Origin of the sequence: Streptomyces sp. NPDC057623 (assembly GCF_042800355.1) — a bacterium.
Classification (GTDB): domain Bacteria; phylum Actinomycetota; class Actinomycetes; order Streptomycetales; family Streptomycetaceae; genus Streptomyces.
Genome location: NZ_JBHVGZ010000079.1, coordinates 1 through 41,659, shown reverse-complemented (window position 1 = coordinate 41,659; position 41,659 = coordinate 1). Strand labels below are relative to the sequence as shown.

Annotated in this window: 39 protein-coding genes; 19 read left to right on the top strand and 20 right to left on the bottom strand. The window is 68.9% G+C overall.

The window, feature by feature from the left end; translation table 11 throughout:
- Positions 1-142 precede the first annotated feature (142 nt).
- From ACFU95_RS43515 to ACFU95_RS43505, 3 genes are read right to left on the bottom strand one after another with little or no spacing between them, the layout of a single operon-like run.
- Positions 143-832 (bottom strand): 3-oxoacid CoA-transferase subunit B, encoded by a 690-nt coding sequence (locus ACFU95_RS43515; protein ID WP_152173032.1) that lies wholly within the window; start codon positions 830-832, stop codon positions 143-145.
- The gene (locus ACFU95_RS43510) at positions 829-1,497 is read right to left on the bottom strand and encodes a 3-oxoacid CoA-transferase subunit A (protein WP_152173031.1); all 669 of its coding nucleotides are present in this window, start codon (positions 1,495-1,497) and stop codon (positions 829-831) included. Before ACFU95_RS43510 ends, ACFU95_RS43515 begins: the two co-directional genes overlap by 4 nt.
- Positions 1,494-2,684 carry a thiolase family protein gene (locus ACFU95_RS43505; protein ID WP_152173030.1) on the bottom strand — a complete coding sequence of 397 codons (1,191 nt, stop codon included), beginning with the start codon at positions 2,682-2,684 and terminating at the stop codon, positions 1,494-1,496. Before ACFU95_RS43505 ends, ACFU95_RS43510 begins: the two co-directional genes overlap by 4 nt.
- Before the next feature lie 83 nt (positions 2,685-2,767).
- Between ACFU95_RS43505 and ACFU95_RS43500 the strand changes: the two genes are divergently transcribed.
- Complete coding sequence (locus ACFU95_RS43500; RefSeq protein WP_152173029.1) at positions 2,768-3,655, top strand: LysR family transcriptional regulator; 888 nt, start codon at positions 2,768-2,770, stop codon at positions 3,653-3,655.
- A gap of 22 nt (positions 3,656-3,677) precedes the next feature.
- Here the strand turns inward: ACFU95_RS43500 and ACFU95_RS43495 are convergent, their stop codons facing one another.
- Positions 3,678-4,409 (bottom strand): IclR family transcriptional regulator, encoded by a 732-nt coding sequence (locus tag ACFU95_RS43495; RefSeq protein WP_152173028.1) that lies wholly within the window; start codon positions 4,407-4,409, stop codon positions 3,678-3,680.
- Positions 4,410-4,456: 47 nt separating this feature from the next.
- On the opposite strand from ACFU95_RS43495, the gene ACFU95_RS43490 reads away from it, so the two are divergent.
- From ACFU95_RS43490 to ACFU95_RS43465, 6 genes are all read left to right on the top strand, one after another.
- Positions 4,457-5,590, top strand: a complete 1,134-nt coding sequence (locus tag ACFU95_RS43490; RefSeq protein WP_383840815.1) for a cupin domain-containing protein — start codon at positions 4,457-4,459, stop codon at positions 5,588-5,590.
- Positions 5,587-6,420 (top strand): fumarylacetoacetate hydrolase family protein, encoded by an 834-nt coding sequence (locus ACFU95_RS43485; RefSeq protein ID WP_152173026.1) that lies wholly within the window; start codon positions 5,587-5,589, stop codon positions 6,418-6,420. The genes ACFU95_RS43490 and ACFU95_RS43485 overlap by 4 nt, the downstream gene beginning before the upstream one ends.
- Positions 6,420-7,007 carry a maleylpyruvate isomerase family mycothiol-dependent enzyme gene (locus tag ACFU95_RS43480; RefSeq protein ID WP_383840811.1) on the top strand — a complete coding sequence of 196 codons (588 nt, stop codon included), beginning with the start codon at positions 6,420-6,422 and terminating at the stop codon, positions 7,005-7,007. The genes ACFU95_RS43485 and ACFU95_RS43480 overlap by 1 nt, the downstream gene beginning before the upstream one ends.
- A gap of 191 nt (positions 7,008-7,198) precedes the next feature.
- Entirely contained in the window at positions 7,199-8,287 is a 1,089-nt protein-coding gene (locus ACFU95_RS43475; protein WP_152173025.1) for an amidohydrolase family protein, read from the top strand.
- On the top strand, positions 8,274-9,134 hold the full coding sequence (locus ACFU95_RS43470; protein WP_383840808.1) for an alpha/beta fold hydrolase: 861 nt from the start codon (positions 8,274-8,276) through the stop codon (positions 9,132-9,134). The genes ACFU95_RS43475 and ACFU95_RS43470 overlap by 14 nt, the downstream gene beginning before the upstream one ends.
- The gene (locus ACFU95_RS43465; RefSeq protein ID WP_383840805.1) at positions 9,131-9,475 is read left to right on the top strand and encodes a metal-sulfur cluster assembly factor; all 345 of its coding nucleotides are present in this window, start codon (positions 9,131-9,133) and stop codon (positions 9,473-9,475) included. Before ACFU95_RS43470 ends, ACFU95_RS43465 begins: the two co-directional genes overlap by 4 nt.
- A 96-nt stretch (positions 9,476-9,571) precedes the next feature.
- Here ACFU95_RS43465 and ACFU95_RS43460 read toward each other — a convergent pair whose 3' ends face one another.
- The 4 genes from ACFU95_RS43460 to ACFU95_RS43445 form a co-directional block, all read right to left on the bottom strand.
- The gene (locus ACFU95_RS43460) at positions 9,572-10,339 is read right to left on the bottom strand and encodes an SDR family NAD(P)-dependent oxidoreductase (RefSeq protein WP_152173022.1); all 768 of its coding nucleotides are present in this window, start codon (positions 10,337-10,339) and stop codon (positions 9,572-9,574) included.
- Between the two features lie 67 nt (positions 10,340-10,406).
- Positions 10,407-11,651 carry a flavin-dependent oxidoreductase gene (locus ACFU95_RS43455; protein WP_383840802.1) on the bottom strand — a complete coding sequence of 415 codons (1,245 nt, stop codon included), beginning with the start codon at positions 11,649-11,651 and terminating at the stop codon, positions 10,407-10,409.
- Positions 11,652-11,666: 15 nt separating this feature from the next.
- Complete coding sequence (locus tag ACFU95_RS43450; protein ID WP_383840799.1) at positions 11,667-12,881, bottom strand: cytochrome P450; 1,215 nt, start codon at positions 12,879-12,881, stop codon at positions 11,667-11,669.
- Between the two features lie 29 nt (positions 12,882-12,910).
- Positions 12,911-13,891, bottom strand: coding sequence for a PDR/VanB family oxidoreductase (locus ACFU95_RS43445; protein ID WP_383840796.1), 981 nt, complete (start codon positions 13,889-13,891; stop codon positions 12,911-12,913).
- A gap of 150 nt (positions 13,892-14,041) precedes the next feature.
- Here ACFU95_RS43445 and ACFU95_RS43440 point away from each other — a divergent pair, with 150 nt between their 5' ends.
- The 4 genes from ACFU95_RS43440 to ACFU95_RS43425 all read left to right on the top strand — a co-directional run bounded on the left by ACFU95_RS43440 (position 14,042) and on the right by ACFU95_RS43425 (position 17,430).
- Positions 14,042-14,842: an IclR family transcriptional regulator gene (locus tag ACFU95_RS43440; protein WP_383840794.1), complete on the top strand. Its 801-nt coding sequence runs from the start codon at positions 14,042-14,044 to the stop codon at positions 14,840-14,842.
- Between the two features lie 323 nt (positions 14,843-15,165).
- Complete coding sequence (locus ACFU95_RS43435) at positions 15,166-16,065, top strand: sugar phosphate isomerase/epimerase family protein (RefSeq protein WP_383840790.1); 900 nt, start codon at positions 15,166-15,168, stop codon at positions 16,063-16,065.
- Positions 16,062-16,784: a hypothetical protein gene (locus ACFU95_RS43430; RefSeq protein ID WP_383840788.1), complete on the top strand. Its 723-nt coding sequence runs from the start codon at positions 16,062-16,064 to the stop codon at positions 16,782-16,784. The genes ACFU95_RS43435 and ACFU95_RS43430 overlap by 4 nt, the downstream gene beginning before the upstream one ends.
- Positions 16,672-17,430: a nuclear transport factor 2 family protein gene (locus tag ACFU95_RS43425; RefSeq protein ID WP_383840820.1), complete on the top strand. Its 759-nt coding sequence runs from the start codon at positions 16,672-16,674 to the stop codon at positions 17,428-17,430. The genes ACFU95_RS43430 and ACFU95_RS43425 overlap by 113 nt, the downstream gene beginning before the upstream one ends.
- Before the next feature lie 76 nt (positions 17,431-17,506).
- On the opposite strand, the gene ACFU95_RS43420 is transcribed toward ACFU95_RS43425, so the two are convergent.
- The 9 genes from ACFU95_RS43420 to ACFU95_RS43380 all read right to left on the bottom strand — a co-directional run bounded on the left by ACFU95_RS43420 (position 17,507) and on the right by ACFU95_RS43380 (position 27,047).
- On the bottom strand, positions 17,507-19,117 hold the full coding sequence (locus ACFU95_RS43420; RefSeq protein WP_383840785.1) for an FAD-binding oxidoreductase: 1,611 nt from the start codon (positions 19,115-19,117) through the stop codon (positions 17,507-17,509).
- Between the two features lie 34 nt (positions 19,118-19,151).
- Complete coding sequence (locus ACFU95_RS43415; RefSeq protein WP_383840782.1) at positions 19,152-19,961, bottom strand: SDR family NAD(P)-dependent oxidoreductase; 810 nt, start codon at positions 19,959-19,961, stop codon at positions 19,152-19,154.
- A gap of 106 nt (positions 19,962-20,067) precedes the next feature.
- Positions 20,068-21,234: an NAD(P)/FAD-dependent oxidoreductase gene (locus ACFU95_RS43410; RefSeq protein ID WP_383840779.1), complete on the bottom strand. Its 1,167-nt coding sequence runs from the start codon at positions 21,232-21,234 to the stop codon at positions 20,068-20,070.
- A gap of 55 nt (positions 21,235-21,289) precedes the next feature.
- Positions 21,290-21,481: a ferredoxin gene (locus tag ACFU95_RS43405; protein WP_152173013.1), complete on the bottom strand. Its 192-nt coding sequence runs from the start codon at positions 21,479-21,481 to the stop codon at positions 21,290-21,292.
- Between the two features lie 24 nt (positions 21,482-21,505).
- Positions 21,506-22,717, bottom strand: coding sequence for a cytochrome P450 (locus ACFU95_RS43400; RefSeq protein ID WP_152173012.1), 1,212 nt, complete (start codon positions 22,715-22,717; stop codon positions 21,506-21,508).
- Between the two features lie 344 nt (positions 22,718-23,061).
- Positions 23,062-23,709, bottom strand: coding sequence for a TetR/AcrR family transcriptional regulator (locus tag ACFU95_RS43395; RefSeq protein ID WP_152173011.1), 648 nt, complete (start codon positions 23,707-23,709; stop codon positions 23,062-23,064).
- Positions 23,710-23,734: 25 nt separating this feature from the next.
- The gene (locus ACFU95_RS43390) at positions 23,735-24,481 is read right to left on the bottom strand and encodes an EthD domain-containing protein (RefSeq protein ID WP_383840774.1); all 747 of its coding nucleotides are present in this window, start codon (positions 24,479-24,481) and stop codon (positions 23,735-23,737) included.
- An 84-nt stretch (positions 24,482-24,565) separates the two neighbouring features.
- Entirely contained in the window at positions 24,566-25,336 is a 771-nt protein-coding gene (locus tag ACFU95_RS43385) for an SDR family NAD(P)-dependent oxidoreductase (protein ID WP_152173009.1), read from the bottom strand.
- Positions 25,337-25,448: 112 nt separating this feature from the next.
- The gene (locus ACFU95_RS43380; RefSeq protein WP_383840770.1) at positions 25,449-27,047 is read right to left on the bottom strand and encodes an FAD-binding oxidoreductase; all 1,599 of its coding nucleotides are present in this window, start codon (positions 27,045-27,047) and stop codon (positions 25,449-25,451) included.
- Positions 27,048-27,774: 727 nt separating this feature from the next.
- Here ACFU95_RS43380 and ACFU95_RS43375 point away from each other — a divergent pair.
- The 4 genes from ACFU95_RS43375 (at position 27,775) to ACFU95_RS43360 (ending at position 31,377) form a co-directional block, all read left to right on the top strand.
- Positions 27,775-28,719 carry an NAD(P)H-binding protein gene (locus tag ACFU95_RS43375; protein WP_193241881.1) on the top strand — a complete coding sequence of 315 codons (945 nt, stop codon included), beginning with the start codon at positions 27,775-27,777 and terminating at the stop codon, positions 28,717-28,719.
- A 193-nt stretch (positions 28,720-28,912) separates the two neighbouring features.
- Positions 28,913-30,136: an FAD-dependent monooxygenase gene (locus ACFU95_RS43370; RefSeq protein WP_383840767.1), complete on the top strand. Its 1,224-nt coding sequence runs from the start codon at positions 28,913-28,915 to the stop codon at positions 30,134-30,136.
- A 51-nt stretch (positions 30,137-30,187) separates the two neighbouring features.
- Positions 30,188-30,907: a TetR/AcrR family transcriptional regulator gene (locus ACFU95_RS43365; RefSeq protein WP_383840764.1), complete on the top strand. Its 720-nt coding sequence runs from the start codon at positions 30,188-30,190 to the stop codon at positions 30,905-30,907.
- A 53-nt stretch (positions 30,908-30,960) separates the two neighbouring features.
- Positions 30,961-31,377 carry a nuclear transport factor 2 family protein gene (locus ACFU95_RS43360; protein ID WP_152173005.1) on the top strand — a complete coding sequence of 139 codons (417 nt, stop codon included), beginning with the start codon at positions 30,961-30,963 and terminating at the stop codon, positions 31,375-31,377.
- Between the two features lie 126 nt (positions 31,378-31,503).
- On the opposite strand, the gene ACFU95_RS43355 is transcribed toward ACFU95_RS43360, so the two are convergent.
- A complete protein-coding gene (locus ACFU95_RS43355; RefSeq protein ID WP_383840761.1) occupies positions 31,504-33,345 on the bottom strand; it encodes a glycoside hydrolase family 3 protein in 1,842 nt (613 codons plus the stop codon).
- Positions 33,346-33,399: 54 nt separating this feature from the next.
- The gene (locus ACFU95_RS43350; protein ID WP_383840758.1) at positions 33,400-34,713 is read right to left on the bottom strand and encodes an MFS transporter; all 1,314 of its coding nucleotides are present in this window, start codon (positions 34,711-34,713) and stop codon (positions 33,400-33,402) included.
- Positions 34,714-34,803: 90 nt separating this feature from the next.
- On the opposite strand from ACFU95_RS43350, the gene ACFU95_RS43345 reads away from it, so the two are divergent.
- Positions 34,804-35,496 (top strand): TetR/AcrR family transcriptional regulator, encoded by a 693-nt coding sequence (locus ACFU95_RS43345; RefSeq protein WP_383840755.1) that lies wholly within the window; start codon positions 34,804-34,806, stop codon positions 35,494-35,496.
- Positions 35,483-37,075, top strand: a complete 1,593-nt coding sequence (locus tag ACFU95_RS43340; protein WP_383840752.1) for an MFS transporter — start codon at positions 35,483-35,485, stop codon at positions 37,073-37,075. Before ACFU95_RS43345 ends, ACFU95_RS43340 begins: the two co-directional genes overlap by 14 nt.
- Positions 37,076-37,262: 187 nt before the next feature.
- Here the strand turns inward: ACFU95_RS43340 and ACFU95_RS43335 are convergent, their stop codons facing one another.
- Positions 37,263-37,868: a TetR/AcrR family transcriptional regulator gene (locus ACFU95_RS43335; RefSeq protein ID WP_383840749.1), complete on the bottom strand. Its 606-nt coding sequence runs from the start codon at positions 37,866-37,868 to the stop codon at positions 37,263-37,265.
- 326 nt (positions 37,869-38,194) lie between these two features.
- Here ACFU95_RS43335 and ACFU95_RS43330 point away from each other — a divergent pair, with 326 nt between their 5' ends.
- Together ACFU95_RS43330 and ACFU95_RS43325 are read left to right on the top strand one after the other, a co-directional pair.
- Positions 38,195-39,406, top strand: a complete 1,212-nt coding sequence (locus ACFU95_RS43330; RefSeq protein WP_383840747.1) for an oxygenase MpaB family protein — start codon at positions 38,195-38,197, stop codon at positions 39,404-39,406.
- A gap of 180 nt (positions 39,407-39,586) precedes the next feature.
- Positions 39,587-41,095, top strand: coding sequence for an MFS transporter (locus ACFU95_RS43325; protein WP_383840744.1), 1,509 nt, complete (start codon positions 39,587-39,589; stop codon positions 41,093-41,095).
- Positions 41,096-41,659: the final 564 nt, after the last annotated feature.

Sequence of the window (41,659 nt, the reverse complement as noted above, 5' to 3'; positions counted from 1 at the left end):
ATTTTTTGGAGAACCAAGGGGGCTGGAGAAGCCCGTCACAACGGGGGGGGGGGGCTTTGGGCTCGGGGGGGGGAATGGGGGGAACCCCCCGGAGAGGGGACGGGGGGGAACCCGGCGAACCCCTCCCCCCCCTATGCCCGTGTCAGGGGCCGTCCGCCCGTGACACGGGGGCTTCGAGGCGCTGGGCGAGGTCGTCGTAGGTGATACCGAAGGTCTCCAGTACGACGGCACCCCCGGGGCCGACCTGGAAGGTCGCGAAGTCCGTGTAGACACGGTCGACGCAGCCGAGTCCGGTGAGCGGATAGGTGCACTCCGGTACGAGCTTGGCCACGCCCTTCTTGGTGAACAGGGTCATCATCACGAACACCCGCTTGGCGCCGATGGCGAGATCCATCGCTCCCCCGACCGCCGGTATGGCGTCGGGGGCGCCGGTGTGCCAGTTGGCCAGGTCACCGGCCGCCGACACCTGGAAGGCACCCAGCACGCAGATGTCGAGGTGTCCGCCGCGCATCATCGCGAAGGAGTCGGCGTGGTGGAAGTAGGCGGCCCCGGGCAGCTCGGTGACCGGGATCTTCCCCGCGTTGATGAGGTCGGGGTCGACCTGTCCCTCCTCGGCCGCCGGCCCCATGTTGAGCATGCCGTTCTCGGTGTGCAGCACGACCCCCGCTCCCTCGGGCAGGTGGTCGGCGACCAGGGTCGGCTGCCCGATGCCCAGGTTGACGAAGGAGCCGTGCGGGATGTCGCGCGCGATCCTCGCGGCCAGTTCGTGCTTGCCGAGCGGCCCCCGGTCGAGGTTCTCCACCAGCGCGCTCTGCGAAGTCGTCGGGATCATGCTGCTGCCACCTTCACTACGCGGTCGACATAGATGCCCGGGGTCACCACGGTTTCCGGGTCGAGATCCCCCACGTCGACGATCCCGTGCACCTGGGCCACGACCGTGGTCGCCGCGGTGGCCATGACGGGCCCGAAGTTGCGGGCGGTCTTGCGGTAGACGAGGTTCCCCATCCGGTCGGCCCGGTGCGCTCCGATCAGCGCGACATCGCCCTTGATCGGGTACTCCAGGACATGGGTACGGCCCGCTATGTCACGGGTCTCCTTGCCCTCGGCCAGCGGTGTGCCGACCCCGGTGGGTGAGTAGAAGGCGCCGATGCCCGCGCCGGCCGCGCGCAGCCGCTCGGCGAGGGTGCCCTGCGGAACGACCTCCAGCTCGATGCGCCCGTCACGGTAGAGCCCGTCGAAGACCCACGAGTCGGACTGCCGGGGGAAGGAGCACACGACTTTGCGTACGCGCCCCTTGGCGAGCAGCGCGGCCAGCCCGGTGTCACCGTTTCCGGCGTTGTTCGACACCACGGTCAGCTCGCTCGCGCCCTGCCGGATCAACGCGTCGATCAGTTCGACCGGCATGCCGGCCATACCGAACCCGCCCACCAGGACGGTCGAGCCGTCCGCGATCCCGGCGACGGCCTCGTCCGGGTCCCCGCACACCTGAAAGCTCATGCCGCACTCTCCAGAACCACGGCCAGTGCCTGGCCGACACCGATACAGATCGCGGCGAGACCCCACCGCTCGCCCGACTCACGCAGACGCGCGGCGAGTGTGCCGAGGATCCGGCCACCGGAGGCGCCCAGCGGATGGCCGAGCGCGATCGCCCCACCCTTGGTGTTCACGGTCGCCGGGTCGATCCGCCAGGCGTCCACGCAGGCCAGCGACTGCACGGCGAAGGCCTCGTTGACCTCGACCGCCGAAACGTCCGACCAGGAGATACCGGCCCGCTTCAGGGCCCGCTCGGCCGCCTCGACCGGCGCGAACCCGAACATCTGCGGTTCGAGCGCCGACACACCGCGGCCGGCGATCCGCGCCAGCGGGGCGAGGCCGATGCGGGACGAGGCCTCCTCGGAGCCGATCAGCACGGCGGAGGCACCGTCGCTCAGGGGCGAGGCGTTGCCGGCGGTGATGGCACCGTCGGGGCGGAAGGAGGGCTTGAGGGCGGCCAGCTTCTGCGGCGTCGATCCGGGCCGGATCCCCTCGTCGCGGGAGAGGAGCACCTCTCCGTGCGCCGAGACCGGTGCCACCAGATCGTCGTAGAAACCGGAGTCCCACGCGTCGTTCGCGAGGGTGTGGGAGCGGGCGGCGAACTCGTCCTGGCGTTCCCGGGAGATGGCGAACCGCTCGCCCAGTTGTTCGTTCGCCTCCCCCAGGGAGACGGTCCACTCCTTCGGCATGCGCTCGTTGACCAGCCGCCATCCCAGAGTGGTGGACACGGCGGTCACATGGCCGGCGGGAAAGGCGCGGGACGGCTTGGGCAGGACCCAGGGCGCCCTGGTCATCGACTCCACACCGCCCGTCAGGACGATGTCCGCGTCGCCGCTCTCGACGGCGCGCGAACCGATGATCGCCGCGTCGAGCGAGGAGCCGCAGAGCCGGTTGACGGTGGTGGCGGGCACCGTCGTCGGCAGCCCTGCCAGGAGGACGGCCATTCTGCCGACGTTGCGGTTGTCCTCGCCCGCGCCGTTGGCGTTGCCCCAGACCACGTCGTCGATGGCGGCGGGGTCGAGCGAGGGCGACTTCTCCAACGCCGCCGAGACGACGGTGGCCGCGAGGTCGTCGGGCCGGATCTCGGCGAACGCCCCGTTGTATCTGCCGAAGGGTGTGCGTACCGCGCTGTAAAGGAAGCTGGCAACCATGATGCGAGGGTAAGGTCCACGCATTCATCTGGTCCAATTCCAGTTCCAGCTTGATTCATCACTGGAAGAGATAAGCTGAGGTCGTGGACGTCCGTCATGCGCGCTACGTGATCGCTCTCGCCGAGGAGTGTCACTTCGGCCGCGCCGCCCAGCGCCTGCACGTGGCGCAGTCGGCGCTCTCGCAGCAGCTCAAGCAGTTGGAGCGGGAAATCGGAACGACGCTCTTCGCCCGGTCGACGAGGCGGGTCGAACTCACGGAGGCCGGCCACCATCTGGTCCGGCACGCACGGTCGATCCTGGCCGAGGTCGAACGCGCCGAGGAACAGATGGCGCTGCTGGCCGCCGGACGAGCGGGGCGGGTCTCCATCGGGTTCGTCGGCACGGCCACCTACGACGTGCTGCCGCGGATCGCTCGCACCATCCGGTCACAACTCCCGGACGTGCTCCTGGAACTGCACGGTGAACTGCTGAACCCCGAACTGATCGAAGGCCTGCACAGCGGTACCTACGACCTCGCCCTGATGCGCTCCGGCACATCCGCCGACGCCACGATCGACGTCACCACCCTCCGGTCGGAACGACTGGTGGTCGCCGTGCCCAGCGGCCACCGACTGGCGGACCGGAGCCGGATCCCCCTCGCGACACTGGCCGACGAGCCCTTCGTCGTCCATCCCTCCCGCGACCGTTCGGCCATGTACGGCCGGGTGCTGGCCGCCTGCGCCCGCGCCGGGTTCGCACCCTCGCCGCTGATCGAGGTGGGCGAGACCTCCACCCTGGTCGTCTTCGTCGCCGCCGGCCACGGCGTCGCCCTGGTCCCGGAGTCGGTGCAGAACCTCCGCCTCGACGGGGTCACCTACATCCCGCTGGCCACGGCCGAATCCGTCACCCTCGGGCTGGCACGCCGAGCGGGCCTGAACTCACCGGCCACGGAGCGGGTCGCGAGGATCGTCGAAGAGGTCATCAGACAGTGAACGCCCGCCGCCGTCCGGTCTGTCACGGAAGATCGTCCGCGATGGCGGCGGCCGTCCCCGAGAGAGCCACGACCCAGCCGGGCAGCAGGCGACGATCGAACCGCGCGGTCGGCAGGGCCAGCGACACCGCGGCGACCGAACCGGCGCCGGGCCAGGGAATCGACACTCCGATCGCGCTGAGTCCGTTCTCGGTCTTCTGGTCGTTGATGGCGAATCCCCTGCGGCGGACCAGACCCAGCTGTCTGCGCAACCCCGGCAGATCGATGTCGGCGTTCGCGTACAACTCGGCGAGTTCGGCGGGCGACAGGGCCGCCAGGAGCGCCTTGCCGCCGGAGGCCAGACGCGCGGGCAGGGTCCGGCCCTCCCGGTCGCCGACCCTCAGCACCTGATCGCATTCCACCGTCACCGCGAACCGGACCTGGTCACCGGCCAGCACCTGTAGATGTGCGGTCTCCCGCACCTCGGCCACCAGGACCCTCATATGCGGCAACGCCACCCGCCGCAGAAGCGGCACCGGTGCCGCCGAGGCGTCGACCGAGCGCAGCACCGGACCTGCCCGGTAGCGCCGGTCGGAGCCCTGTTCCGCGAAGTCGCGGTAGACCAGCATGGACAGCAGACGGTGCGCCGTCGACCGCGAGACACCCAGGCGGTCGGCCGCCTCCGAAACACCCAGCGGCCCCTCCTGTTGCAGCACGACGGCCAGGCTCAGGGCGTGGTCGACGGACTCGATCGCGTAGACCGGTCTGTTCTTCACAGCAGAATTATGGGCCCCGGAGAACAGAACATCTATACCTTCCGACCATGACTGGCGAAGGCAGAAAAGACGATCCCCTGACGGGCCCAGTGACGATCACCGCGTCGGACAGCCCTGATCAGCCCATTCCCTCACCGGAACTGCGCGATCTCTACCGTGGCTTCGAGAAGGAGCTGCTGGTCCCCCTGTGGACCGAGATAGGCGACCTGATGCCGCTGTCGCCCAGACCGTCGGCACGGCCGCATGTCTGGCGCTGGTCGTCGATGCTGCCGCTGGCCGAACGAGCGGGCGAGCTGGTGCCGGTCGGCCGGGGTGGGGAACGCCGCGCCATGGCACTGGCCAACCCCGGGCTCGGCGGCGCTCCCTACGCCACGCCCACGTTGTGGGCCGCGATCCAGTATCTCCGTCCCGGTGAGAACGCCCCCGAACACCGGCACACCCAGAACGCCTTCCGCTTCGTCGTCGAGGGCGAAGGCGTCTGGACGGTCGTCGACGGCGACCCGGTGGCGATGCGGCGCGGCGACTTCCTGCTGACGCCCGGCTGGCACTTCCACGGCCACCACAACACCAGCGCCGAGCCCATGGCCTGGCTCGACGGTCTGGACATCCCGTTCGCGCACTACACCGGTGCCACCTTCTTCGAGTTCGGGCCGGACGAGGTGTCGGACCACTCCACACCGTCCCGTTCGCGCTCCGAGCGGCTCTGGGCCCATCCGGGACTGCGCCCCGTGTCCCGTGCCGAACGGCTGCCGAGCTCGCCGATCGCCGCGTACCGCTGGGAACACACCGACGCCGCCCTGAACGACCAGCTCGCCCTTGAGGACGAGGGCTTCCCCGGCGTGGTCGAACCAGGACACGCCGCGGTGCGCTTCACCAACCCGTCGACCGGCGGCGATGTCATGCCCACAATCCGTGCGGAGTTCCACCGGCTGCGTCCGGGCACCCTCACCGCGGCCCGCCAGGAGGTCGGATCCGCCGTGTGGCAGGTCTTCTCCGGCTCCGGCACCGTCCGCGTGGACGACCGGGAGTGGCGGATCTCCCACGGCGACCTGTTTGTCGTCCCGTCCTGGGCGGCCGTGACCATCGCCGCCGACGCAGGACTCGATCTGTTCCGGTTCTCCGACAGCCCGATCTTCGAGCGGCTGCACTTCGACCGGACGCTCATGGAAGGACAGCGATGAAACTCGCGACTATCCGAATCGGCGACGGTACCAGGGCCGTCCGCGTAGAGGGGAGCCGCTACGCGGAGCTCGACGCTCCCGACGTCGGCGGGCTGCTGGCCCGGGAGGACTGGCGGACCGCGGCCGAGGCGGCCGAGGCGGACCGGCCACTGGCCGACGTGGACTACGCACCGCTCGTACCCCGTCCGGGAAAAATTCTCTGCGTCGGCCTCAACTACCGCAACCACATCCTGGAGATGGGCCGTGAGCTGCCGCAGTACCCGACTCTGTTCGCGAAGTTCCCCGAAGCGCTGGTGGGCCCGTACGACCCGGTGGTGCTGCCGCCCGAATCCACGGCCGTCGACTGGGAGGCGGAACTGGCGATCGTGATCGGACGCACCGTCCGCCGCGCCGACGCCGCCGAGGCCGAGGCGGCGATCGCGGGGTTCAGCGTGCTCAACGACGTCACCGCGCGCGACTGGCAGTACCGCACCCCGCAATGGCTGCAGGGCAAGACGTTCGAGGCCACCACACCGTTCGGTCCGTTCCTCGTCACCCCCGACGAACTGCCGGGCGGCACCTCACCCGCGCTGACGTTGACCTGCTCGGTGGACGGCGAGGCGATGCAGAAGGCCGACACCGGTGACCTGGTGTTCGGGCCTGTCGAGCTGGTGCGTTACGCGTCGACCATCCTCACCCTCAACCCGGGAGACGTGATCGCCACCGGTACCCCGGGCGGTGTCGGCCACGCCCGCAAGCCCCCTCGCTACCTCACCGACGGCTCGCGCCTCGTCACCGAGATCGACCACCTCGGCCGGCTGGAGAACACCGCGCGCACGGAGCTCGGCTGATGTCCGCACGGCAGTGGATGGACCACGGCACTCAGCTGTTCCTGGCCACGGTCGACTCGCTGTCCGACGGCGACCTCGACGCGCCGAGCGCGCTGCCGGACTGGAACCGCAGACATCTGATCGCCCACGTCCACTACAACGCGGAGGCGCTCCGACGGTTGGTGAGCTGGGCCCGCACCGGACGGGAGTCGGCGATGTACCCCAGCCCGGGGCATCGCGACGCCGAGATCCAGGCGGGCTCCCGGCTCGCGCCGGAGGAGTTGCGGCGCCTGGTGCGTGATTCGGCCAAGGAACTGGCCGAGGACGTAGGCGCATTGCCTCAGCGCGCGTGGTCTCACGAGGTGAGGACGGCCCAGGGACGGACGGTCCCGGCGACGGAGATCCTCTGGCTGCGCACCAGGGAGGTCTTCGTGCACGCGATCGATCTCGACGCCGGCGTCGGCTTCGACGACCTGCCGGCGGATCTGCTGCGCGCGCTGATCGACGACACACTCGGCCGCCGTACGGCCGCCGGCCACGCCCCGGCACTGGCCCGCTGGCTCACCGGCCGCACCTCCCGAGCACCCGACCTCGGGCCGTGGCTGTAGGAGCGTCAGGCCCTGGAGCCACAACCGTCACTGCCTGCCGGGGCGAGCCCGGCAGGCAGGACATGGATTCCGCAGCGGGGAACTTACGGTCGGGACGCTGACGGCCCGGCCCGGCCCGGCCTACGCTCCTGGGGAGCCCGGCAAGGTGTCAAAGATGCGCCGCTGACCGGCAGGAACGGGAGGTCCACACAGTGATCGACGGCATCCCAGTGATCGACGCGGTCGTGCATCCGTACAACCTCACAGAGGAGAATTTCCGTACCCCGCACGCGCGGCCGATCACCGACATCGTCTCCGGCGGCAACCGCGCCGTCGCACCACCGGGATACCGGCTGACCAAGGACGGCTACGAGCGGAACTGGTCGATCGAAGAGGTCGCGACCATGTCGTTCGTGGAGAGCTACGCCGACCTCGCCACCTACCACGTGGTCCCGATCCGCGCCTACCACGACGGTATCTGCTCCGTCGAGAAGGGCCTGGAGGCCCAGGAGCGCTGGCCGGACAGGTTCATGTTCTACGTCGGCGTGGACCCGTTGGAGGGGCCGAAGGCCGTCGAGGATCTAGAGCGCCAGATGGAACTGTTCGACAACGTCGCCGGCCTCAAGCTCTACCCGAACAGCTGGCTCGGCCAGGAGGTCGAGGGCTGGCTGATGGACGACCCCGAGGTCGCGTTCCCGTTGTTCGAGAAGGCGCAGCAACTCGGCATCCGTACGGTCGCGATCCACAAGGCCATCCCCCTGGGACCCGTGGAGCTGCGCCACTACCGCGTCGACGACATCGACCGCGCCGCCATGGCCTTCCCCGGTCTCAACTTCGAGATCGTGCACGGCGGCATGGCGTTCCTTGAGGAGACGGCCTGGCAGCTGGCCCGGTTCCGCAATGTGTGGGTCAACCTGGAGACCACCGCGACGATGATCACCAACCGCCCGGCGGCGTTCGAGCGTGCCTTCGCCGCGCTCATCGCCAACGGCGGTCCACGCGCGCTGTCGCAGATCTTCTGGGGCACCGGCTGCATGGTGTCGCACCCCCGGCCGCATCTGGAGCACTTCGCGCGCGACTTCTCCTTCTCCCCCGAGCTCACCGAGCGGTACGGGCTGCCGGAGATCACACCCGAGGTCAAGCGGGCCGTTCTCGCGGAGAACTATGCCCGGCTGCACGGCATCGACCTCGGTGAGCGCCTGTCCCGGCTGAAGGGGGACGAGTTCGACCTGCGGCGCCCGGACGGCACCGAACCCGCCCCCGGCTACTCGACCACGGCCGTCGCCGATGTCGCCTACTGACCGCCCGCTTCGGACCTGGGCCGACCGTTTCGTCGACGTCGGCGGGATCCGGACCCACTATCTGGAAGCCGGGGACGGCCCGCGGACGGTGGTACTGCTGCACTCCGGCGAGTTCGGCGGCGGCGCCGAGCTGTGCTGGGAGTACAACATCGCGGCGTTCGCCGAGCACTTCCGCGTGGTCGCCCCCGACTGGCTGGGCTTCGGCGAGACGGACAAACTGCACGACTTCGTGTCCAAGTCCGACCGCATGATCCGGCACATGGCCGCGTTTCTGCGGGTCCTCACGATCGACCGGGCCTATTTCGTCGGGGCGTCCATGGGCGCCACGCGGTTGCTGCACGAAGCGGCCCGGCCGACTCCGGGGCTGCCGATCGCCGCGATGGTGCTGGTCTCGGGCGGCGGCTTCGTGCCGGACAACGCCCACCGGCGCTCACTGCTCGCCTACGACGGCACCGACGAGGGCATGCGGGGGATCCTGCGGGCCTGCATGGCCGACACCGCGTGGGCCACGGACGACCGCTATGTCGCCCGCCGGGTGGCCGCCAGCCTGGAGCCCGGGGCGTGGGAGGCGATCGCCGCGGCACGCCTCAAGGCACCGAACGTCCCGGCCCGCTCGGACTTCGGCCAGGCCGACGCCATCGCCTACGAGCGCGTCACCGTGCCGACACTGGCCTTCGCGGGGGCCAAGGACCTGCTCCGCGAACCGGGATACCACCAGGCCCTGGAGCGCATCCCCGGCGCCGAGGTGGAACTGCTCGACGACGCGGGGCACCTGCTGAACATCGAGCGGGCGCAGCGGTTCAACGCCCGAGCCGTCCGTTTCCTGACCGACTTGGAGAAGCCATGAGCTGCGGTACGGACGAGGTGCGCGACGCACTGCGCCGCGTCGCCGATCCCTGCGCCGTCGCGACCGGGGTACCGGTCGACATCGTCGCGATGGGTCTGGTCCAGGACGTCCGGGTCGACTCCGGCGAGGTCACCGTCGAGCTCCGGCTGACCAGCCCCTTCTGTATGCAGATCGGGCTCATCACCGAGCAGGCGCGCGCCGTCGTCGGTGAGCTGCCCGGGGTCACCGAGGTCCGGATCGAGGTCGATCACGTGGCGGAGTGGATGCCCGAGGACATGGATCCCGAGGCACGGGCGGCCCTGCGCCGCGTCCGCCCGTTGTCCCTGACGGTGATTTCCTGAGGGTCCGGCCCTGAGAGGGCCCGGACGCCGACTGGGGCCCACCCGCGCTGACGCGGGTGGGCCCCCTTGTCGTTTGCCTTGACAGCCGTGAGCGGGTCAGCGCAGCCCGGCGCCGCCGTTGACCGGCAGTACCTGCCCGTTGATCCACTCGCCGTCCTCGGAGAGCAGGAAACTCACGGCCGCGGCGATGTCCTCGGGCTTGCCGAAGCGAGGGGAACGCAGCATGTCGAAGACCGCCCTGCGGTCGTCCTCGGAGTTCATCGCCTTGTTGTTCTCGGTGAGCACCATGCCCGGCGCCACCACGTTGCAGCGGATGTTCTCCTTGCCCCAGCGGGTCGCGATGTGCTTGCTCATCGCCACGACACCCGACTTCGACGCGCCGTAGCTCACCCGGCTGCGGTCGCCGTACAGGACGAGGCCGGAGATCGTGTTGACGATCGCCCCGCCGCCACTGGCGAGCATCGCCGGGACGGCGTACCGGGCGGTGAGGAAGTAGCCGGTGAGGTTGACCTCCAGGCTGCGCCGCCACACATCGAGCGGCACGTCGACCAGGTCGGTGTCGCGGCCCAGGGTGTTCTGCGAGAGATCGGCCGCCACGTTGAACAGCCCGTCGACGCCGCCGTACGCGTCGACGGTCGCCGCCACCAGGTCACGGCAGGCGTCGGCGTCGGCGATGTCGAACCACAGGGAGGTGGCGTCGCCGCCCCGCTCCCGGATACCGGCGGCCACCTTCTCCGCTCCGGCGCCGTCGAGGTCACCGACCATCACCCGTGCGCCCTCCTCCGCCAAGCGGCGGGCGGTGGCGGCACCGATGCCGGAGGCACCACCTGCCACGATCACTGCCTTGTCGGTGAGTCCACGCACGGGCTCCGTTCCTCTCTGCCGTCGAACGCACTGTAGACCTGCTGGTGGGAACCGCTCGGCCGGCCCGTCAGGTCGACATGCTCAGTGCCTCGTGGGAGGAGCCGGTGACCTGGCGGTAGTGCTGCAACATGGTGGCGAGTTCCTCCTTGCTGATGACGTCCTCGATGCGGTCGAAGGGCTTGTCGCCGGTGCGTTCGTAGACCTCGCGGAGGATGGCGTCGGGCGGATTGGTGCGGTTGAGCCGCACCACCTCGGCGGTGGCGGGGAGACGTTCCCGCTCGTAGGCGACGAGGGCCGAGACCACGTCGGTGTGCGCGCGGAGCGCGTCGGTGAGGGCGCGGGTGTCCACGATGGCCTGTCCGGCGCCGTTGGAGCCACGCGGGACCATCGGGTGGGCGGCGTCGCCGAGCAGGGTCACCCGGCCGAAGCTCCAGCGGTCCAGGGGTTCTTGGTCGACCATGGGGTATTCGAGGATCTGGTCGGCGTTGCGGATCAGCTCCGGTACGTCCAGCCAGGGGAAGCGCCAGTCGGCGAAGGGCTCGATGACGTCGGCGATGTGGCCGTCACGGTTCCAGTCCCGGTCGCCGCGCTGTGGGACCGGAACCTCGGCGACCCAGTTGACCAGTTGGCGACCGGAGCTGTCGATGTTGTCGCGGATGGGGTAGACGACCAGCTTGCCGGTGGCGAGCCAGCCGGCGCGGATCATGCTGGCGCCGGTGAGGACGCGCTCGTGGCGAGTCACCCCGCGCCACATGCTGTAACCGGAGTACACGAGGCCGTCCTCGCCGGGATGCAGCTGCGAGCGCACCGCGGAGTGCACGCCGTCGCAGCCGATCAGCAGATCCGCGCGGATATCGACCGTTCCTTCGGCGGTCTCCACCTGGGCGGTGACACCGTGCGCGTCCTGGGTGAAGGAGCGGAAGGTGTGACCGAGGGCGATGGCGTCGCCACCCAGCCGCTGTTCGACCTCCGCCGCAAGGATCAATTGCAGGTCCCCGCGGTGGATCGAGTACTGGGGCCACGCGTAGCCGGCCGCCGCGCCCAGTGGCTCGGCGTAGATGAACTGGCCGAAGCGGTTGTAGAACACCGACTCCGCCGTCTGCACCGCGGCACTCGCCAGCTTGTCGGTCAGGCCGACGCGGTGCAGTTCCCGGGAGGCGTGCGGCAGGATGTTGATGCCGACCCCGAGTGGCCGCAGTTCGGGCGCCGCCTCCACGAGGCGGGCGGATATTCCCGCAGCGTGCAGTTGGAGTGCGAGGGTGAGTCCGCCGATACCGGCGCCGACGATCAGCACCTGTGCGGGCTTGGTCATGAAGGGCTTCCGTTCTCAGGCGGGGGTGATGGTGACCTGCAAGGTGTCGAAGCCGCGGAGGAAGTTGTTGAGCATGGGGCGGGGGGTGTCCGCGAACTCGACCGACCTCACTCGCCGGGCGAAGGCGGACAGCAGCGCGTCCGCCTCCATGCGGGCGATCGGCGCGCCGACACACTGGTGGATGCCCCGGCCCAGCGCCACATGCCCGCCGGCGTCCCGCGTGATGTCGAAGCGGTCGGCGGTCTCTCCCCAGCGGTCCGGATCCCGGTTCGCGGCTCCCGGGAGAAGCATGATCTTCTGCCCCTCCGTGACGGGGATGCCCTCGATGTCCGTGTCCTCGGCGGGAGTGCGGATGATCTGGCGGACGGTCGAGGTGTGGCGCAGTGTCTCGTCGAAGGCGAACTTCCCGCGCGCCGGCTGCTCGCGCAGCAGTGCCCACTGATCCGGGTTCGTGATCAGGAGGTACAGGGTGTTCGCCAGGCTGTGGATGGTGGTGTCGATCCCGGCGCCGACCAGCGACCGCACCAGGTTCGGGGCCTGCGCGTCGGTGAGTTCACCCCGGTCGACGGCGTCCCAGATCAGCGCGCCGAAGCTGCCGGGCTGGACGTTCTCCCGCCGACAACTGTCACGCACCCAACTGACGGTCGGCTCCAGGTCGCCCATCTCGGCGAGCGCCCGCTTCGCGCGGGGTGTCCTGGGACCCATGGACTCGAAGAGGAACTTGCTGTAGCGCAACAGGTGCTCGCGCCCCTCCTGCCGCACACCCATGACCGCGTCAGGGATCACCTTGAGCGGATAGGCCTCCGCGAAGTGGGTCTGCGCGTCGAAGGTACGCATGTCCAGGAGCCGGTCGACGATCTCGTCGGCCGCCGTCTGGAAGTCGTCGCGCATCCTGCGCAGGTTGCGCGGAGCGATGACCGAGGTCATCACGGTCTTGATCGCCGTATGGCCCGGTGGGTCGTTCTCCGCCAGCAGCCCGGGCTCACGGAAGCTCTCGTCGTACTTCAGATCGAGGACCCCGCCGCCCCGGCTGTTGAGGAACATCGCCGGGTTCTCGATGATCGACTTCACCGTCGCGTAGCGGCCGACCGCCACCAGGCGGAACCCCTCGCTCTGTTGCACCCGCACGACCGGACCCGCATCGAGGACCGCTCGGTGGAAGTCGCCGGGATCCCGCAGCACCTCGTCCGAGAAGGGGTCGAGATCGAGTTCAGGCATGGTGGTCGTCATCTCTGGACGCCCTTTCACGTCGGGGAGGGTCAGAGGTCCAGGACCAGTCGTGGGCAGGCGGCGCGGGACACGCAGACCATCATGACCTCGTTCTCTTCCTGTTCCTCTTTGCTCAGCACCGCGTCCCGGTGGTCGACCTGTCCCGAAACCACAGCGGTTTCGCAGGTGCCGCAGGTGCCCTCCTGACACGAGGACAGCATCTGAATCCCGGACTCGCGCACCACGTCGAGGATCGAGCGGTCCGCCGGCACCGTCAGCACCTTGCCGGAAGCAGCCAGTTCCACCTCGAACTCGGTGTTGGCGACCGCACCCGGCGTGGCGGCAGAGAACCGTTCGAAGTGGATGGTGCCGTTCGGCCAGTGGGCTCCCATCCGTTCGATCGCTTCCAGCATGCTGTTCGGCCCACAGGCGTACAGCAGTTCACCGGGGCGCGGATCGCGCAGCAGGGCGGCCAGGTCCGGCACCCCCTGTTCGGAGTCGATGTGCAACCGCACTCGGCTTCCATGGTCGGCGATCAGCTCCTCCGCGCACGCCATGCCCTGCCGGGAGCGCCCGCAGTAGGTCAGCGACCACTCGGCACCGGCCCTCTCCGCCTCGTGCAGCATCGGCAGGATCGGAGTGATCCCGATGCCCCCGGCAAGGAAGCGGTAGCGCGGTGCCCGTTTCAGGGCGAAGTGATTGCGCGGACCTCGCACCATCAGCTTGTGTCCGGTCCACACTTCGTCATGGAGGCACTGGGAGCCACCGCGGCCCTGCTCCTCACGCAGCACCATGATCGACCACTCCTCGTCCGAGGGGCGGCCGCACAGGCTGTACTGCCGCTCGATCCCGTTCGGCAGCAGCACGTCGATGTGTGCCCCGGGGGTCCAGGAAGGCAAGGGCTGCGCATCGACGCTGATGAGCCACAACTGCACGACGTCCGCCGTGACCCGTCGGCGGCGTGTCACCACGACGGGAAGCTCCTCCTCTGTGGTTCGTGCTGATGCGAGCAAGGTTTCTGCCACCGTCATGACAACTCCATTGACGTCCTCGGGTGCTGCCCACAGTTAGCCAGGTTGTCGGCGCGCGTTCACGCGTTCCCGCTGGAATTCCGTGAAGAGGAATCCTCGATGGAGCCCCCGCGAGTTCCCCCATACGGAATCAGGTGCGACCATGGGATCATGAGTGTCGAATCCAATGGCGGGTTGACCTCGGTGGACCGGGCTTTGCAGATCCTCGAGTTGCTGCGTCACCACCGCACGGTGCGGGTTATGGAGGTCGCCGAGCATCTCGGGGTGGCTCGCTCGACCGCGCACCGCCTGTTGCAGGCGCTGGTGCACCGGCAGTTCGTCGTCCAGGACGCCAACAAGCTCTACTATCGTGGCCCGGCGTTCCTGACGGCCGGTTTCGGTGACGATCGGATCCCTGTCCTGCGAGGAGTGGCACGGGCACACCTGGAGCGGCTTTCGGCCGTCCTGCAGGAGACCTGCCATCTCGCGGTGATCGAGGGCAACGGAGCTCGTTTCATCGACGGTGTGGAGAGCCCACAGATCCTGCGTGTGGGGCTGCGGATCGGAATGCTGTTGCCCGCGCACATCACTGCGGTGGGCAAGGCTCTGCTGGCGGAGCTGTCCGATGCGGAGCTCTTCGCGCTCTACCCGCGCGGACTTCCCGGCAGCCCGGTCGAGGCGAACCGACGGGCTTCGCTGCGCCGGGAACTCGCCACCGTGCGCAAACGCCGGTACGCCACCAATATCGACGAGAGCGCCAAGGGTGTGAGGGCCGCGGCGGTGGTGGTGAAGAACTCCGACGGACTGGCCGTGGCCTCCATCGCGGTGGCCGCCCCCAGCACGCGGTGCCCGCGGTCGGGACTCGGGCGGCTCGCCGAACACCTTCATGAGGCCGCTACCGCCATCGAGGGATCCCTGGCCGGCACCGGCCCAGGTGCCCATGGGAGAAACACCTCCAGCCCCAAGGGATAGGGGTGCGGTGTCGACGGTGCCGCCGGCCTCGGAGCCGTGTGCAACCGACCCACGGGATCGCATCGCTGCATACGGCAGCCGCCGGTTTGCCCAGAGTCCAGCGGGCTGCCGGCTGCCGGGTCAACTACTTCCGGTTTGCCCTTTCACCCCAACCGCTCGGCAGCACAGCGCGACGGTGGGTCCTGCGGGCGTCCCAGAGCCCGGACAGCCCGCTCTGTCGGCACGAATTCCTCATTGTGGAATCGCGTCACGCCAGAACCTCGATTGCCGCTGATCGACCTAGTCTGACCAGCGCATTGGCTTCGTCAAAGGAGATGTGAGGCATGCGGTCCTACACAGACACCCCGAAGTTCGCCGTCAACGCCTATTCCACCCCGCACAACGGCGTCTTCGACGACATCGAGCAAGTAGCGGCCATCGGGGGCGCCGCCGTGGGCCTGTGGGAGGGCAAGTTCGCCGACGGCCAGGACGAGCAGATCGCACGTTCTCTGCGGGAACACGGTCTGGAGGCGGCGTTCTGTGTGCCGCGGATGCACTCCGTCCTCGGAATTCCCTTCGACAAGCCGGGCACCCCGAAGGACCCACGGGAGCGGACCGAGCTGATCTGCGAGAGCATCCACCGGCTCGCGGCCTTCTCCCCCGCCGTGATCGCCATCGCGCCCGGCACCAGCGGAGACCCGGCACATCCGGCGGGTCCGGTGGAGGCGATCGCCGAGAATCTGCCGGCGATCGCCGACGCCGCCGCCGAGCACGGCCTGCAGATCGGTCTCGAACTGCTGGCCGAGCGCCGGGGGTCGCCGCTCCACACCATTCCCGCGATGGTGGAGGTCATCGACCAGGTCGGCCGGGACAACGTCGGGATCATGTTCGACATCTTCCACAGCTGGTGCGAACCCGGGCTCCACGAGCAGATCGCCAAGCACGGCCACCGCATCAACAGCGTCCAGGTGTGCGACATCCGCGTCCAGGAACGCAGTGGCTTCGACCGTGAACTGCCCGGGCGGGGCCGCGGCGTCGCCCCGGAGATCATCGCCAGTCTGCTGGAGGCCGGATACGACGGTCTCTGGGAGCTGGAGGTGTTCTCCGACGACGGCACCTACGGCAGCGACTTCCCCGACTCCTACTGGAAGCAGCCGCACCAGAAGTTCCTCTCCCAGTCCAAGAAGGCCTTCGAGGAGAGCTACCGACAAGCACTGTCCCTTCTGGAGCAGCGGGCCCGGTGACGGATGTGACGGAGGCCTCCTTCGTCGACTCCCTGCTGCACCCGGGGTTCTACAAGCTGGGCTACGTCACCAACGACCGGGAGCAGGCGGTCGACGTCCTGTCCGAGCAGCTCGGCATCGAGGAGTTCGTGCCCTTCGAACCGGCCTTCACCGTCACGGCGGGGGATGGCCGAACGGGTGAAGCCAGTCTGCGCTGCGCCTTCTCGGCGGGACGGCAGTTGGTCATCGAGGTCCTGCAACCCGTCGACGGGCTGGTCGACATCTTCACCGAATCGCTGACGGACAGCGGCGGATTCCAGCTCGTCTTCCACCACGTGGCGGTCCTCGTCGAGGACCTCGGCGCCGTCAAGAAGGCCGCTGCCGGGCTGCGTCTCACCCCGGCGATCGAGGCCCACCTGCCCAGCGGCATGTCCTTCACCTATCTGAAGCTGCCCGGGCTCGGCCACTACGTGGAGCACGACCAGTACGACGGCGACAGCGGGGCGTTCCTGGACAGCGTCCGTGACAAGAGGATCGCGAAGCGGCAGACGGCTCAACGTCGGTGGCACCAGGGCCCACCGCACCCACCACAGACACAGAGGCGGACAAACGATGGACAACAAGGACGTGGCCCTCAAGGTCGCGGAGGAACTGTTCCACGACCTGGACCCCACGGCGGTGGACCGCTGGATGGTCCCGGACTACCGGCAGCACAACCCGACCATCGCCGACGGCCGTGACGGGCTGCGTGCCGCGATCACCACCCTGGCGGCCCTGGCGGGGGGAACCCGCTTCGAACCGGTACGGGTGATCGGCGACGGCGACCAGGTCGCCGTGGTCGGCGTCTACCACCATCTCAACAGCCCTGAGCCGCTGTTCGCGTTCGACCTGTACCGGTTCGAGCAGGGCAGGCCGGCCGAGCACTGGGACGCGCTGGCCCCGATGGGGACGCGGTCGGCGAGCGCCCGGTCCGGAAGCGGCCTCGCGGGGCCGGCCGGCGACACGGCCGACACCGCGGCCAACCGGGCGCTGGTCGTCGAGTTCGCACAGCGGGTCCTGTCCGAGGCCGACTACTCGCTGCTGTCCCACTACGTCTCCAGTGAGACCGCCGGGACGTCACTCGCACCCGGCACACGGGCCGTCAGCACCCCTGTCTGGTGGCCGCCTCACCAGCAGGCGGCGGGAACCGGCCACGACCCCGTCTACAAGGTCGTCCACAAGGTCGTCGCCGAGGGTGACCTCGTCCTGTTGCAGTCCGAAGGCGAGCTCGGTGTCCCGGTCGCCATCTGGGACCTGTTCCGCGTCGCCGACGGCGCGATCGTCGAGCACTGGGACATCATCAACCCGGTTCCCACCGACGCGGCGCACACCAACGGGCTGTTCTGAACAGCAACAGCGACAGCAACAGACAAGGCTGGGGCGTCGGGTGTGTACCCGACGCCCCAGCCTTTGAGCGCCCTGCCTACTTCGCCTGCTTCTCTGCCGTACGCAGCCGTGCGGGCCAGATGCCCTGCTTGCCCGGCGCGAGGATGCCGGCCGGATCGAGCGCGTCCTTGATCTTCTCCACCATGGCCATGTGGGAGTGGTCGTTGTGGTCGAACTGTTCCGCGACGAGGTCCATGAAGGCGGGGTGCGCACGGTATTCGCCGTATCCCATCTCGGCCGCCTCGACCACCAGGTCACGGTAGAGCTCGTAGACCTCCTTCACCTGCGGCTCGTTGCCGACGTTGTAGAGCATCAGCGCGACATGGATGGCGAACCGCTGGTAGAGCATGATGCCGACGGTGTAGTCGATCCCGTGCTCCGCTTCGCGGGTGCTCACCAACTCGACGATGTTGCGTACGTCCTCCCCCTTGAGGGGGACCGTCGAGGCGAAGGAGATGTGGCCGCCGTTGGTGCCGTGCCAGTTGAGGACCTGGAGCATCGACAGGTCGGGCACGCCCGCCATCACCCGCGACTTCTGGTCGGCGAGGGCCGGGCTGTCGAGCTTCGCCTCCGCCGGGTCGATGGTGTTCCCAGTGACCTCGGCGTCGGGGATGGAGGCGAACGCCGCGCTGATCCGCTCGAAGTCACGCTCGACGGTCTGACGGTCTCCGTACAGGGCGAAACGGATGTTCCACGCCCCGATCCGCGCGGCCTCCCACATCATGCCCTCGGCGAGCTCACGGGGAACCGAACTCTTCTTGTCCCAGACCGCGCTGCGCGGAAGGCCGTTCGGCAGCGCGGTGAGCGCGGGGAACAGAATCGGGCAGTTGCCGACCGTGCCGTCGACCAGGAACGGGCGGAACGCCTCGACCAGGGCCTCCAGGTCGCTGTCCCGGCGCACCTTGATCTGGCAGTCCTTGTAGGCGTCAGGCTGGGGCATCACCCAGACACCCATCTTGGTGACGATGCCCATGTTGGACTGCATGAACAGGCTGTCCGTGCGCGGGCCGAAGCCGCGCTTGGACAGATGCCACGTCTTGCTCCCCGACATCGCCCCCGTGCCGGTCCGCACCACCGAACCGTCGGCGAGGACGACCTCCATGCCGCACTCGGCCGCCGCGTGGTCGTAGTAGAGGGTGAAGCCGTTCCCGTGCTCCAGGGTGTTGCCGACGACGCTGCCCCAGCTCAGGTCGGGTACGTCCACCCAGAGCTTCTTGCCCGAGGCCTGCACGGCGTCGTAGAGCTCGCGGAAGGACACACCGGGTTCCACCACAACGTAGGCGAGTTCCTCGTTGATCTCCAGCACCCGGTTCATCCGGCGCAGATTGACCACGACGGTGTCCGGGTCGAGGGGGGCGGCACCGCCGTAACCGTAGTTCCGTCCCTGCGAGCTGGTCCAGATCGGGACACCGGTCTCGGAGGCGATCCGGACCACGGCCTGGACGTCCTCCACCGAACCGGGTTGGACAACCGCCTTCGCGCGGTATCCGAAACTGGCGGGTGCGTAGGGATCGGCGAAGTCCGCCAGCGACTCCTCGTCGGTGATCACATGCTCCGGGCCCAGCGTCTCGCGCCAGCGGGTCAGGGCTGTCTCCAGGTCCCCGGACGTGTGCGCAGCCGTGTCAGGCCTGTCGTCGGTGCTGGTCATATCGGTTCTCCCAGGGCTCTGTTCCTTGAAGGGGTCATCGGGCTGCCGCGGCCTCGAAGGCCTTGACGATCTCGTCGAGGCGCCCGGAGATCGGCGCGAGCAACTCGGGGTGCGTGACGATGTAGAGATCTCCGCGTCGGACGCCGTCGAGGATGATCCCAGCCGCCACGTCCGCCTCCATCCAGCGGGCCTCCGGCAGGTGGTCGTCGTTGCTCCCGTTGGACACCCGTTCCTTCAGCCCGGGCCGCTTGCGGGAGTTGTCGCCGATGTTCGACTTCACCTGCGCCGGTGTCACCACGGACAGCCCGACCGAGCTGCCCTCGCCTTCCAGTTCGGCCCGGACGGCCTCGGTCAGCGCGACGACGGCGTACTTGGACGCCGAGTAAGCGCTCATCCCGTGGGTGGCCATGAGGCCGGCCATCGACGAGGTGTTCAGAATGTGGCCCCCGGCGGGATTGGCTTTGAGCAACGGGAGGAACGCCTTCATTCCGTGCAGGACACCGTAGAGGTTGATGTCGAGCACCCAGCGGAAGTCCTCGAGCGTCAACTCGTCGAACGGCGCGAGGGGTCCGACCCCCGCGTTGTTCGCCACGAAGTCCACCCGCCCGAACCGTGCCACGGTCCAGTCGGCCAGCTCCTGCACGGCCGAGGCGTCACTGACGTCGACCCGGTAGGGCGTCGCGCCGATCTCCTCGGCGGTCTTCGTGGCAAGGTCCTCGTCGTTGTCCGCGATGACGACCGAGGCCCCTTCGACCACGAGTCGCGCCGCCAGTGCCTTGCCGATTCCGGACGCGCCGCCAGTCACAACGGCTACGCGGTCACGGAAATCATTGATTCCGGTCATGGTGACCTCCTCTCCTCTGCTCTGATCTGTTCAAAAGTGATTCGGATGGGTGGAAGGACAGCCGAGCGTCCCGTGCTCCGGGATGTGCTCCGGGAACCGGGGCCTTTCAGACGGCTCCCCGGAGCAGGCGTTTGAGCTTGGCCGGCGGTGTGGGGTGGTTGACGGCCATGACCGTGTGCCGTACGTCGGCGTCGGGCCAGGCCAGGACGGCCTGACCAGCCGTCAGATCACCGTCGAGCACCGCCGGTTTCCCGGAGGGCGCCGCGGCGCCCACCATCTTCAGGTCCCAGCCGAACTGCTCGGTCCAGCCGTACCGCGAGGGCCGGTGGATCGGCGCGTCATCACCGTGGAGCAGTGCGAGGGCGGCTACCCGCGCCTGTTCCACGGCGTTCGTCCAGGTGGGGATCCGCCTCCAGCCGCTGTCGGAGCCCGGGGGATCCAGGACGGCGACATCACCCGCCGCCACGATCCCCGGCGCCGCGCGGCACCGCTCGTCGACGTGGACTCCACAGTCGACACGCAGCCCGGATCCGGCCAGCCACTCGATGTTCGGCACGTCTCCCGCGGCGGTCACCACCACGTCGGCCTCGAACCGTCGTCCGTCCCCCGTCGACACGGCGCACGGATACGGGTCGGTGTCCGACCCCGCGAGCAGGGTCACCTTGTCGGCTACGGCGAGCACGACGCCGGCTTGTTCGGCCAGTTCCCGCACCACCGCGCCCATGTACGGGCCGACGAGTGCGTCCAGCGGCGGGGCGATGTCGACGACCGTGACCTGCTTGCCGAGTGCGCAGCACGTCGACGCGATCTCCATGCCGAGGAAGCCACCCCCGACGACGAGGACGGACGAGGCGTGGGCCAGCCGGTCGCGCAGGGCGAGGCCGTCGGCCCGGGAGCGCAGGACGAGCTCCCGCGCCCGCGGATGTCCGGGCACCCCCAGGCAGCGGGCCCGCGCGCCCGAGGCGATCACCAGACCGTCGAACGGGACGTCACCCTCGGTGGTGCGCACCACCCGGGCCCCCGCGTCGAGACCGGTGGCGCGTACGCCGAGCCGGAGTTCGACGCCGGAGGGCAGTCCTCCGAGGTCGGTGTCCCCGGGCGGCTGCCGGCCCGCGAGGACGCCCTTCGACAGGGGCACCCGGGTGTAGGGCGGATCCCCTTCCTCGCTCAGTACCGTGACACGCCCTTGGAACCCTTCGGCGCGCAGCGTGTCGACCGCCGTGACCGCGGCGATCGAGCCGCCGACGACCACCACGTTCCGGGGGGCGCTCACCACGTACGTCCTCTCGTGCGTCCTCTTGTGCGTCCTCTCGTGGCGTGGGCCCCACTCATGCGATGACTCGCAGCGCCGCGACCGGACAGGCACGGGCTCCCGCCTCGGCCTTGGCGCCGAGATTCTCGGGCAGTACCTCGTGCCGGAGCACGACCACCGCGTCGTCGTCGAGGTCGTAGACCTCCGGAGCGACGTCGGCGCACAGCCCGTGTCCTTCACAACGGGCCTCGTCAGTCTGGATCCGCATGGGAGCCTCCCTGCTCTTCGGTCTTCAGGCCTTGTGCAGGCGAACGGGTACCGATGTGTAGGAGCGGATGATGGGATGCACGATCGGCCGTGCCTCGCCCACGGGCTCGATACGGGCCACGGACCGGGCGAGCCGGGTGAGCACCGAGGTGATCTCCAGCCGGGCCAGTCCCTGCCCGGCGCACCCGTGGGCGCCGTAGCCGAGCGCCACGTGGTCGGCGTTCTGGCGCGTGATGTCGAACTCGTCGGGGCGGTCCCACTTGCGCTCGTCCCGGTTGGCCGAGGCGAAGAAGACGGCGATCCGCGCGCCCTCCGGCAGCGGGTGTCCGCCGATCTCGGTGTCCCGGGCGACGATCCGGGTGAAGGCCCGCAGCGGGCTCTCCAGGCGGATCGCCTCGTTGAACGCCGAGGCCGCGAGGTCCGGGTTCTCGCGCAGCAGGTCCCACTGGTCGGGGTGCTGGGAGAAGAGCGCGATCGCCGACCCGAGAGCACTGATCGTCGTCTCCAGCGAGGGAGCGAAGTAGTCGACCATGAGCATCGGGCACTTGCTCATGGGGACCTCTCCCCGGTCGGCCGCCGCGAGCAGCTCATGGCCGAGCGACCCGGGCGCCATGCGCCGCTGTTCCACCGCACCACCGATGTACGCGGACAGTTCGAGGGCCTTGGGGAACGACACCGCATGACGTTCCGAGGGCGGACCGAACGCGTCCAGGGCGGCGACCGCCCAGCCGATCAGCTGGTCACGCGAGTCGTCCGGGAATCCGATGAAGTCCGGGACCACCGACATGGGCATGGCCTGGGCGATGTCGGTGACGCCGTCGAGGACCTCGTCCCGCTCCAGCAGCGCGTTCACCAGCGCTTCGGCCTTGGCGTCGATCGACGATCGCTCCTCGCGCAGGGCGCGCGGGGTGAGTCGGTGGGCGACGACCTGGCGGAGGTGTTCGTGCTCCGCTCCGTCACTGGTCAGGGTCGCGCCCCGCATCAGGTCGTTGATCGCGCCGTTGAAGGCCACGCCCTGGCCGGACAGGAAGGTCTCGTCGTCGGCGAGCACACCGCGTACCTCGTCGTAGCGACCCACCGCGTAGACCTGTTGCCTCGACAGGTACGCCACGGGGCCGACGTCACGCAGTCGCCGGTAGAGCTGGTAGGGAGCCACGACTGCTTCGTCGGAGAACAGGTCGGCATCGAACGCCGGTACGCCGTCGTGGACAGGGGGAGTTGGTGCGGTGGTGGACATGTGGCTCCTGACATCGGCGGCAGGGCCGGGCAGTCGGCCCGGTGGGGATGAGGTGTGCTTCTGAGATGCGTCACGGCTCGTGGCGGCGGACTCACACGCGGGGAAGCGGGTCACCGACCAGAACAGCGACCGGTCACACCGATGAGTGGTGGCCTGGATGACTTCACGCCGACCAAGCCCCCATATGTGAATGTAGGCTTACATTCACTGTTCTGCAAGTGGCCGGACCTGTCCGAACGCGCAGGTGTAGAGGACACGAGGTGGGAACGCCGCGCCCGCGGTCGGGGGCGCGGCGTCCCTCACGCGGCCTGGAGCGAGCCCGAAGAGGCGACCGGCAAGGCCGGTCAGTGCGGTTCCGGCCCGCCCAGGAGATACGCGACGACCGTTTCCTGCAGCCGGCTCTTCAGCGCGCTCCATGGCAGCGGCCGGTCCGACTCCAGGAACTCGCCCTGGGTGATCCGGTGCGCGACGCCGGCGTACATCAGGCGATAGGCGAAATCGAGCGCGACGGCGCGATCCGGGTGCGCGACGGGGACCCGCTCCAGAGCCGCGGAGAAGAGAAGGTTCCCCTCGACACTGACCCGGGTGCCCAGTTCCCGCACCGCCGCGTGACGGATGCCGAGCAGCAGGAACACCCGCACCAGCCCCTCGCGCGCCTGGAAGGCATCCGCGAACCCTCCCACCGCCTCGGCGATCGCGGCGGCCGGGTCCGGCACATCACGCAGCCGCTCCACCGACACGCGCTGCGTGACCTCCGCCCTGAGCATGTCGGTGAAGGCGAGGTGGATGGCGTACAGGAGTCCTTCCTTGTCGCCGAACCGCCGGTAGACGCTGCCCACCGACATGCCGGCCCGCTCGGCGACAGCGGCCACGGTGAGCGCTTCGACCCCGCCCTCCTCGAGCAGTGAGAACCCGGCTCGCAGGAACTCCTGCTCGGAACGGCGGCTCCGCCCCTGAACGGCTGCGGGCCTGCGCACGGAGTTGTCGGTCACCCGTACATGTTATCGGCGAGATTCCTCACGCTTGATCTTCGTCGCCGAAGATGACGACCTCCCGGCTGAGCAGGAAGAAGGAGAGGGACGGCTGGTGGAACGGTCCGTCCTTCTCCGCGTGCTCGATCAGCGCCTTCTGGTAGGCCCGGAACGCGGGGACGGCGTCCGTCCCGTCGAACCACAGGGCGGAATAGGCCTCGTAGGCAGGCTGCTCCGAGGCGCTGCCGAAGTAGGCGGCCATGCCGTCACCGGAGAGAGCCGTGTTCCACTGGTACCCGCGCAGGTCCCGGGCCGGGCCGGAGGCGTCGGAGATCACGGCGTCGTGAGCCCGCCGCCAGCGGTCCTGGAACTCGTCGGCGCTCACCCCGTCGGCGGCTTTGAGGAAGTAGAGCACCTTGACCTCGCCGGGACCGGGGTTCGGCACCTCGGTGACGTGCTCCTCGACGAGCAGGCTGTGCGCCGCGGGCAGGTCACTGAAGTTCGCCCCGTCGGGACCCACGACGTCCCGGGTGTACGGGTCCGCGAAGACCTGTCCCATCGACGGGAGGTCGTCGAAGTAGAGCTCCGTGACCGAGTCGCGGGGCCACGTCAACTGGTAGCCGATGTCCCCGGTGGCGCCGTAGGCGCTGTCGAAGACGTGGTTCTGGAGGTACTTGCGCGTCGTCAGCCTCTTGGCGCGGGCGAGGTCACCGTGTACGTCCCGGATGTAGTCGGCGTACTCGGCGTGGGTCATGTCGGGGCGGCGGCGAAGCACCGCGACCAGCTTGATCATCTCTGTCTCCTTCGACGGTTCTTCTCAGCGGATCAGGACGTGCCACGCGTCTCGTGAAGCGCGCGTGGCGATGGCTCGGTAGGTTCAGGGCGCCGCGATGACGCCGCCGTCGACGACGATGTCGGAGCCGTTGACATATCCGGCGGCGTCGGAGGCGAGAAAGGCCGCCACGGAAGCGACGTCCTCCGGTCGTCCGAACCGTCCCGCGGGGTTGGCACCGGCCATCGCGGCCCGCCCCTCGGGCCCCAACGCGGCGATCACGGGTTCGGTGGCGGGGGTGACGATCAGGCCCGGGCTGATGGAGACGGCGCGTATGCCGTGGGGTGCGCCGGAGGCCACGAGCTGCTTGGTGAAGGCGAGGACCCCGCCCTTGGCGGCGCCGTGGGCGTGCTGGTGCACGAACCTGGCGCCGATGTGGCCGGCGACGCTGGCCGTGTTGATGACGACGCCGCCGCCCCGGGCGACCAGATGGGGCCAGGCCGCCTTGGTGGAGAGGTAGACGATGTCCAGCTCGTAGGTCAGGGAGAACTTCCAGGCCTCGTAGGTGACTTCGTCCCACGGGCCGACGCGGGCGACGGAGGCGTTGTTGAAGAGGATGTCTATGCCGCCGAAAGCCTGCACGGCGTCCTCGGCCCAGCGTGCGGCGCCCTCCTCCGTCGTCAGGTCGACGGGATGGACCGAGCGCATCCGCCCGCCCTCGGCCTCCACGAGGGCGACGGTCTCCTCGGCTCCCTCGGCGTTCATGTCGCAGCCGACCACCGCGGCGCCCTGGCGGGCGAACTCCAGGGCAGCCGCTCTCCCCATACCGCCGCCGGTGCCGCTGATCAGGGCTATCTTGCCGGACAGATCTGACATTGCTTCCTCCTGGAATCCGAATGGAACGGCGTTCGGTCGACCGGTGCGAGGACGAGGGCACGCCCGAGGGCGGACCCGCGGCCGGCCCTCGTCCCGTCGGCCGGCGATGCCGTCAGCGCGGCTTGCGGAGTGACCGCGGCCAGATGCCCTGCTTGCCGGGCGACAGGATGCCCGCGGGGTCGACGGCGTCCTTGATCCTCTCGACGAAGCGCAGATAGGCGTGGTTGTTGAAGGAGAACTGCTCGGCCGAGAGATCCATGAAGTTCAGGTGCGCGCGATACTCGCTGTACCCGATCTCCCCGGCGTCCCGGACCAGCTGACGGGCGATCTCGTAGGCGGCCCTGGTCGCTTCCTCGTCGTCGTAATCGAAGGAGAGGCCGGCGACACTGACCGCGCTGCGCGCGTTGATCACGATGATGTCCGCGGCGTAGTCGAGTCCGACGGCCTCGACCCGCTCGCGCAAGAAACGGTGCAGTTCGTAGACCTTCTCGCCGGTGAGCGGGACAACGGGCGAGAAGCCCATGTGCCCGCCGTGTTCACCGCCGTACCAGCCGCCCATCTGGGCCCAGGCGAGGTTGGGGACGCCCGCCAGCACCTGGTCGGAGGGGTTCGGCAGATTCGGCCCGTCCTCGGGAGAGCTCTTCGAGCCTCGCACCCGGGCACCTGGGATCCGGGAGAACGCCGCCCGCGCCTTGGCGAAGTTGTGGTCCACCACGGGCTCGTCGCCGTAGAGGGCGAACCGGAGCATCCAGCGCCCCATGTCGAGCCTCTTGGCGATCTCGTCGATGGCGGCGTCGGGAATCGGCGTGCCGGGATCGCCGTCGTACCACTGGCTGCGCGGGCCGAGCGTCGAGGCGGTGACCACGGTGTTGAAAATGCACGGGACACCGTCGATGGTGCCGTCCAGCCGCAGCCGGCGCAGGGTGTCGACCAGTTGCACCAGGTCGGACTCGGCGAACACGTCGACCGTCACATGCATGATCTTCTCGACCGTCGGCGTGAGCCAGACACCCATCTTGGTGACGATCCCGAAGTTGGACTGCATGAACAGCTGGTCCAGCGAAGGGCCGTAGCTGCGCCGGTACAGGTTCCAGCTCGCGTTGCCCGGCTGCGCGCCCATCCCGGTGCGCAGCAGATCACCGTCGGCCAGCACCACCTCCATGCCGCAGGGCGCCATGAAGTCCTTGCCGTTGGGCAGGTAGGTCGTGCCGTGATCCAGCGAGTTGCCGACCAGGCTGCCCCAGCCCAGGTCGGGCACCGACACCATCAGCCGCAGACCGCGGGCCTGGACCTCGTCGTAGAGCTGCTGGAAACTGACTCCCGGCTCGACGAGCGCGTAGCCGAGTTCCTCGTTGATCTCAAGGATCTTGTTCATGCGCCGCAGGTTGACCGTGACCGAACCGGACAACCGTGGCGCGGCTCCGCCGTAGCCGTTGTTGCGGCCCTGGCTCTGCGTCCACAGAGGCACGTTGTGGCGGGACGCGATCCTCACGAGTTGCTGGATCTGCTCGACCGAATCCGGCTGGACGACCGCCGCGGCGCTCAGACCGTCCCACCGCGCTGGTTGGAACGGGTCCCGGAACTCCTGCTTGGCCTCCTCCGACACCAATACGTTCGCCGGGCCGACCACGTCGGCGAATTCGGACAGTGCGGCGGCGAGGGCGTCGTCAGGCACTACCGCCCGTTCAGTGGGCAGGTTCGACGGCGACATGGGCGGCTCCAATGTTCTGGCAAGTGAGTGTGAGAGCAACACCGGCCCAAGGGCGCGCGGCTACGCCTGGGGCCGGATGCACATGTGAACTCACATTTACATTCCCCTGACGGACAAGTTCACACACGGTCCAGCGGCCGTCAAGGTCCGTGCACGACTCCCGGCCGACTTCGGGCCGACACCTACCGCGCGCCGGCCGGCGCGCCGCCCGCCCCGCCCCAGTCGGGTGCGCGACGGGCCTCGGCCGCCGACAGGCGAATGGCGCAAATGAATGAATTGAACGATACGGTCAGTCTGCCTATTGTAGGGTGAGGAACGAGAACGCGGAGCTGCGGCCTCGCACCGTCGAACAGGCGGCAGTGCCTCGGGAGAGCCGATTCATCGCCCGATCCATCGCCTGCGAGGCCGTCCGGCCTCCGACTCAGCTCCACAGGATCAAGTTCGCGCGGTAGGGCGATGTCGGCCGCGTGGCCCGCGTCACACGCGAGCCACCGGACGGCACCATCCCGCTCGCACGACCGCGGTCGCCGTCGACGCGCCCGCGTCCCGCGCATGTGCTTGGCCCCGGAAACGGCCACAGCAACTGCCGCTCTCCACCATGGCGGTGACCGTTTTCCACGCAGTGTCGGCGGTTCTCGTTCCGCCTGCGCCAGACGCCCGCCTTCCGCGACACCTCTGGCGACGCCGCATCCGCGCCTCGCCCCACCAAAACCGAACGGGAGTCCGAATGTCCGACAGCATCAACAGCAAACCGATTCCGCGCAGCATCCTCATCTTCGGCGCGGCCGGCCACATCGGCAGGCCGCTGGCCGAATTCCTGCACCGTGAGGCACCGCAGATCCAGCTACGCCTGGTGAGCAGCAACCCGGAGCGCGTCGAGGCTCTCCAGCGTGACTTCCCGAAGGCGGAGGTGGTCCACGCGGACTACTTCGACCTCCCTTCGCTGGAGTCCGCGGTGCGGGGGATCGAGGGAGTCTTCGTCAACACTCCCGGGCGCACGGACGAGCGGCGCGCCATGACGAACGTCGTGACCGCTCTGCAGAAGGCCGGCACCGCCGTTCACGTCCTGCGCACGGTCGGCCTGCAGCCGGAGGCCAACGAACGGCGCCTCCCTCAGTTCGTACGCGAGGCCGACAACGGGCTCGCGCTTCCCGTTCAGCACCCGATCGTCAAGCGGATCTTCGACGAGAGCGATCTGCCGGTGACCTACCTCAACATCGGCGCCACCTTCATGGACAACTTCTTCTGGATGAAGGGGAGCCTGGTCAGCGAGCGCAAGCTCATCTGGCACAACCGCCTCATCCCCTTCATCGATCCGCGGGACATCGCCGAAGTGGCGGGGCGGCTGCTCCTCTCCGACAACCACCGGCACATCGGCCAGTTCCACACGCTCAACAACGGCCATGACCTCATGCGCTTCAGCGATGTCGCGGAGCTCATGACCCAAGTCTTCGGCGAGCGGATCACCCACGACGGAAGCAAGGAGAAGTTCCTCGCCACGTACAACCCCCTCTTCGGCGGGGACGCCAGCGGCCTCTGGGGCTTCTTCGAGTACGAGCGGGAGAACGAAGTGGTCTGGGCCCGCAACGACTTCGTCGAACGCACGCTGGGGCGCAAGCCGCTCACCTTGCGGGAGTGGCTCCAGGAGCACGCGCAGCTGCTGCTGAACTGAGCGGGACCCGCGACAGACAAGGCTCCCCGTGCCGTTGAGGAGGGTGTTTCGACACCTCGGCTCATGCGGCGCGGGGAGCCTTGCCGGTTTCCGCCGTACCGCGAGCACCTCGATCGAGCGGTGAACTCCCGATGTGACCCAGTTCACTTTTTGACCGGATGACGAATCTGGTCAGCTTCTATATCATTGAGGCATGGACAACGAGAGCAGCAGTAATCCTCGGGCTCTGGTGGTCGGACTCGGAGTCAGCGGAATCTCAACCGCCGTTCGGCTACGTCAGATCGGCTGGACTCCGGTCATCATCGAGAGGGCTCCGGCACGGAGGACGGGTGGCTATTTCGTCGCCCTGTTCGCCGGCGGCCGCCCCCCTGCGGCACGCCTGGGCATCCTTGACAAGTTGCATGACCGCAACCCCCCGGGCGGCGCCAGGTACGAGGTCGACCGCGCGGGGAACCGGCAACGCGGAGCGGGGTACGGCAGCCTGCCAGGCAGCCCGTGGATGATGGTGCGCAGCGATGTGGAGGAGGCCGCCTTCGCGGCACTTCCCGAGGATGTCGAGATCCGTTACTCGACCGTCCCGAGCCGCATCGAGCAGGACGCCGACGGCGTGGACGTGACGCTGACCAACACCGCGGACGACACCTCGGTCACCGAGCGGTTCGATCTGGTGGTCGGCGCGGACGGGCTTCGCTCCACCGTGCGCTCGCTGGTGTTCGGTCCGCACGAGAAGTACCTGCACCGGCTGAACTACATGGCGGTCGCCTATCAGCTTCCCGGCCCGCTCAGCGACCTCCACCAGGAGGACGGCGCCATCCTGATGGAACCCAACCGGTCGATGTGGATCTTCCCGTTCGATGGCAACACCCAGACCGTGCTGCTCAATTACCACACCGACGACGTCGACGCCGAGTTCACGCAGTCGCCGAGCGAGCGAGCACGCGCGGCGTTCGGCGACGAGCCGACCGGCCGCCTCCTCGGCCAGGTGCTCGACGCGCTGGACACCGCCGAGGACGTGCTGTTCGACTCGGTCGAGCAGACCCGTATGGACCGCTGGCAGCGCGGCCGGGTCGTACTCGTCGGCGACTCGGCCTGGTGCGTCAGCCTCTACGCGGGCATGGGCGTGTCGATGGGAATCGCAGGGGCGGACCTGCTCGGCACGCTGCTGGAACGCCACCCCGAGGCAGTGCCGCGGGCCCTGGCCGAATGGGAACGCACTCTGCGGCCCAATGTCGAAGCCTTCCAGGAGAACGGGATCAAGCAGCGCAGCTACTTCGTCACGGCCAGCAACCTGGAGCTCGCGATCCGCAAGGCCATGACCGCGGGGTTGCGGATCCCGGTGGCCTCCCAACTGCTGAAGCGCCTGACGGGGATGGACAAGGACGGTCAGCTCAAGGACACGGACATCGCCATAGCATAGGCGCGGCTCGCGTTCCAGCGGGCATCGTTCAGCACCGGCAAGGAAGCGACCATGACGACATTTTTGGCCGAACACGACTCCGGTAAGCCAGCCCGGATCCTCATCGCGGCCAGGGACCTCGTCCTCAAACGCGGCGTCAGGGGCCTGACCGTCGCCGAGATCGCGGAAAAGGCTCACGTCGGCAAGGGAACGACGTACCTGTACTGGCCCACCAAGGAAGACCTCCTTTTCGGGCTGTTCACCAGAGACTTCCTGGCCTTCCTCGACGGCGAGATCGAGGCACTGAACACCGACCCGGACGTCTGCCGGCCGCATCGGCTCTGCCCGCAGCTCACTCGCAACGCCCTGAACAAGCCGTTCGTGCACGCCCTACAGACCGGCGATGCCGACCTGCTGGGCGCCCTCGCCCAGCATCCACGCAGTATGGAACTGCTCGACCTGCTGGGCCCGGCCGCCCTGATGTACACGATCCTGCCGCTGTGGCGGCGGCACGGGCTCGCGCGCACCGACTGGCCCCTCGACGAACTGGCATACGCGCTCCACGCGCTGATGACGGGCTTCGTCAGTGGCAGCACCCGCCCAGGGGCACCGAACGTCACCGTCGACGACCCCGACAAGGTCATGGCCGCAGCGGTGACGGCGCTGCTCGGTCCCGAAGAAGCCGGACCGTCCGAGATCCGCGCAACCGCCGAGGAAGGCATTCAGGCGCTGCGCGAGCGACGCGAAACCGTTCTCTGCCTGATCACTACCACTGACCCGCAAGCCAAGTAGCGCCGGAACCGGAGAACCCCGGTTCCGGTGACCAGTAAATCGGAGGAAACATCATGTCTCAGACGACCGTGACGAAGACTGCCGGATCCACCAACCCGACCGGCACCGTGGTCGACCGCTACATCAGGATCTTCGACCGTACGGCGCACGACCCCCAGGCCGTCGAGGAGCTTGAGTCGATCTTCGCCCAGGACGCCGTCGTCCAGCTCGCCGAGGGGATCGAGCCGGTGGCCGGCCTGCCCGCGATCATGGCGGTCTACCGGGGCTTCGTCTCGCAGATGGCCGACAGCCAGCACTTCTGGACCGTCACGGAGCTCGACGACGGCCGGCTGGAGTGCGAGTGGGTCCAGGCGGGACGCTCGGTCGACGGTCGGCTGGTCTGCACGGGCGGTGTCGAGCAGGTGACCGTCAACGCCGACGGGCAGATCACGAAGCTGATAAACCGCATCGTGCCCAACGCCGGCTGGTGACCCACCCGGACAGCCAGTAGCCCGTGCCTGTCCACGGCACGGACACACGGTATGGATCACCATTGATCACCACACGCCTCCGGGTGTCACGGCCGAGCGCCGCGATACCCGGAGGCCTCCGTGCTGTCACGGATGCCGCGGTGCGAGGCGCAGCCCGTGGCCGAAGTCGAAGAGCGGGTCGGTGCTCTCGTGCGGGCTGTCGGGGCGGCCATGGGTGACCTCGTCCATGGTGCGCGGCAGTTGGAAGGGGAGGCGCCCTTCGGGGGTGGCGTGGCCGAGGATCACGTCGCCGACCGCCTCGTCGCTGGCGCCGAAGGCACCGATCAGAGCGACGCAGCGTTGGGCGATCTCCGGTATGACGGCCGGCCGTTCCAGGTGGATGACGACGATCGTGGGGACGGTGTCGAGCAGCCGGAGGATCTCCTTGAGCCGCTCGGCGGGGAAATCGAGCCTCCCCCGGTGGAAGCCGCGCTCATACACGGAGTCCGCGCCGGGGCGCGGTTCGTGCGGGGTGTCGAGGCGCAGCACGGCGAAGTCGGCTTCACCGGGGTCGTCGGTGAGCACGACGGCGTCTCCTCGGGCGAAGGAGTCGGCCGGCATGCCCTCGACATACAGCCGTGGGGGGCGGCGGTCGCCGGACGGCGTGCGCAGCGGCAGCGCGTCGTCGTTGACGAGGACCGTGAGCGCGCGGCGCTGCGCGGCGGCGCCCTGCGCGCGGAAGGCGGCGGCGCCCACCGTCGCCTCGGCGAGGTCGGGGTCGACGAACGGGTCGTCGAACAGGCCGAGTCGGAACTTCTCGCGCAGCAGACGGGCGGCGGAGACGTCGACGCGGGACTCCTCCAGCCGCCCGGAGCGGACGAGTTCGACGACGAGTTCGGGGCAGGCCTCGCCGCCGAACTGGTCGGCGCCGGCGTCGAGGACCTTCCGTATCCGTTCGAGCGGACCGAGGTGTTCCACGCCCCAGGCGCGGGCGGGGAAGAGATTTCCCATGATCGGGGCGTCGTGGATCAGGGCCCAGTCGGTGCACACGATGCCGTCGAAGCCGAGGCGTTCGCGCAGCAGGCCGGTGATGATGCCCCGGTTGAAGCCGAAGCCGACCTCTTCGTGCTCGGTTCCGACGGGCATGCCGTAGTAGGGCATGATCTGCGTGACTCCGGCGGCGATGGCGGCGCGGAACGGCTTGAGGTGGTAGTCGAAGAAGCCGCCAGGGTAGACCTGTTCGCGGCCGTAGACGAAGTGCGGGTCCTCTCCGTCCTTCTGCGGGCCGCCGCCGGGGAAATGCTTGACCATGGCGGAAACGCTGTGCGGGCCGACCTGGCCTCCGCCTCGCAGCCCTTCGAGGTAGGGGCCGACCAGTCGCGAGGTCAGCTCGGCGTCGGCGCCGAACGTGCCGTTGCCGCGGGCCCAGCGGGGCTCGGTGGCGAGGTCGATCTGCGGGTGCAGCGCGACCCTGATGCCGACGGAGAGGTATTCGCGGCGCACGATGTCGGCGTACTCGCGCACCAGGTCGGCATCGCCGAGTGCGGCGAGGCCGAGCGGCTCGGGCCACTGGGAGAACGGGCCGGAGCGCATGGCCGTGGCCGGGTTGTCGGTGAAGGAGTGGCGGGGGTCGCTGGCTAGGGTGACGGGGATGCCGAGCCGGGTGTCGGCGGCGAGTTCCTGCAGGCGGTTGTGCCACTCGGCCATGGCACGCGGGCTGCCGGACCCCATCAGGTTGAAGTGGTTCATCGACCGGGCGGTGATCAGCTCGGTGGTGGGCGCACCGCCGGGTGCGTCCGCGCGTTCGACGAGGGTGCCGTCCGGGTTCATGGTGAGGATGGTCTGGAAGAGCAGGCCCGCCTTCTCCTCCAGGGTCATACGGCCCAGCAGGTCCGCCACCCGTCGCTCCACCGGTTGTGCGGGGTCCTCGTACGGCTCGACGGTGCCGTTGTGGTTGAGGTCGCGGGGCGGGCGGGTGGCGGAAGCCATAGGAGTCCTCTTCGGATCGTGAGTGGGGGGATTGCCGGGTGTGCGCCGAGTGGCTCAGCGGATCGTACGGATACGAGCGACGGCCAGCGCCCCTCCGATGCCGCACAACGCGCCGAACAGGTACAGCTTTCCGAACTCGCTTCCGCCGTCGGCGTGCAGGGTCAGGAGCAGCGGGGCGATCATCGGTACCAGGGACTGCGGCAGGGCGTTGGCGACGTTGAGCACGCCCATGTCCTTTGCGGCCCTGCGTGGGTCGGGCAGCACGCTGACCGCGAGAGCCACGTCGACCGCCATGTAGAGGCCGAAGCCACAGGCGTACACGCCTATCGCGAGGTAGAAGGCGGCCTCGCTGTGGGCGGTGTACAGCAGGCCGAGGCTGAGCGCGACGACGAGTGAGGCCGCGGCGACGAAGGGCTTGCGCCGCCGGATCCGGTCGGAGATCCAGCCGCCCGAGAGTGAGCAGACGACACCGACGGCGGTGAGCACGAGCGTCGAGGTGGCGACGACACCCACCGCGTCCTCGGGGCTGCGGCCCAACTGGTCCGTGACGAAGAAGAACTGATAGCTGGTCACACAGGACATGCCGATGAAGACCAGGAACCGGCCGAGGAAGTTCCAGGCGAAGTCAGGGTTCCTGCGCGGGTCGAACCAGAAGCTGCGGCCGAACTCCGCGAGCCCGAACGGCGGGAGCTCTCCCGGCACGGCGGGTGTGTCCCGGCGCAGTACCACCACGAGGACGATCACGGCCGCCAGGCCGCCCAGCGCGGGCAGGCCGAACAGCAGCAGGTTGTTGTGGATGAGCTGGGTGGCGCCGTAGGCGCCGGTGAGCATGGCCAGGTTGGGGGTGAGGCCGAGGGCTCCGGAGACCCTGCCGCGCTGCCGGTCCGGCACGAAGTCGGCGATGGCCGCGCTGAGCGAGGCGAGCGTGGCGTGGATGCCGAACTGGGTCAGGGACCAGCCGACCGTCAGCAGGGTGACGTTGCCCGCCGCACCGATGAGGCCGAGCCCTGCGGTTCCTGCCACCATGCCGCCGAGCAGCCAGGGGCGCCTCTTGCCGAAGCGGCTCGTGGTGCGGTCGGACAGGGCTCCGGTGAGCGGGTTCGACAGGAGGGCGAACAGGGAGCCGATGCCCAGGACCAGGCTCAAGGTGGATGCCTTGTCGTGCGGAGCGAGCTGTGTGACGCGCAACGACAGAGACACGACCACAGGGGTCAGCAGCGCCAGGTAGGCGCCGTACTGGGCAAGGACAAGAGCGAGGACGAGTCCGGGCGAGGCGGCCTCGGGCTCGGAGTAGCTGTCCCTGGCGAGCGGAGCCGAGGACAGCGGCGGTGCGACGCGGCCGTGGAACGCCGAATCACTGCGCACCATGGTCTTCCTCCTGTGCTTGGCCGTCCACGTCGACGGCGGGTACGCTGCACCGTAGGTTAAAAACCGAATGGTGATTAGGTGTTTAGTTAAGTGACGTACGTCACAAATCATGATGAAGCGAACGAATCCCCCGACGGCTCTCGTCACCGACGGCGGCGCAAGACCGGCCCGTACGCGGCCGCCGACGAGCGACGCCGGCTGATCACCGAGTCCGCGGTCGAGCACTTCGCGCAGTGGGGGTACCACAACTCCTCGCTCCCGAAGATCGCCGCAGCCGTCGGCATCTCCCCGGCGGGCCTGCTGCATCACTTCGGCAGCAAGCGGGAGTTGCTGATGGCGGTGCTCCAGGCCCGTGCCGAGCACGCCACGAAGACCTTCTACGAGGGCATGGGCGAGCCCGACGGCCTGGACGCGGTCGAAATGCTGCGCCGTATGGCCGCACAGACCGAGTTCAACCTCACCCAGCCCGGACTGGTACAGATGTATGCCGTCCTGTCCGCGGAGGCGGCCAACCCCGAGCATCCCGCCCACTCGTACTTCCGTGAGCGCTACGACACGATCCTCGGACGCATCGAGCGCACCCTGCGTCACGGCGTCGAGTCCGGCCTGCTGCACGAAGGCGTCGACTGCGCCGCGATCGCCCGCGAGATCCTCGCGGTCAGCGACGGGTTCCAGGTCCAGTGGGCCTTGTCCGACGGCCAGTGGGACATGCTCAGCGCCTACCGCGCCTACCTCGACCGGCTTGCCCGCACCCTCACCAGGAGCGGACGTGGCCTCGGCTGATCTGTCGGCCACCGGTATCCGCAGGCAGCAGCAGGGCACCCGCGCCGTGCTGCTGGTGATGTGCGCCTCGGTGATGGTCGCCCAGTCCCTCGTCGCCGCGATCAACCTGGCGATACCCAAGCTGTCGGCGAGCGGCCTGAACGCGTCGCCGACCGAGCTGCTGTGGATAGTCGACGCCTATGTCATCGTCTTCGCCGGGCTGCTGATCCCGGCCGGCGCGCTCGGCGACCGGTTCGGCCGCAAGGGCGTGCTGCTGACGGGCCTCGGTCTGTTCGGCACGGGCTCGGCGGTGTGTGCGCTGGCCCCGTCCGTCGCGCCGCTGCTGACCGGGCGGGCCCTGTGCGGCGCCGGAGCCGCCCTGCTGATGCCCGCATCGATGTCACTGTTGCTGCACTCGACCCCCGGGGAGCGGCGCGCCACCGCTGTCGCGACCTGGAGCGCCTCGCTCGCCGTGGGCGGCGTGCTGGGCAACACCGCCGGTGCCCTGATCTTGCAGTACCTGCCCTGGCAGGCGCTGTTCTGGGCGTATGTCCCCTTCGCCGTCGCCCTGCTGTGCTGGGCGGGACGCATCGCTCCACGGCCCGAACGGAGCGCCACTCGCCTCGACCTGCCCGGCTCGCTGCTGCTGATCCTGGGCTGCACCGCGCTGTTGTTCGGCGTTATCGAGGGTCCCTCGCACGGCTGGGGTTCGCTCCCCGTTCTGACCGGGTTCTCGGCGGCCGTGCTGGTGCTCGTGGTCTTCGTCGTGCACGAGTCGCGCACCGCCCACCCGGTCCTGGACCCGTGGCTGCTGCGCCTGCGTCCGGTACGTTCCGGCACGATCGGCGTGGCCGCCCTCTTCTTCGGCATGTTCGCGCTGTTCTACGTCAATGCCCAGTTTCTGCAGTACGTCGAGGGGTTCTCACCCTTGCAGGCAGGCCTCGGCGTCCTGCCCGTCGCAGTCGGCATCATGGTCGTCACCCGCCTGAGCCCCCTGTGCTCCGACCGCTTGGGTGCCCTTCCCACTGTCACCATCGGTCTGCTCCTCGTCATCGCCGGCCTGATGCTGATGTCCACAGCGACAGCCGCGACGCCGTACGCGTTGTACGCCCTCTACCTGCTGTTGATGGCGCTCGGAAACGGCGTGGCCACCCCGGTGCTCTCGCATGCCGTGGTCTCCGGGCTCCCCCCGCAGCGGCTCGGCGTCGGCTCCGGTCTGAACAGCGCGGCCCGCGAGTTCGGCAGCGCGCTCGGTATCGCGGTGGTCGGCACGGCCCTCGCGAGCGGTTTCTCCGACCGGCTCCCGTCCGCCGTCGCAGTGCACGGCGACGCCCCCGCCCATGCCTTCGCCGCCGCAGCCCGGTTGGGCTCCGACAGCCAGGCAGCGGTCGTGGCGGCCTTCACCCACGCGGTCGCCACCGGCTACCGCGTGGCCGCGGCCGCGTTGCTGGCCATGACCCTCGTCGTGGTCATGGGCATGCGACGCCGCCCCGCCGACCGGTCACCGAAACCGAAATCCCGCCGCAGCCAGGGAAGTTCACACCCCGCCGATCAGGAACCATCTGCCGCCCCATCCTCGCCCCCGGCCTCGGCGTTGTGAGGCTCCGAGTCCGGACACGCACCGACGGTCGCCCGCGTGCAGGGACGGCCGCCCGAACGACCGAGCCGGGCTCTACGCAGGAGCGGCGAGCGCCGATGAGGCAGGTGCCACGGCAGTGGGCACAACAGACCATCACCCACGGCCGTGGCACCCGTCTCGAAGAACCGTCCGGGTCTCCGAGTCGAGCTCAACAGCGACTTGCCACACCGGTCGCCAACAGCCCGTTGACCACGATCGCCGCCAGCAATTCCGCTGTAGCCGTCAGCTGCTCCGACGAGACGGGCTCGGGCCTGCCCAGACGACGCGCCAACGGGCCCTCCACCATGCCCGATATAGGAGGGATGACAGCGAAGAACAGCACATCCATCGGGATGGGCGCCATGCGCCCAGAGGCGACGAGTCGCTCGATGCCGGGCACGATGAGCTGCATCGTCGGAGCGATGAAGCGCTCGTACAGGTAGTCCAACCGCTCACTGTCTCCGGAGAACTCGTCGACGAGGATCCGCCCGATCAGCGGCGTGTCCGCCGCGCTCCGGTAGAGACCGGTGATGAACTGCCGCAGACACTCGGCGTCGTCGAGCGAGGGATCCATCTGAGGCAGACGCGCCAGCTGCGCCTCCAGCGCGGAGTCCACGACCGCGCGCCAGAAGGCCGCCTTGGACCCATAACGGTCATTGATGAAATTGTGACTGACACCCAGGCGACGGGCCAACTCACGCGCGGAAGCACGATCGTAACCCAGCTCCGCAAAGGCTTCGAGCCCGCGCTGCAGGATGCTCTCCTCCCCGGGCACCGCGAGAGTGTCTGTGCCAGGGCGTCCCGGCCGCCGTACGGCTTCGACTCTTGCTCCCACCATTGCCTCCAAGACCGTTTGCTCGTGCCTGCGCGGCCTGCGTCCCGACAGGCGCCGCCCGCAGCCATCCCGTAGACCTACCGACAGTTTACTTGACACCCGTCAGAATCAGGATAACCTGACAAGCGTCAGACGCCGTCCTCTGATGGACGGGAAGTGACTCGAGCAGCCATTTTCCGCAGGACCGAACCGCGCGGATCAACGCCCGAGCAGCCCCCCTCGCCTGGCGGCCGGACCGCCGAACCTGAATCGAAAGCGAGAGTCACATGACCTCCCCCCACACGCCTCGCAAAACCCCCGAGCGCGTCGTCGACCTGAACGTTGCGCACCCTGAGCACGGCACCAAGGCCGACCACGTCGCGACCCTGCTCACTGCCGGGGATCCCCTCGCCGATGCCGTCATCGCCGAACTGGCCCTGCGCGGCCCGCAGGCGCGGCAGGCTCTCGACGCGGGCCTCAGGCACGGCCTTGCGAGCTTGGGCCCAGAGCCCCCCGCGGCCATCGCCGCGCTGCTGAAACAATTGGAGACCACGCCTGCTCGGCTCGACCCACTGATGCTCCGTCGCGGCGACGCCATCAGCCTGTCCGTGCCGCCCATGTGGTTCCGGCTCTGCTCGGTCACCAGCGCACTCGCCCACACCTACGCGTCCCCTGCCCTCGGGCGACTGCTGACCCAGACGGGCAGGCCGATGGACATGGCCGCGCGCCGGCTCGCGGAGACCGGGGTATGGGCACGACAGACCATACGCCCGGGGGGGCTGCTCCGTGGAGGGCCGGGCTACGTGGCCACGGTCGAGGTCCGACTACAGCATGCCCGCATGCGGGCCAAGACCCTCACGGACTGGAACACGGGCGTGGCGAGTCTGCCCATCGGTCAGCTCGACATGGCCCGCACGTGGCTCGGCTTCACTCTCAACGCCTCCCAGGCCCTGAACGCCGTCGGCATCGACATCAGCGCCGAGGAAGAGCGCCACCTCTACCAGTACTGGTCGTACGTAGCCCACCTTTTGGGACTCGACGAAGGCCTGTACCAGGGCGTGGTCGACCACGCCGGCGCCCGCCGCCTGCAGGACCTGCTGGATGCCACGACGCCCGCCCCCGACGAGAACTCGATGGCACTGACCGCCGCCATGATCGACGCGCAGGCCCGCGCGATGGCCGGCGCGCCAGGTTGCGATCTGAGCGAGGGGCAGCTGCGCCACCTCATCCACAGCGTGCTCCAGCGGGCCTTCGGGGAGGAGTGGAGCGACCGCCTGGACATCCCCGATGTCCCCGCTGAGACCGACCTCATGCCGTTGATCAGCCGGCTCAATCGCCAGGCTCGGTACTGGCAGACCTACTCCCCCGCCTCGACCCAGCAAGCCCGCCGCCGGGCACTGGAGGAACCCGGGCCGGAGCTGAGGGCAGCCGCCCTTCCGTGTGACACATCCTGCCGACGCGCCACGGGAGTCGACCGCCCGAGCGTCCGGGCAGCCTGATCCCCCCTCCTTCGCGAGGCGCGGCCGAAGGCGGCCGGACCGGATCCGGGAAGGCACATCTCACCGTGCCGCGCCTCCCCACCGGCACCCACATCGAACACCGTGCGACGAGCTCCGACGATGCAGCCGTCCCGCACCCTTCAACCTCCCCTTTTATCCCACTTCGTCTGGAGTTTCGTGATGTCCAAGACCGACACCGACGCACCGGGCACGGCCGCCGTGTCCGACCTCCCCTCCACCGACGCACCACCTCGCCATCGCTGGTGGATCCTCGCCGTCATCGGACTGGCCCAGCTCATGGTGGTCCTGGACGGCACCATCGTGAACATCGCCCTGCCCTCCGCGCAGAAGGACCTGGGCTTCTCCGACGGCGACCGCCAGTGGATCGTCACCGCCTACGCTCTCGCCTTCGGCAGCCTGCTCCTGCTCGGCGGCCGGATAGCCGACCTGTTCGGCCGCAAGATGACCTTCCTGGTCGGTCTGGTCGGCTTCGCCGTCGCCTCCGCCGTCGGCGGCGCCGCGAACAGTTTCGAGATGCTCGTCACCGCGCGTGCCGCGCAGGGCGTGTTCGGTGCCCTGCTCGCCCCGGCCGCACTGTCCCTGCTGACCACGACCTTCACCGACCCCAAGGAACGCGGCAAGGCCTTCGGCGTCTACGGCGCCATCGCCGGCGCGGGCGGCGCGATCGGGCTGCTGCTCGGCGGCCTGCTCACCGAGCACCTCGACTGGCGCTGGACTCTCTACGTCAACCTCGTCTTCGCCGCGGCGGCCTTCATCGGCGGCGCCGTCCTGCTCCAGCGCACAACCCGCGACAAGAGCACCACCCTCGACGTCCCCGGCGCCGTCCTGGTCGGCGGCGGACTGTTCAGTCTGGTCTACGGCTTCTCCAACGCCGAGCACAACGACTGGAGCTCCCCGGAGGTCTGGGGCTGGCTGGTCGCCGGAGCAGCTCTGCTGGCCGCGTTCACGTGGTGGCAGACTCGTTCCTCCCACCCCCTGCTCCCCCTGCGGGTTCTCCTCGACCGTAACCGCGGCGCGTCCTTCATCTCCGTGCTGATCAGCGGCGCCGGCATGTTCGGTGTCTTCCTGTTCCTCACGTACTACCTGCAGCAGAGCCTGGGCTACACCCCCGTCGAGACCGGGCTGGCTTTCTTGCCCATGGTCGCCGCGCTCATGGCCACCTCCACCCTCGCCTCCAGTGTGCTGGTTCCCCGCATCGGTCCCAAGCCGGTGGTGCCGCTCGGCATGGGCATGGCCGCCGCCGGCATGATCTGGATGACGGGCCTCGACCTCAGCAGCACCTACACCACCGGCGTCCTGCCTCCGCTTCTGGTGGCGGGTCTCGGCCTCGGCCTGGTGATGTCCCCGGCCATGGCCCTGGCCGTCGACGGCGTGGACGCCAGGGACTCCGGTGTCGCCTCCGCCACCGTCAACGCTATGCAGCAGGTCGGCGGCTCGATCGGCACAGCCCTGCTCAACACCCTCGCCACCAGCGCCGCCACCGACTACCTCGTCGGCAAGGACCCCAGGGATCCCGCCGTCCAGGCCCAGGCCAGCATCGAGGCCTACTCCACGGCCTACTGGTGGTCGGCCGTCTTCTTCGCCGCCGGTCTGGTCGCCAGCGTGGTCCTCTATCGACGGGGCGTCCCCAAGCAGGACCCCGACGCCGCACCCGTCGTCCACATGTGACGGCCACGGCACCCGTTGTCCACATGTGACGGCCGGGCGAGGTACCGCTGCGCACAGGCGGTGCCTCGCCCGCTGTCCACCGTCCCGGAGCGACACCGGTGCACAGCGCCACCCCTACGGGCTTAGCATCGCCATCGCCAACCACCGAACTGCTCGGAGCGGCCGTCGCACTCACCGCCAAAGTCGCGAATCAGGACAGCCGTTCCAGCACCATCACCGACGCGGGATTGCGACGACTGTCACCCCAACGCAGACCTCGCCGATCACGCCCCATCACCGCGGTCCTTGCGAGTTGGTCCAGTTCGGGACGCCGGTCTCGGAGACTATTCGGACCACGATCTGGACTTCCTTCACAGAGCCAGCTGGACGACCGCCGTGGTTCGGAATCCGAAACTGGCAGGGAGTTCAGCGGGCGGTGAATTCCCCGAGTGGCTCCAACCGATGAGCACGTGCTCCGGGCCTGGTCACATCCGCGGGAGTGGTGTATTGACGGCCACTCGGTGATCTCGTTTTGAGGCTATGCGGTGAGTTCGGTGGGTAGGTCGGTCTCGCTGGTTTCTGACT

What these genes read in the sequence shown, in the direction of transcription:
- ACFU95_RS43515 (WP_152173032.1), bottom strand. Translation starts at nt 832, where the DNA reads ATGATCCCGACGACTTCGCAGAGCGCGCTGGTGGAGAACCTCGACCGG.
- ACFU95_RS43510 (WP_152173031.1), bottom strand. Translation starts at nt 1,497, where the DNA reads ATGAGCTTTCAGGTGTGCGGGGACCCGGACGAGGCCGTCGCCGGGATC.
- ACFU95_RS43505 (WP_152173030.1), bottom strand. Translation starts at nt 2,684, where the DNA reads ATGGTTGCCAGCTTCCTTTACAGCGCGGTACGCACACCCTTCGGCAGA.
- ACFU95_RS43490 (WP_383840815.1), top strand. Translation starts at nt 4,457, where the DNA reads ATGACTGGCGAAGGCAGAAAAGACGATCCCCTGACGGGCCCAGTGACG.
- ACFU95_RS43485 (WP_152173026.1), top strand. Translation starts at nt 5,587, where the DNA reads ATGAAACTCGCGACTATCCGAATCGGCGACGGTACCAGGGCCGTCCGC.
- ACFU95_RS43480 (WP_383840811.1), top strand. Translation starts at nt 6,420, where the DNA reads ATGTCCGCACGGCAGTGGATGGACCACGGCACTCAGCTGTTCCTGGCC.
- ACFU95_RS43470 (WP_383840808.1), top strand. Translation starts at nt 8,274, where the DNA reads ATGTCGCCTACTGACCGCCCGCTTCGGACCTGGGCCGACCGTTTCGTC.
- ACFU95_RS43465 (WP_383840805.1), top strand. Translation starts at nt 9,131, where the DNA reads ATGAGCTGCGGTACGGACGAGGTGCGCGACGCACTGCGCCGCGTCGCC.
- ACFU95_RS43455 (WP_383840802.1), bottom strand. Translation starts at nt 11,651, where the DNA reads ATGACCAAGCCCGCACAGGTGCTGATCGTCGGCGCCGGTATCGGCGGA.
- ACFU95_RS43450 (WP_383840799.1), bottom strand. Translation starts at nt 12,881, where the DNA reads ATGACGACCACCATGCCTGAACTCGATCTCGACCCCTTCTCGGACGAG.
- ACFU95_RS43445 (WP_383840796.1), bottom strand. Translation starts at nt 13,891, where the DNA reads ATGACGGTGGCAGAAACCTTGCTCGCATCAGCACGAACCACAGAGGAG.
- ACFU95_RS43440 (WP_383840794.1), top strand. Translation starts at nt 14,042, where the DNA reads ATGAGTGTCGAATCCAATGGCGGGTTGACCTCGGTGGACCGGGCTTTG.
- ACFU95_RS43435 (WP_383840790.1), top strand. Translation starts at nt 15,166, where the DNA reads ATGCGGTCCTACACAGACACCCCGAAGTTCGCCGTCAACGCCTATTCC.
- ACFU95_RS43420 (WP_383840785.1), bottom strand. Translation starts at nt 19,117, where the DNA reads ATGACCAGCACCGACGACAGGCCTGACACGGCTGCGCACACGTCCGGG.
- ACFU95_RS43415 (WP_383840782.1), bottom strand. Translation starts at nt 19,961, where the DNA reads ATGACCGGAATCAATGATTTCCGTGACCGCGTAGCCGTTGTGACTGGC.
- ACFU95_RS43405 (WP_152173013.1), bottom strand. Translation starts at nt 21,481, where the DNA reads ATGCGGATCCAGACTGACGAGGCCCGTTGTGAAGGACACGGGCTGTGC.
- ACFU95_RS43400 (WP_152173012.1), bottom strand. Translation starts at nt 22,717, where the DNA reads ATGTCCACCACCGCACCAACTCCCCCTGTCCACGACGGCGTACCGGCG.
- ACFU95_RS43390 (WP_383840774.1), bottom strand. Translation starts at nt 24,481, where the DNA reads ATGATCAAGCTGGTCGCGGTGCTTCGCCGCCGCCCCGACATGACCCAC.
- ACFU95_RS43385 (WP_152173009.1), bottom strand. Translation starts at nt 25,336, where the DNA reads ATGTCAGATCTGTCCGGCAAGATAGCCCTGATCAGCGGCACCGGCGGC.
- ACFU95_RS43380 (WP_383840770.1), bottom strand. Translation starts at nt 27,047, where the DNA reads ATGTCGCCGTCGAACCTGCCCACTGAACGGGCGGTAGTGCCTGACGAC.
- ACFU95_RS43375 (WP_193241881.1), top strand. Translation starts at nt 27,775, where the DNA reads ATGTCCGACAGCATCAACAGCAAACCGATTCCGCGCAGCATCCTCATC.
- ACFU95_RS43370 (WP_383840767.1), top strand. Translation starts at nt 28,913, where the DNA reads ATGGACAACGAGAGCAGCAGTAATCCTCGGGCTCTGGTGGTCGGACTC.
- ACFU95_RS43365 (WP_383840764.1), top strand. Translation starts at nt 30,188, where the DNA reads ATGACGACATTTTTGGCCGAACACGACTCCGGTAAGCCAGCCCGGATC.
- ACFU95_RS43360 (WP_152173005.1), top strand. Translation starts at nt 30,961, where the DNA reads ATGTCTCAGACGACCGTGACGAAGACTGCCGGATCCACCAACCCGACC.
- ACFU95_RS43355 (WP_383840761.1), bottom strand. Translation starts at nt 33,345, where the DNA reads ATGGCTTCCGCCACCCGCCCGCCCCGCGACCTCAACCACAACGGCACC.
- ACFU95_RS43350 (WP_383840758.1), bottom strand. Translation starts at nt 34,713, where the DNA reads ATGGTGCGCAGTGATTCGGCGTTCCACGGCCGCGTCGCACCGCCGCTG.
- ACFU95_RS43330 (WP_383840747.1), top strand. Translation starts at nt 38,195, where the DNA reads ATGACCTCCCCCCACACGCCTCGCAAAACCCCCGAGCGCGTCGTCGAC.
- ACFU95_RS43325 (WP_383840744.1), top strand. Translation starts at nt 39,587, where the DNA reads ATGTCCAAGACCGACACCGACGCACCGGGCACGGCCGCCGTGTCCGAC.